Consider the following 57,671-nt stretch of genomic DNA (forward strand, 5'->3'; position numbering starts at 1 on the left):
TTGTGTTTCAGGAGCTTGCTGCGGATACAATGCGGTCATCACAAGTAACTTGGTTGAAACATATTCCGGCCACGGTAATAAGCCTTGTGTACCCACTGAATAAAGAATGGGGTCAATTTCGCGGGTCAGTGTTAAAGCTTCATCGTATTGATTAAACAGATAGTGACCAAAGGTCTTTAATATTTTATAAATACAGGTGACCTGAATGTTTTGGTGAGCGGCCACCTCGGACAAATAGTCCCCATCGTTCCCAAATAAGCTATTTTCAACCACCGGTGTTTTGCCCGAAAGGGCAGCGAATACGCTCAAGCCGCCATTGAATAAATCAATGGCCCATTGGTTGTGTCGGGTTTTGCTGAAATTGAGTGATTGCCCGGTTTCCATCATCAGGGTTTCCAGATTTACACCCTGATAGAACCTGCAATACATGTTATGTCCGAAGGCATAGGCGGCATACTGTAGGTTGCCGGAGCGCAGGCCTGTTTCGTAGGCATCCGTATAGTCATTGGAGCCATATTTCATGTGTCTGAACCAATGCCGGATGGAACTGCCAACCATCAGGTAATAAACACTCTGGTCGGTAGGAGACGTGAATTGTTCTTTCATGATGCGTTCAGCGACCTCGCTGAACGCTTTGGCCAGCTCATAGTCCTTATTCACCCATCCCACCAGGCCGCCAAAAGCGGTGTGACTATAGCCAATTTGTGGAATGTTGCCATGTTCAATGGTATATTTGACCACCAGTGGCACTATTACACTCCATAATTTTTGATGAGACCGGTAACAGGGCGGGCCCATGGTGATGAGCAGGCTGCAAATCATCAGCATCTCCGGGTCGCTCATCTTTGGCAGATCGCCCAACGAAGCCACTGTTTGGGTGGTCAGTAGTTGGCGTACCTCGGCAATTTCCTTATCCCGCGCCGCATCAAAATCTTTTTCAGGCAAAATGACACCCAATTCCTTCAAGGCCAACTGACCGGCATGGATGGCATCGGGGTATCTGGCCTGCAGCGTGTATTGAGTGATGAGGATGTTGTAAACTTCTGCCTTTTCTAAGGCATTCACTGAATGCTTAAGGGCTTCGCCAATGATTTCTTCCCCAGATTCCTGATGGTCCTCAATAAACTCACACCGGGCGCTGTCTTTCAAAAATCCGATGTAGAACTGGTGATGCTGGCCTGACAAAAATTCCTCCAGGTGGAAAAACCCGATGAGCTGTTCGGTCTTTCTATAGTATTGAAGGGCGGTATTATAGGCTGCAGCCGCAAAGGCCTTGCGGGCTACTTTGACATTAAGTTCAATCAGTTTAACTTGCTCATCCATGCCGGTTGTCAATTCAAAGGCCGCATTCATCAGGTTGGCTACTTCAAATAAGTTGGCATTGAGTTGCTTTTCCGGAAGCTGGGTGAGCATGAGTTGCCCTATTTGACGAAAAATAGGCGTTTGTTCCCGGTCATCAATCAACGAAAAGGCCGCCTGTTGTAATTTATCGTGTTGGAATATATAAGAAGTAGTAGGCGACCCATTCTTGAATTCCGGTCTTTCTATCTGTTCTGTTAATGGTTTAATGATGTCTTTAACTTCCTGCGAGGACAAAAACTGTTGACATTCCTGAAGTGATTTTTTGCTGGCGATACTAAATATTTCTAGGTCAAATCTGTTACCCAGACAAGCGGCATAGAATAATAATTGCTTGGTGGTGTCCGGGGTGTTTTTGAGTTGGGTGACAAATAGGGCTACCACATCTTCAGGGATTTGTATTTTGTGTTCACCCGCTTCTGTCCATTCCCAGCGCTTGTTCACTTCATTAAGCCAAAGCATCTTACAAGCTGAAAGATAATGCAGGCTGATTTAATAAAAAAAGGATTGCCCTTTGTCTTTTCGTGAATAATCTGGGCCAACTCCTCTAAACGATAGGCCTCCGGAAGAAGTGTTTCTTTTAAAAAATGATAAACATTCTGATGGTTTAAGTTCTGTACCTCTATTCTTTTGAAGGGGATCTCATTCAGCTGCAGTTCGTTAAGGGTCGTTGTTAATGGATGATGGATGTCCACCTCATTCTGACGGTAGGCTACAATAAGCATCAGGTAGCGCAGTTCAGTACCTACCTGCAAATTTTTGAGCAGTTCTATGGAAGCCATGTCGGCCCACTGCCAGTCGTCGATGAACAATACAAGCGGATGTTCTGGTAGCGAAATGGCTCTTATCAGTCTGTGAAATAAAGCATAGAAACGGTGACGCGCTTCCTGGGGGCTAACCACAGCCAACTCAGGCTGCTTTCCCAATAGTTTTTCAAAATCGGGCACCAGATCCGTTAAGACCTGTCCCAGCGCACCCACCGCCTTTTGTATGAGATGCGTAAATTTGTCCCTAATGAGCTGGTCTTCTGTATACAGCGAATGGTAAAAACTCACCAGTGCCTGGCGAAAGGCAAAATAGGGAATGTCCTTTTGGTATTGCTCAAACTTACCGCTAATAAAAAAACCATTGTTGATTTTTACAGGTCTTTTCAGCGTTTGAATGAGCGCGGTTTTCCCAGCACCTGAAACACCAGGAACGGCCAGCACCAGTCCTTCCCCTTTACCAACCCCATTAAACAAACGTATGATTTGGGCTCTTTCAATATTCCTGCCATATAGTTTGTTGGTGATGGTCAGTTTACTGATCTCCGTTTCGCGTTTCTCGTCCTCGGCCATGCGTGGTTGTTTTATAAACTTTTTTCCAACGCACTAAGATAATAAAATATTGATCAGGAAAGGGGTAGTTATCCCCTCCTTAAACAAAGATTCCTGAGCTTAAGCCAATTATTTTAATATCCTTATATTTGCCTATGGTTCGATAAATTACGACAGGATGGTCTGTCGGTGTCTGCATTGTAAAAACTTATATGGTCATGATGAGGTTGGTGCTTGCGGTTTTTTTTTCTATAGTGTTAAGCACAATGGCGGCTCAATCACCCGTTACATTTGAACGTTATTCAACGCTTCAGGGACTGCCACAAAACTCGATATTTAGTATTGCTCAGGATGCCAGTGGTTTTATATGGCTGGCTACTTACAATGGTCTATCGCGCTTCGATGGTTTGGAGTTTCTTTCTTACCAGCCGGATCATGGCAATCCGGGAGGGATCAGTTCCAATATCACGGTAACGCTGGTGGCCGATGCCCGGCACCACCTTTGGATTGGCACTACCGGCAGCGGTTTGGCCGAATTTGATACGCGCACCCTGTTGTTTGAGAATTACCAATCCGTCAACGGAAAGACGGACTTGCTCTCAGGGAATGATGTGAATGCCATCCTCCCTTTGCAACAAGGGATATGGGTCGGCACCACGGTCGGTCTGAGCGTATTGAATCCGGAAAGTCTTCGCTTTACCAATTTCTCATCAAAAGACGGCTTAAGAGGAAACAATGTGTTGTCGCTGCTGGATAACGGCGGAGGGGAGGTTTGGGTGTCCACTTCCAATGGGGTGCAATTGGTTTCTCTGGCAGAAGGAGGCCTGACTGAAAAGGCGGTGCTTTTGCCTGCTCAAACCGGTGGAGAAGTGCTTTCTTTGTTTCGGGATACGGAGGAACGTTTGTGGACGGTGAGTGCCCGTGAGGTGGCCTGTTTTGAATACCGGGAAAACACCCTGGTCAAAACCAGAAGTTTTTCTGATGCCTCCGCTTCACCTGCGATTCCGGCGGGTACCCTTTTCAATGTTATTTGTGAACGTGCTCCGGGGGAGTTTTGGGTAGGTACCCAAAACGGACTGGTGCGCTTGTTGGAAAAGAATCAGAACCTGATGGTCGATGGCTACTTTGTCAACCAGGTTTACGATGATAAAAGTTTGCCGGGCAATCATATCATCAGCCTTCTGGCGGATTCGGAGGGGGTTTTGTGGATTGGTACCGGATTTAACGGACTGGCCAAATATGACCCCTACAAGCAGCCGGTTATTCGCTATATGCAAACCCCCGGAAGTCAGAACACCCTTCACAGCAATGATATACGCTCGGTGAGTGAGGATGCGCAGGGTCATATTTGGGCTGGAAGTCGCAACCAGGGCCTCGATTACATCAATCCGCAAACAGGAAAAATAAGACATTATTTTGCTGATCCCGAGCAGGAAGGTAGTCTGCCGGATAACGGTGTTCGGGTACTCTATCTGGATAAGCAGGATCGGCTATGGGTTGGATACAGCAGGGGATTTGCTCAAATAGACATCAACTCTGGAAATGAGGTGGTTTTTCAGCCGGCTTTGGATGAAAAGGGTCAAATACTTTCTTTTCCGGAAACAATTTATACGCTTTTCGAGGATAGTAAGGACCGTTTTTGGGTGGGGACAACGGGTGGACTTGTTTTATACGACAGAGATACCGGGGAGGCGGAGTGGATCAGGAATTGGGATGCCCATCTTCCGTCGGGCCGCCAGGATTTCATTCGTTCCATTTGTGAGGATGACCAGGGCCACCTGTGGCTGGCCACAGATGGCGAAGGGGTTTACCGATTTAATCCTGAGACGAGGGCCATGAAAAGCCATCGTCAGGCATTTGGAGATTCTACCACCTTGTCTCACAATAAGGTTTACGTCGCTTTTAAAGACAAGGATGATCATATCTGGTTGGGGACACACAGTGGCTTAAACAGTTATAACCCGGAAACTGATCGCTTTTACCATTTCACGCAGGACGATGGCCTGAGCAACAACATTGTGTATGGCATTATGCAGGACCAGCGTGGCTTTTTGTGGCTGTCGACGGCCAACGGACTTTCACGCTTTGATCCCTCCTCCGGTACGTTTAAGATTTACCTCTCGGGTTTTGAGTTTTCTGATGACGCCTTCTCCATGAACGAGGAGGGAAAGATTTATGTGGGCGGTTTAAATGGCTTTTTTGCCTTTCATCCCGATAGTCTCAGGGAAAATCGTTTTGTGCCCCCGGTCCGGTTCACCCGTTTACGGTTGAACAATCGGATGGTTGAACCGGGTGAAGTCATTAACGACCGGGTCATCCTGCCTGTCTCCTTGCCGCATCTGGACGAATTGGTTCTACAACATGACGAGAATTTCTTCTCCGTAGAGTTTGCGGCACTATCTTACGCTTCACCACTACAAAATCGCTATTATTTTCGCCTGGATGGTTTGCACACCCAGTGGATTGAGGCCAGCCACGCTGAGCGCGTGGCCGTTTTCACCTCCCTGCCACCGGGCCGTTATGTGTTGCGTGTCAGAGGTTCAAATGCGGATGGCATTTGGGGCGCCGCCTCCTTACCCATATATATTCGTCCGGCCTTTTATCAAACAGGGTGGTTTAAAGCTTTAATCGTATTGATTTTTACCGGTATCATTTTTTTGTTGTCCCGGTTGCGGTTGCGGTCCTTAACCCGACAAAAAATAAGGCTTCAACAGACGGTGGATGAAAAGACGGATGCCTTGCAGAGGCAAAACCGACTGTTGGCAGAGCAACGGGATGAGATTGAGCGGCAAAGTCACCAGGTCATTGAAATGACGCGCATGGTGCATGAGGCCGATGAGCGGAAATTACGGTTTTTTACCGGAATTTCTCATGAAATCAGGACCCCGCTGACTTTGATTTTGGGTCCCTTGGAACAAATCATTGAAAAGAAACAATTCCCTGCATCCCTGGGACCGTCGTTGGAGCGCATTCACAGAAATGCGCAAGGCTTGCTCAAATTGGTATCTCAGCTACTGGATTTTCGAAAGATCGATTCTGGTATGATGCCTTTAGAGCCCTCCCGGGGTGATATATCAAAATTTATTCATGAGCAAGTGGAATTGTATGCCGAACTTTTTCATGAAAAAGACTTAAGAGTTAAGGTAGATACAAATATTCAAAAGTCAGATTGTTATTTTGATCATGACCTGGTAGGAAAGGTTTTTTCAAATATGCTGACCAATGCCATCAAATATTCGCCGGAGGATGGCCCTATTTCTATCTCTTTAAGTAGGGGTGATAAACAGGCTAAATCCTTTGTTCAACTTCGGGTTACAGATAGTGGCTCAGGGATACCCGCAGCTGAACAGTCCCGGATTTTCGAAAGGTTTTACAGGAGTAGAGAGGCCAGAAAGGGGCAGGGTAAGGGGGCAGGTATCGGACTGGCATTTTCCCGTGAATTGGCCCGTTTGCATGGGGGGATCTCCTGCTTGAGCATTCTGGTGAAAAAGGCAGTACTTTTGTGTTTCGCCTTCCCTTACAGGAAAAATTGGACGCTGAAATGGACGCTGAAATGGACCTGGATGGCCTGCAGATGGCGGATGAGCCTTGTATTAGCCGATCGGATCATGCTACCTTGAAGCGACATGCGTTTACCATCCTGGTTATTGAAGATAATCCCGATCTTAGGGGCTTCATCCGGGAGGGATTGGGTCATTTTAATGTAATTGAGGCGGCTGATGGTGAACAGGGCTTGTTGATGGTCGGGGAGCATCTGCCCGACTTGATTATATCCGATGTTTTAATGCCTGGTAAAAATGGATTTGAACTGTGTCGCATTGTTAAAGCCGAAGAAGCAACCAGTCACATTCCGGTATTGCTGCTGACAGCCCTTGGGGCTGTTGAGCATCAAAGAGCTGGTGTGGATTGTGGGGCAGATGATTATATGGTCAAGCCCTTTAATCTTAACATCCTGGTCGGTAAAGTAAGCAATATCCTTACCGCCCGGGCCCGTTACCGGGAAATGTTGCTCAAAGGGGTGAGCGAACCCGGTGATGAAAGTCGGGTGGTGAAAAACGCGTTCATTGAGCAGGCGGAGCAATTAATCCTGCGTCATTTGGCACAGACTGGTTTTGGTGTTGAAGATTTAGGCCGGGCCCTCCACATGAGCCGTTCTACGCTCTATCGGAAAATTTCTTCTTTTACAGGGGTATCTCCTGTGGAATTTGTCAGAAGGGTGCGCTTACGCAAGAGTTGTGAACTTTTGAAGCAAAGGCCTGATTTATCGATTGGAGAAGTGGCCTGATGGTCGGCTTTGAAGATGCCGACTATTACCGCCAATGCTTTAAAAAGGTTTACGACACAACACCCTCCGAATATACGAAGTAAAAGAGCTGTATTAGTAGTGTTTCATGATGGGTGAATCATTTGTCCCGTTTAATTGAATCAATTGTCGGGTTCGTTTACTGTCTTCAACAGGTATCTTGCATTCGCAATTTTTGGATCTGTATTTCGAAAAAAAAATCTAGGATATTATGGAAAACAGTAGAAGAGATTTTCTAAAAAAATCTGCCTTAGGAGCAGCCGGATTTACCATTGCCGGTATGGGTATGAGTTCAAGCAGCTATGCCCGCATAATTGGTGCCAATGACCGCCTGAATATTGGTATTATTGGATTGGGCCGTCGACTGGGTGCTTATTATGAGCCCATCGCCATGAAATCGAACAATGTACGTCTGCTTTATTTGTGTGACGTTATGAAGCATCAGCGCGAAAGAGCTGCTGCTAAATTTGCGGAGCATATAGATTATACGGCGAAGTTGGAGAACGACGTCCGAAAGGTGTTGAGCGATCCGGATGTGGATGCCATTATTAATGCCACGCCCGACCACTGGCATGCACCAGGCGCCATAATGGGCGTACAGGCCGGCAAGCACGTCTATGTGGAGAAGCCCGGGAGTCACAATGCCCGCGAGGGTGAATTGCTGGTGCTGGCTCAAAAGAAATATGGAAAGATTATTCAACTGGGTAACCAACAACGCTCGTCCCTGGAAAGTATCGACATTGTAGGCCAAATTCACAAGGGAATTATTGGTACACCCTATAAAGCGGTGGCCTTTTATTCCAATGGACGGGGAGAATCTCCCATTGCCACCAATGCTCCGGTTCCTGAAGGGTTGGATTGGGAACTGTTTCAAGGCCCTTCACCGCGTAAGGCTTATCAGTACAATACCTGGGATTATAACTGGCATTGGTATGGATGGGATTTTGGAACGGCTGAAATGGGGAACAATGCCATTCATGAATTGGACATTGCCCGTTGGGCGCTGCAGGTAGAGCATCCTGAGCTGGTGTCGGTGGAGGCCGACAAGCGTCACTTCCTGAACGACGGGTGGACCATGTATGACACCATGATGGCCTCCTACTATTATCCCGGAAATAAGGTCATTCAGTGGGATGGAAAGAGTCGCAATGCCTATAACACCTATGGATCCGATCGTGGAACCGTCATCTTCGGGAGTGAAGGTTCTGTGTTTGTCAACCGTGGCGGTTATAAACTATATGACAGAGGCGGCAAGTTGATCAGCGAACGACAATCTTCGGATGGCGAAGGTGGCACCGACCTAGGCGGTGGCGGAGGAATGTCCACTTTGCATGTGAACAATTTCTTTAATGCCATCAGAGGCAAGGAGCAACAACGTTCGCCCATGGATGAGATGATGAAAAGCACGCATCTGTGTCACTTGGCCAACCTGGCCTACCGGGTGAAAAAGGATTTGATCATTGATCCTGTCACCGGAAAAACACAGGACGCTGATGCCTTAAAACTTTGGAGCCGTGAATACGAGCCCGGCTGGGAACCCAAAGTTTAAGGGGAAGCTCTTATATTCTGCCTCACGAAAAAGACGTAAAAAAAGCAGCTTGTTTTTCGTATAGAAAATGGCACCGTCGCTTTTTAAATTAAATAATTGATTAAAATGAAGTATCTATTTAAAGGATTCTCTTTTTTGTTACTACTGACTTTTGTTTCGTGCCAACAGCAAAAACCGGCCACGGTTTTTACAGGTGCCGAGAATGAAGTCAAATTGATTACCCTGGATCCGGGGCATTTCCATGCGGCCTTGATACAAAAGAGAATGTATGATCAGGTGGATTCAGTGGTGCATATCTATGCGCCAGAGGGACCAGATTTGGATTTGCACATGCAACGCATTGAGGGCTTTAATTCCCGCGAAGCATCGCCCACCAGCTGGCATTCGGAGATTTATGAGGGCGAGGACTATCTGGAGCGCATGTTGCGCGAGAAAAAGGGCAATGTGGTGGTCCTGGCCGGTAATAACAGCAAGAAGACTTCCTATATCAAACAATCGGTAGAGGCCGGACTCAATGTCTTGTCTGATAAGCCCATGGTGATTGACGGGGAAAGTTTTGAACAACTCAAAGAGGCGTTTTCGCTGGCCGATCAAAACAACGTGCTGTTGTATGATGTGATGACAGAGCGTTATGAAATTACCAGTCAGCTCCAGCGCGCCATATCACAGATGCCCGGACTGTTTGGGACTCTGCAAAAGGGAAGTGCTGATGATCCGGCTGTGGTGAAAAAAAGCATACACCATTTTCGTAAAAATGTGGCTGGTTCCGTGCTTCGTCGCCCTCCATGGTATTTTGACGTTAACCAGCAGGGAGAGGGCATCATTGATGTGACCACTCATTTGGTGGATTTAATTCAATGGGTTTGTTTCCCCGATGTGGTGTTGGATTATGAACAGGATGTGGATGTTTATGGTGCCAGTCGTTGGTCGACCAGCATCACGCGTGACCAGTTTTTGGATGTGACGGGTCTGGATGAGATTCCGGAATACCTGGAGGGCAACCTGGACAACCAGGACGTTCTGAATGTATTTGCCAATGGCGAAATGAATTATGCCCTAAAAGGCGTTCATGCAGAAGTCTCCGTCATTTGGGATTTTGAAGCACCCGAAGGGGGTGGTGACAGCCACTACTCGATGATGAAGGGCTCCTTATCTGATTTAGTGATTCGTCAAGGTCAGGAGGAAGGTTTTGTTCCCATGTTGTTTTTACAACCTGCCGAAGGTGTTGATGCCAATGAATGGAAGCAGGCGGTTCAACAGGAGTTTGGTCCTTTGGCGGAACTATTTCCAGGTATTGAACTAATCGAGAATGGTGAAGCGTTCCGGGTTGAAGTTCCCGATCACTATCGTGTGGGACACGAGGCCCATTTTGGACAGGTGGCTGATAAGTATCTGGATTTCCTTGTAGAAGGAGAATTGCCAGTCTGGGAAGTGCCCAATATGCTGGCTAAGTATTATACCACCACTACAGCCTTGCAAGTGGCCAGGCAATCACCATTGGTTCCTGATCCGGGCGTGGTTTCCTATTCATTCAGAGAGCAATTTTCAGAAGACGTGCCAGCCACACTCGATATGATTAAAGAAATGGGTATCACCAATATTGAGTTCTCTAATTTGTTTGGAAAGAGCGCTGAAGAATTGCGTGCCTTGCTGGATGAGAGAGGGATGGTATGTACTTCCTATGGCGTCAGTTATGACGCCATTACAAAGGATGTTCAACGCGTAGCGGATGAGGCATGGACCCTTGGGGCCAAATATGTACGTGTGGCCTACATTCCGTTTGAGGATATCTTTACTCTGGAAGATGCCCAAAGGACGGTGAGGGACTTTAATGAAGCAGGGAAAGCGCTTCGTGAAAAGGGTCTATACTTTTGCTACCACAACCATGGTTTTGAATTTCGTCCCCATGAAGATGGTACACTCTTTGATTACATTGTTCAAAACACCCATCCCGACTATGTGAGTTTTGAAATAGACTTATTGTGGACGATGCATCCAGGTGCTGATCCGGTTGAGCTGCTGAACAAATATCCTGAGCGCTTTCGTTTAATGCATATGAAAGATTTACGCAAAGGGGTTGTGGGTGATTTTTCGGGAAGTACGCCCCGTGAAAATGATGTGGTTTTGGGAACCGGACAGGTTGATTTTCCGGCCGTTTTAAAGGCGGCCCAACAAACCAATATCGAGTACTATTATATTGAAGATGAAAACCCGGATGTGGTGAATCGCATACCGGCAAGCAGGAAGTATGTAATGGGTATTTCTGCTCAGTAAGGACTAAGTATGGGAGTGGGTTAGGCCATAAATTCCTATATTTAGCATTGTTTAATTTTTGTAGTATGCAGGTATTTCACTACAGTTGTTTCGCCATGGGCACCCGGTTTAACCTGGTGCTGGAGACTAAAACTGAAGCTTCTAATGAGGCTTTGAGTGGAGAGGTGGCTGTTATGCTAAAGGAGGAAGAGGCGCGGATGAGCTGTTATATGGAGGAAGCTGAACTTTCAGTCATCAACCGTAAAGCAGCTCATTCTGCTGTAAAAGTTTCAGATCCTCTGGCCCGGGTTTTCGATGCCTGTGACTATTTTTATCAGGCTACGGATGGCGCTTTTGATGCTGGTTTGCTGCATCTAACCCGCACTCTGAAATCCGGTGATTTGAGTTTAGAGGAAGCAGCAGTTATGGGTGAAGTAGGGTGGAAGCAGGTAGATTGGAATCCCAAAACCCGTGAAATCAAGTTTAAAGGTCCCTTAGCCGGGATTGATTTGGGAGGAATTGGTAAAGGCTGGGCGGTTGAAAAAGTGCGGGATTTTTTACTGGAAAAAGGCGTGGAGATCGCTTTTATCAGTTTTGGAGAAAGCACGGTGGCGACCATTGGTACGCACCCACTGGGCGATTGCTGGCCCTTGACCATTCACCATCCTGTTTCGCAAGTGTCCATGCTGATTGAGCTTAAGGATGATGCTCTATCCGTTTCCGGATTAAAAGAGAAGGGGGATGCCCAAACAAAAGAGGGTGTTCCACATATTATCCGTGCAGCCAATAACACCGTTGTTGAGGAGGATCAATTAATTGTTGTAAAAGCGCCATCTCCTCTTACGGCCGAAGTATTATCCACGGCCGTGATGGCGGCCAATGAACACCAGCGGGCAGTTATTTTTGACAACTTTCCCGATGTGAGCATCTATGAGTGTGTAACCGGAGAACCGGTCTTTAATCGATTATTGTAGAATATTTTTATATGGACAATCAAAGTAGAAGGTCATTTTTGAAGAAGGGATTAGTGGCAGGGGGAGTTATGCTGGCGCCCGGAACAATGTTGAACAGGATATCGGCGCAAAGCATTTCGCAAAAAGAGAAGGTGAGGATTGGGGTGGTTGGACCAGGTTCTCGTGGGGCGCATCTGATCAGGCAGATTAATTCGGTGAGCGAAACGGAGAACATGGAAGTGGTGGCCATATGCGATATCTACGAACCAAGCATCAAGAATGCCCTGAGTTTGGTGCCCAATGCCAAGGTTTTTCGCGATTACCGGTCGCTGCTTGAAATGAAGGATTTGGATGCCATTGTAGTGGCCACCCCTTTGCACGAACATGCCCGTGTTACAGTCGATGCCTTGAACAATGGCATTCATGTTTTTTGTGAAAAGGCCATGGCTTTGACGATGGACGACACTTACGCCATGGCAGAAGCGCATTACCGAACGGGAAACATTCTTCATATTGGCCATCAGCGCTTGTTCGATCCCAAGTTCCTGAAGGGGATGAATCGCATACATAACGGTGATTTGGGTATGGTCACCCAAATCAGGGCCTACTGGCATCGAAACAACAATTGGCGCCGACCGGTGCCTGCCGACCGGCCCGAATTGGAGCGCTTTATCAATTGGCGATTGTACCGGGAGTATTCTTTGGGTTTGATGACCGAATTGCATCCCATCATATTCAGGTCGCCAACTGGGCTAAAAAGCTTTGCCCGTAGAGGTGCGTGGCGCTGGCAGCATCAGTTATTGGAAAGACGGGCGCGAAGTCGAAGACAATGTCGCCCTCATCTATTCCTATGCCGATGGTACGCAGTTTATTTATGACTCCATGATTCAGAATAAAAAGCATGGTCTGGAAGTCCAGGTATTGGGCGACAAAGGTGCCATTGAACTGGAGACCAACCGATTGTTTTATGAAGAGCAGCCTGCTCCGCCAATGCCGGCCGGCATCGTTCAATTGATCCAAAATATCAATGAGGGCGTATTTGGAGCAGTGTCATTGGGCAGCTCTTCGTGGGATGCTGAATTGGCCAGCACCTATAAGGGCGATCCAGTGGTAGCAGAAGACAACACCGACGGCACCTTGGAACAGTTGATTGGTTTTGCCGATTCCGTGAGAGAAGGCAAGCCCGTTCCCGGCCTTTTTGAACAGGGCTACTATGGCTCCGTCTGGACACTTCTAGGTCAGGACGCCATAGATACCGGTAAAGTAATTACCATGCCCGATAAGCTAACAAAGTTTTAAGCATCCAAAGTCCTTGATGCCAAAAGCAGAAACCGGCATCAGGCCACAACCTACAAATTTTTATCGTATGAAGAATATTGTGATCCCATATACCGCCCTAAAGACAGAAATTACCTGGTTTCTTTCTGTCTGGATATTCACCAATTTATTAAACATTTTCGCCATCCTTTTTTACAACACCAAGTGGATAGAATTAATCACCTATCAACCCTTGTGATCTTTATTTCCGTGTTGTTATACCTCCTTGTCTCCCTTTTCCGTTTAATCATACACACCATCAAAAAAAGGAGGTCGCACCAATAAATTCTTTCTACGCTTTATGTCAGGAATTTACTTCATTTCCGCCTCTGAAAAATCGCGTTAATAAAATCAGATCATTCGACGTTTAAAAATCTGCGCTGTTTGAGCAAAGCGAGTTTCGCAGGTTTTAGTCGAATGGGCTGATTTTTAGTGATTTTTCGGTAGCGGCGGCCCTTTTTGTTTCCTTTTTGGGGCTGCAGCCAAAAAGAAAAATTCAGTGTGGCTTAAACACAAAAAAGAAAATCTATTTTAAACAAAAAAAGGAGGTCGCGGGAGCGACCTCCTTTTCAACATCTTAACAATAAGATATCTGATAACCAGATAGCTTAATTACCCTAAATCAAAACGATCTAAATTCATCACCTTATTCCACGCCGCCACAAAATCTTTCACAAATTTCTCCTGAGCATCCGCGCAAGCATAAACCTCAGCCACCGCTCTGAGTTCGGAGTTGGATCCAAAAATAAGATCCACCCGTGTGGCGGTCCATTTGAGCTCGCCGCTACCAGTGTCCCTGCCTTCAAAGGTCTCTTTGGTTTCATCGACCGGCTTCCAGGCCGTGTTCATTTGAAGCAGGTTAACAAAGAAATCGTTGGTGAGGGTCTCCGGACGTTGCGTAAAAACACCATGCTTAGAGTGGTCAAAGTTAGTGTTCAAAACCCGCATGCCACCAACAAGAACGGTCATTTCTGGCGCTGTGAGGTTCAGTAGCTGGGCCTTATCGATCAGCATTTCTTCGGTACGGACCGTAAATTTCGTCTTCAAATAGTTGCGGAATCCGTCAGCTGCAGGCTCCAAAACCTCGAAAGCTTCAACATCGGTTTGTTCGGCCGAGGCATCCATGCGTCCCGGTGTAAAGGGCACCTTAATGGAGTGGCCAGCATCCTTGGCAGCTTTCTCAACCGCGGCACAACCCGCCAGAACGATCAGGTCGGCCAGCGAAATCTTTTTGCCGCCTGCCTGACTGCTATTGAATTCCTTTTGAATGCCTTCCAGCGTTTGCAGAACTACGGCCAGTTGGGCCGGGTTGTTAACTTTCCAGTCCTTTTGAGGGGCCAGACGAATACGGGCACCATTGGCACCTCCGCGTTTATCAGATCCACGGAAGGTGGAGGCAGACGCCCAGGCGGTAGAAACAAGCTGAGCCACTGACAGGCCAGAGTTTAAGACCTTGGCTTTTAAGATGGCTGCATCTTCCTCATCAATCAGAATGTGATCGACAGCCGGGATGGGATCTTGCCAAAGCAACTCTTCTTTAGGCACTTCTGGTCCAAGGTAACGGGACAGCGGTCCCATGTCGCGGTGCGTGAGTTTAAACCAGGCCCGGGCAAAGGCATCGGCAAACTCCAGCGGATGCTCATAAAAGCGTCTGGAGATTTTCTCGTAAACCGGGTCGAAACGCAACGAAAGATCGGTGGTCAGCATGGTAGGCAAATGCTTTTTGGAAGGATCGTGCGCATCCGGCACATCCTTACGGCCATTTTTTGCTACCCACTGGTGGGCGCCTGCCGGACTCTTTGTGAGTTCCCAATCATATTTAAACAGGTTGTCAAAAAAGTAATAGCTCCACTTGGCAGGTGTCTGTGTCCAGGTAACCTCCAAACCACTACTGATGGTGTCGCCTCCTTTGCCTGAACCATAAGTGCTCTTCCAGCCCAGTCCCTGGTCTTCCAGATCGGTAGCTTCCGGCTCGGGACCCACATGTGCTGCATCAGCAGCCCCGTGCGTTTTACCAAAGGTATGTCCACCTGCAATCAACGCCACCGTTTCTTCATCGTTCATCGCCATACGTCCGAATGTATCGCGAATATCCTTCGCGGCGGCAACGGGATCCGGATGGCCATCGGGTCCTTCCGGATTGACATAAATTAGTCCCATTTGTACAGCGGCCAAGGGGTTTTCCAGGTTGCGGGAATGCTTGTCTCCGTCTGCGTCATCGTCGGATGGAACCACGGCCCCTTCCTTTTTTACACCTTCGGATCCATGCTCGTAGCGCACATCTCCACCCAGCCATTCTTTTTCAGCACCCCAGTAAACATCCTCTTCCGGTTCCCAGACATCTTCACGTCCTCCGGCAAAACCAAAGGTTTTAAAGCCCATGGATTCCAATGCCACATTACCTGCCAAAATCATCAGGTCGGCCCATGAAATTTTGCGGCCATACTTTTGCTTGATGGGCCAAAGCAAGCGGCGTGCCTTGTCCAGATTCACATTATCGGGCCAGCTATTCAGCGGCGCAAAGCGTTGTTGTCCGGTGCCACCGCCACCACGTCCATCCCCCGTCCGGTAAGTTCCGGCACTGTGCCAGGCCATCCGAATGAAAAAGGGGCCATAATGGCCAAAGTCGGCCGGCCACCAATCCTGAGAATCGGTCATTAAATGATGGAGGTCTTTTTTAAGAGCGGACAAATCCAAGCTCTTGAAAGCTTCCGCATAGTCAAAATCGTTCCCCATCGGGTTCGATAAGGAGGAGTGCTGTCGCAGTATGTTTAATTTTAGCTGATTGGGCCACCAATCGCGATTTTTAGTCCCACTGGAGCCAACACTGTGTTTTTTAGTTGCCCCCGTCACCGGACACTTACTAACGTTATACGCTTTGTCTTCCATGTTGTATCGCTTTTTTGTTTGAGTTTGTTTATTTGGATCCAAAAGCAATTTAAAGAAATTATATCATTTTAAAAAATAGGGTCGCCGTCCGTATCAAGTTTTGCTTAGAAGGTCTTTATAAACCTCCAGGTTATCTTTAACCACCTGATCAGGAGCAGGTTCTTGTATATTGGTGAATTTCGACATTTCTTCGTGAATGATCCTGCTACAAGGTATCTGGCCATTTTCTTATCATCTGCAGGAATGATGTGCCAGGGTGCATGCGGTGTAGAAGTATTGTTAATGGCTTCTTCATAGTTTTTTTGATAGTCGTCCCATAACTCCCTCTCTGAAATATCACTGGGCGTAAACTTCCATATCTTTTCCTTTTTCTCAAGGCGCCTCAGAAGACGCTGACGCTGTTCATCCTTGCTTAAATGCAAAAAGAACTTGAAAACAATGGTGCCATTCTGCGTGATGTGCTTTTCAAAATTCCGAATCTGCTCGAAGCGTTTTTCCCAAAAGTCCAGCGGGATATCCTCCACACGCTCAAGTCCTGGAATGTTTTCCTTCAACAAAAATCCCGGATTGACGCGTGTCACCAATACATTTTCATAATGGCTTCGGTTGAATATGGCATATTTCCCTTTCTGAGGAAGCGTCAAATAGTGACGCCACAAATAATCGTATTGCAACTCCACTTTAGAAGGTGATTTAAAACTGTGAACCACCACCCCTCGTGGATTAAATTTACTAAACACCTCCCTTATCAGACTGTCCTTCCCCGAAGTATCCATCCCCTGCAGGCACACCAAAACCCCATGCCTGTTGTGGGCATACATGGTATCCTGCATTTTACTCAACTTTTTACCCACCTCCTTCAAAGCCTTCTTCTTTTCCTTCTTAGTGGCATCCGTTTCCAGAACAGTTGGGGTCTTGTCCAGTTGAACCGGATCTGTAACTAAAAATGATTGTGAATTTATCTCTTGCATAAGCTTCCGTTGTTTTGCTGGTGGCGATTTTGCCGGGCAAAAAATAAAGATAGGGAAATGCCTTTAGAATTTCAAGTGTTGGTCGGCTTTCTGACAGCCAAAGATATCATGTGTCATTTTTCACGCATTCCGCTATTGAACAAGACAAAAAACTCCTGTAAGTTTACAGAGATATTTTTGATTTAAACGATCTTGTAAATAGAAAGACATGAAAAAAGCGATTCAACCCTATTTGCATTTTGAAGACAATTGCAAAGAAGCGATGCAATTTTATCAGTCCATCTTCGGTGGGGAACTCGAATTAATGGTCGTGGGCGAATCTCCGGCCAAAGAGGAATTTCCGATAGAAACTCACAATCAAATTTTACATGCCTCTTTGAGAAATGAAGAATTCTCAATTATGGCTTCTGATATGTGTGGTCAAGGACCTCGTACGCAAGGAAACACGGTCCAGCTTAACCTTGACTGTAGCAGTGAAGAGGAAATCAATGATCTGTATCAACAGTTAAGCCAGGAGGGGCAAATTGTCAGTGAATTGAAAGAAGAGTTTTGGGGCGACCTGTTCGCCATGGTCATTGACAAATTCGGGGTACAATGGATGATGTCCCTTGAAATCAAAAAAGGATAGTTAAAGAATAAAATGCAGGAGGGAAATTGTGTTTCTAAAGGAATCAGATCTCTCCTGCTTTTTTAGAATTTTGCTTTTCAGGTTTTGATACGACTTTAGGCATTCGCGATATCTTTGCAGCAACCCCGGATGAGACTTTTCCCAATTCAAAAAGTTTTACCATTGAGCTGGTTTTTATTTCTGCTTCAAAATCCTTTCCGCTCAATTTTAGTGAATTGGCCAAAGATTCCGGGTATTCTATTTAATCATTCTATTCATTTTTCGACATTTACACAAATATAGCGAAATCAACAGGGAAATACATGTTATGCGATTTCTTTTTTAGCATCCAAAGTTTCTTTTATTGTTTACCAGCTTGTTCTCCTCATTTTTGTCATGATATCCCCTTTTTTTGTAATGAATAAGGCCATACATTTGGTTAATGGAATTATTTTATCTGCAAAAATCATCACTTTCTTGCGATGTTATGCTGAGTAGTGTTTTACGATCTTAAATTTTACCTAAAATATGAACCGGGAAGAACCACCAAGTGAATTGATTATTAAACCCACCATCTGGCAAGAATTGAAAAACGCCCTCCGTGGCACCGATGCTGATTATACCAAAATAGGCCTTCGTCGCGCGATCTTCCTACTGGCTGTCCCCATGATACTGGAGGTGGTTATGGAGTCAACATTTGCGGTGGTGGACATCTATTTTGTTGGCAAACTGGGAGCATCGGCAGTAGCAACGGTGGGACTTACTGAAACCTTCTTGTTTTTGCTCTATTCCGTTGCCATGGGTTTGGCCGTGGCTGTCACCGCTATCATTGCCCGCAGAGTAGGTGAAAAGCGAACAGAAGATGCCGGCGCATCTGCCGTTCAATCCTTAATTATAGCTTTTATGGTTTCCTTACCCTTTGCGGTGGGTGGCATATTCTTTTCAAAATAACTGTTGGCACTTATGGGAGGTGATACCTGGGTGATTGAGGAAGGTTTCAGGTACACTCAATGGATGCTGGGCGGAAACGCGGTTATCGTTTTCCTTTTTGTCATCAATGCCATTTTTCGTGGTGCCGGAGATGCTGCCATTGCCATGCGGGTGTTGTGGATTGCCAACGGCATAAATATCCTACTCGACCCCTTGTTGATTTTTGGCTGGGGCTTTATACCGGCGATGGGGATAGAAGGTGCAGCAATTGCCACAACCATTGGTAGGGGGATAGGTGTGTTGATACAGCTCTGGGTGCTTTTTAAAGGAGGTAAGAAAATAAGGGTGTATGTATCCCATTTGCATGTGAATGTAAAAGTGATGGTGAATATTTTGCGCACCTCCATAGGTGGCATCGGGCAAATGGTTGTAGGGATGACTTCTTGGATTTTTTTGATGCGCATCCTTGCCAATGTGGGAAGCGAGGCGGTGGCTGGTGCCACCATAGCTCTCCGGGTAATGATGTTTACGATGATGCCTGCCTGGGGCTTATCCAATGCTGCCGCAACTCTGGTAGGGCAAAATCTGGGAGCAGGCCGACCCGACAGGGCAGAATCTTCTGTCTGGAAAATTGGTTTTTACAATATGATTTTTCTGATCAGTGTTTCCTTTGTTTATTACTTTTATAACGAAGCCCTCATGCGGATTTTTACGGATGATGCCCGAGTGATAAGTATTGGGGGAGAATGGATCAGGATTCTTTCCTACTCCTTTTTTGTTTACGGTTGGTGGATGGTATCCACTCAGGCTTTTAACGGTTCCGGAGACACTAAAACGCCGACCAAAATCAACCTTGTATTTTTTTGGCTGATACAGATCCCGCTGGCGTACCTGTTGGCCATACATTTTGAATGGCAACATTCAGGCGTATTCCGGGCCGTATTCATTTCTGAAACATCCGTCGGCCTTTTTACCTTGTGGTTGTTTACAAAGGGCAAATGGAAAACCATGAAAGTTTGATAATTATGGATGGTTCATTATAACCCTTTTTGAATGATGGTTCTGAAGGTCAGGTTTACTCTTGGTGTGGTGACGAGTGTGGTGGGAGGGAGGCGATGTAGCCAGTTGGTTTGGGTGGTATCTTTCATTACGAGGAGACTGCCGTGTTCCAGAATGAGGGAAACTGTTTCTTTGGTCTCTTTGTGTTTGAAGGCGAATTTTCGTTCGGCGCCAAAACTGAGTGAAGCAATGGCTCCATCCTTTTTAAGGTCTTTTTCTCCGTCGCTGTGCCATGCCATGCCCTCTTCACCGCTGTGATAGAGGTTGAGTAAGCAAGAATTAAAGGTTTCACCGCATTCTTTTTCAATGACCTTTTTTAATTGAAACAACTCGTCCGTCCAGGGAAGTGCTTTTTTGGTGACTTTTGAGTAGGTGTATTCAAATGGCTTTTCGCCATACCATGCTACCTTGCGCTTGGTTATGATTTTCTTTCCGAAAATGATGGCTTCATCATGGCGCCAATCAATGGTGGTTAACAAGGCGTTCAGGTAGTGATTGGCTTCATGCGTACCAAACACTTTTCCATAATAGTAAACGGTCCCGTCTTTGGGCAGCCAATTCTTGGTTTTGTCAACCTGATGGTCAAATAAATTCATGTTTACATTTTTCATGGAGTTCTCATTATCAGATGATTCATTGATACGGAAAAGACATTGATTTTGAAAAAGGTAACATGCAATGGTTGATTTTGTTGACTGGAATTAGTTTTGATTAAGTTGTATTTTTGCTTTCTGTGTCATTTAATTGGACAAATTGATACAAATTTAGACGCTTTGATAGACGTTCAATGTTTTTAAAAGTATTTTTTACCGCTAAAATGATTATTTTGTTGGCGTAAATTCGGAGTTGAATCTTTTAAAGAAAATGGAAATGAAATTTGAGTTAAAAGGGCGGTTATGGGTTATGGCGGGTTTGCTGATGGCCTTTATTTTTAATGGGTGCGCGAATTCCTCCGTGCCGAAAGAGGAGGATATGGCAGCCTATCTGTTGGTGTACTTCCATGATCCGACGCACAGTTTACACATGGCGCTGAGTGAAGATGGCTATACTTTCACAGCGGTGAATAACGGAGAGCCGGTTGTGGCCGGAGATACCATTGCCGGCCAGAAAGGGATACGCGATCCGCACATTACACGCGGTCCGGATGGCGCATTTTATATAGCGATGACAGACCTGCATATTTTTGGTATGCAGGAAGGTTATCGGGATACACGCTGGGAACGGCCACACGAAGAATATGACTGGGGCAACAACAGGGGCTTCGTTTTAATGAAATCCTACGATCTGATAAACTGGACGCACAACCGGGTTTATATCGAAGAGGCTTTTCCCAAACTGGATGTGGGTTGTGCCTGGGCACCCCAAACCATTTATGATCCGGTAGAAGATAAAATGATGCTTTATTTTACCATGCGCATAGGGCACGGCCTAACCAAGCTGTATTATGCCTATACGGATGATGATTTTACCCAATTGGTATCGGAACCTGAAATTTTATTTGAATACCCCAATCCTGAAATTCAGATTTTGGATGCAGATATTACGCCCCTGCCCGATGGGCGATTTTGTATGATGTATGTAGCCCAGGAGAATCCAATAGGCATTAGAATGGCCTTCTCGGATAAAATTAACCGTGATTACATCTATGAGGATGGATGGGTAGATTTTGAAAGTGGATCCTGCGAGGCGCCCAATGTCTGGAAACGAATTGGAGAAGACAAATGGGTGCTTATGTATGATATCTATAGCATCCAACCACATAATTTTGGCTTTGTTGAAACGGCTGATTTTGAGTCCTTCGAAGATTTGGGTCATTTTAATGACGGGGTCATGAAGATAACCAATTTTACAACCCCCAAGCATGGAGCAGTGATTCATCTGACCCAAAAGGAAGCCGATGCCTTGGCGGCCTATTGGGATAAAAAGGATTAATTGTAAATTTTAAAAATATAGAGTAATGAGAAAATCCATTGTTTTCTGGATGCTGCTGTTTTTTACCGCAGTCCAGGCCCAGCAGGTTACCCCTGAGGTAGCTCATACTGTTGAAAGCGATGTAAGCACGGATGCAGATGTCGACGGAAAAATATTGTATCGATGGAAGGCGACCGGGAATCCGGTGGTTACGCACAAATATACGGCCGACCCAGCCGCTTTGGTGCACAACGATACCCTGTTTATTTTTACCGGAGAAGACTTTGAAGGGGGACAGAGAGGATACAATATTTTAAACTGGTGCGTTTTTGCCACCACCGATATGAAGAACTTCTGGGAATATCCGATACCATTGAGGGCAACGGATTTTTCATGGGGCGAACCAAATGCGGCCTGGGCCAGTCAGGTGATTGAGCGCGATGGAAAGTTCTACTGGTACACGAGTTCACAGACAACCGGTATTGGGGTGGGGGTGTCTGACCGACCCGAAGGTCCGTATAAAGATGCAATTGGGAAACCTCTGTTGACCAATGAGGACAGTTACGGACAAAGCCACAGCTGGAGAACCATCGACCCTTCGGTCTTTATTGATGATGACGGACAGGCATGGCTTTATTGGGGAAACGGGGCCTGTTGGGTGGTAAAGCTCAACGAGGATATGGTTTCTTATGATGAAGAATATGGCGTTAAAATGGTGGATATTGAAGGTGAAATGGAGTTCCCTTTTACCGAGGCGCCCTGGATTCATAAAAAAGAGGATACTTACTTCCTGTCTTTTGCCATAGGCTTTCCGGAGCGCATTGCCTATGCCATCAGCGACAAACCGGAGGGACCATACACCTACAAGGGAGTTATCAATGAAATTGCCGGCAACAGTAACACCAATCATCAGTCGATTCTGGAATACAAAGGGGAGTGGTATTTCATCTACCACAACGGAGGTATCCAGACCGATGGCGGCAGCCACAGCCGGAGTTTGTGCATCGATAAACTGGAGTTTGATGAAAACGGCATGTATGTGCCGGTGCGGATGACAACCAAAGGAGTGGATCAGCTGAAATAGTCAGACACCTTATATTAATAAACAAAAGCCCCTGTAAATCATTCGATTTACAGGGGCTTGGTGATATATGGGGTTGTGAAAAGTGATCCGGGCGGGATTCGAACCCACGACCCACAGCTTAGAAGGCTGTTGCTCTATCCAACTGAGCTACCGGACCAGACCGTTTTCGGGGTGCAAATATAGGAAAAAATGCCTAACTCCGTAACTTTTCAGCCCTATTTTTAAAAGTAATTTTATGGGTCATTTCGGTTATAGTGTACCTGTACACCGGCACACTCAGAATTCTGATCGTCGAAGTAGTGTGGGGCTGAGAGTTCTATCTTCACTTTCATGGTGTTTTGAATCACAAATAGCTGGGTTTCCTGAAAGTTTTCGATGGCGTTGTCGTACAGCACGGTTTGACTCTCATCATCGGCAATCAGACGGAAATGAATGTTTCCCAGGCGCTTTTTGCCACACACGGAGATGAAATACTCCCGATTGCCGTAGAAGGTTTGATGAATGATTGTTTTTCGGGCTTTGCGCATGGTTATGGAGCGGGACAGCGAACTGGCTTCAAAGTGTTTGGGCGCAGAATCGCATCGCTTTTCATAGCCTCTGCAGCTTTGGGCGTGGTGCTTTGGAGACTGAAAAGCGTTCCTAAAATGGTCAGCAATAAAATTTTTATATATGTGTTGTACATACGATTTGGACTTAAATTAATGGATAGGGTAGCGGTTATTTTTTAACCCACTTGTCACGCAACTTGTTCACTTCCTTATGAATCTTGTCAATGGGGTTGGAGGTGGATGGCTCTGTTGAGTTACTGCCAATGACCACGGCTCCGTCGCTGCGCTTTTCGGATGTTCTTTCAGATGCCTCCGATGTGCTGTATTCACTAAAGGCCGCATTGAGACCTTCAAAATCACCCAATAGTTGCTTTTTCTGGGTTTCATTCAGATATTTATTAAACATGTTGTTGAGCTGGTCAAGAATCATTTTCTGGTCCCATACCCGCATGCCAAATTCATCTTCCTTGATTTTGGATCCGTTGGAATTCAAGGCCAGGTACATGCTCTCAATAAAGCCTCCGGCCGAAATGAGGGCATATTCCCCAAAGCGATCGGTATCATGCAGGTTGGCTATCACCAATAAGTACAATTCATCGTATATTTCGTTGATGGAATCCATGCGGTTCATGTTATTCATGAGCCGCTCACCGATGTTCTGAATCTCAGGGGGGAAGAGGTTGATGTTTTTGCCAATGGTTTCCGTTACCTCAAAATACCTCAGGGCCGTTCCGGATTGCTCAAAACTGGCCGAGTAGGCCATGTCGGCCATATAGAAGCCAAAAGACAGCAGGCGGTCGGTGGAGGTCTGGTAAAGGTTGCTTTTTGTGGGGTCGGTCAGCAGCGACCGTGTATAGCCAATTTCATTGTTATGAATGTAAGAGAGTATCTCGTCGGGCGATGGAATGGCGTAATACTCAACCACCATTTCTTCCTGAGAAACACTGATGTCCTGAGCGCTCACGTTGAAAGAGCTCGCAGCAAGGGTCATGGTGGTGGCAAAAAGTGTCAAAATTTTTCGTGCGCTTTTCATGCTTTTAGTATTGTTGAAAAAATGGTCCATATTGTTCATTCTAAATTTATTCTATCAAAACTATTCTACGTACAAGCCAAAATCCAAAAGGATCCCCTTGTCGCTGCTCAGATTGCTTAGGGTTAATTTCCCCAAATGGGCCTCAGCAATCATCCGGGCGAAGTTGAGCGACTGGCTGCCGGTGAAAAAGGTGTCAAAGTAGGCATTGATTTCCTGTTCTGAAACCTGTGGTCCATCATCCTTAAACAGGATGGAAATCCCATTGGCTTTGTTTTCAATTTCAATACTTAACAAGGCCTCAGGCAAATTTCGTTCCAGAAAAAAATCAAGGATGATGATCAGCGCTGCCATCAGCAATTGACTTTCACCGGTAATGAATTGGGTCTGCCCGCTGCTGAGGTTGTTCAATACAATTTGCTTGCGGCGTATTTTTTCATCCAGTTGAAACATGGCAAAACCAATTAGCTTGCCGATATCAATGCGTTCCGGTTTGAGCAGAGAGCCATGCGACTGAAGCTCTGTTATGCGGAGGGCCGCGTTGACAAAGGTTTCAATTTTGGATAAGGAGTGGTCTATGCGATCCACCAATTGAGCCACTTTTTTCGAATCCACTTTGTATTTGATCACCTGCAGCATGGCGGTTACTTCATTGAGGGATCCCGATACCTCGTTTCCAAGGATGTTCAGAAAATGCTGCTTGGAGGCTTCAATTCTTTTGAGCTCCTCATTACGTGCCATTAACTCCTGGTTGGTTTTTTCCAGGTTCTCGTTGGCTTTGGACAGTTTTACGGTTTTCTCTTCTACCAGGTTTTCCAGATTTTTATTCATCTCTTCCAACAATTCCCGGTTGGTTTTGAGTTCAATCTGGTTTTTGACCCTGACCAGTAATTCTCTTGAATCGTAGGGCTTGGTGATATAATCTTCACCGCCGGCTTCAAAACCCTGAACCACACTTTCGCGGTCTGCTTTGGCAGTGACAAAAATAACGGGAATGCTTTTTAATAAAGGATTGGATTTAATTAAGCGACAGATGGCAAAGCCATCTTCATCCGGCATCATCACATCCATTAACACCAGATCAAAGGACGAACTCTCCAGCCAGCTTAAGCCGGAAGCGCCATCCAATGAAAACTCCACTTCGTAATCAGACTGCTTGAGTATGGATGCGGCAACCTGTATGTTTTTTGGGTTGTCGTCAATAATCAATAGGCGTCCCTGACTCATGCTTGGATATTTAAATGTATTACTCTTTTTTGATACTTGTGTTATCGTTCATTTACGTAAACGATCGAAAAATGTTTAGTTTTACTTGCATTAACCTGAAATGCCAGTGTATTGTTCAACTTCCTCCATGCACCGGTGCAGCTCTTCCACATCAAAAGTATTTACTGTTTTTTGAATACGTAAAGCATAGGCTTTAAGTGCATCATCGTTGTGATGGCTGGCTATTTCTTCCATGATGGCCGTTACTTTTGGTAGGGTACTAAAGGATGGGCGGTGCTTAAACATGCGCCAATGATCTTTCAGTAATTTTTGACAATCTGCCCGACAATCGGCTTTAATGGCCTGAGGGTGGTCAGCCCTGGTTCTTTTTGCCGCATCCTTTCGGATGCCTTGTTCAGAAAGAGCTGGTTGGCGGGGGGGCGACTGGTGCACAATTTGGCAGTTAAACAAGGAGATGGTGAAGGCACTTCCTGCACCGGGCGAACTCTCCAGGTCTATCTTTCCGCCCATCAACTGAACAATGCTTTTGACAATGCCCAGGCCCAGACCTGTGCCGCCATAGCGCCGGTTGTCCTGGTCTTCCTGTTGGGTAAAATCTTCGAAAATGATTTTTTGGGAGTCCGGTTTGATGCCTATGCCCGTATCTGTTACCCTAAAAGTAATATGGGCGCTGTCTTTATGGGTGGCCTGACTCTTGACATACAAATCAACCGATCCTCTTTCGGTAAACTTAATGGCATTGCCCAGTAAATTAATCAGTATTTGACGGAGTTGTAACTCATCCAGCATCAAATATTCAGGTAGTTGTTCATCCATTTCTACATTGAACACCAGATTTTTGCTTTTTACCGCCGGCATAAACATTTGCTGTGTTTCTCTGATGAGTTGTGAGAGATTGGCCGGTGCCAGTTTCAGGGTGATTTTTCCGGATTCAATTTTCGAGTAATCAAGAATATCTGTGATAAGTCCCAAGAGGTTCTGACCGCTCTTTTTGATGCTTGACAGGTAGTCTTTTTGCACCGGATCGCTTAAACTTCTGTCGAGCACATCGGTAAACCCAATAATGGCATTCAGGGGGGTTCTGAATTCGTGACTGATGCGTGCCAGAAAAGCACTTTTGGCTTTGTTGGCAGCCACCGCTTCCTCGTGGGATTTTTTGAGGGCCTGGTTGAGTTCTTCCTGCTCGGTGGTGTCGATGGCCATACCTATGATTCGCTCAATGTCTCCACTGTGGGTCAATTGCATAATACGGCCCGTTCCTTCATACCACCTGTATTGGTTACCCCTGACTTTCAAACGCCCCGATATCTTAAAATTGGGGGAGTTGCTGTTCCGGTGTTCCTCGATGGCTGTTAGGATGGGGTCCAGATCATCGGGATGTATTTTGGCTTTAAATTCGGTGATCGATAGCTTGTCCTTAGAAACCTTGCTGTCCACCGTCCTGACCCATTGCGAGCTGGTGGTAATCTCATTTTGGGGTGGCCGTATGTCATAGGTGAAGATATCGGCTATCTCCATGGCCAGTTCCAGCTGGTCAAGGGTTTCCACCAGTTTCGAATTTTCCTGTATCCGGTTAATGGCCAGGGCAAAGAGATTGGCCAGGTTTTTTAAGTGATCCCGATCATCTTCCGCATAATCGGTGGGGCGACCGGCCACCAAAAGGATGCCCTTGTAAGTGCTGTTGAAGAATATCCCAGCTGTAGCTATTCGTTCGTAGGGTAGGAAGGATTGTAGGGACTTTCCCTTAATTTTAAAGTCGGAACTGTTATTAAGCAGCATGTCGGCATACCGGGTCTGATCCTCGTCAGAATCAAAGCGGCCTGGTTGATTGTAGTATTCCGCAATATGTGACTCAATGACCATGATTTGGTCGCTGTAATCCTTAGGCGGGTCGGTATAGACCGTCGTTTTTAATTGCTGGGTTAAGGGGTCCCGATAGGCCAGAAAGGCAAATACGCTATCGGTTATTTGCATGGCGTACTGGCGAACCAGCAATTCCACCGAATAGAGTTTGTTGTGGACGGTGAGTTCCTTGCTGATTTCGGCCAGATTTTGATTGTATCTGGATTCCTTTACCAGGGAGGCTTCCACTTGCTTTTGTGGGGTAATGTCGTTGCAATAGTAACAAAACAGACTTTTATGCGTGATGTCCGGCATAAAAAGATGGGACAATACCGGATGAAAGGTACCATCCCTTTTTTTATGCAAGGCCTCAAATTGCATAAATTCTTCCTCCTCTACCACCTTTATCATTTTTTGCCACCATTCCAGGTTGATGGAAGTGTTGATGTCGAAAATGTATTGATGTCCAGTGGCGGATCCGGAGTTTTCCCGTGCCAATTTGTTGGCGTATAGTATTTTGCCTTCAGTATTGATGTAGTAAAACTCAGAGGGCGAGTATTCCAGGGCAAAGCGGTTCAATTCGATTTGGTCTCTGGATTTTTGCTCGTCCGATAAATCTTTCAGAACCAAAAGGGCGCCGTTGAATTCCTTCCCTGAGTTGTTGATGGGAAATATTTCCATGCTGACCCATGCCTGATTGTTCTGGGCCGTCGTCAAAGCTCCCTCCAGAGCGTGGTGCGAACCACATTTTTTTTTAATGTCCGTCCATTCCTTGAGTGAAAACCGGCCTTCCGAAAGAGAGGTGATAGATAGCAGGTCCTCCAGATTAAAGCCCTTATCTTTTTCGGGATCAATTTCCAGAATGTTCAGCAACTGCCTGTTCCATTGGCTTATTTTACAATCCTTGTTGAGTATGATAATGCCATCGGTGGTGTGTTTGAGGATGGAGTGGAAGCTGGCTTCGCTGCCGGGAATATGGTCCGTCAATTTTGTATAAATGCCATGCTCCTTCAGGAGGGCATGAAAAGAAGAATGGCTGTTAAAGTCGTTTTCTTTGGACAGGGAGTGAAGGGTTAGTAAGACAGAGGGCTGACCGGCATTTACCGGATGCGCGCTGAAATGGACGCGCCAGTGAATTTCCTCCGGAGAGCTTGGGGTGTAAACGGTACCTACCTGGTTGTGCAGGGGTTGATTGGTTTCCAGTACCTTATCAATCACCTGATGGAATCTGCACTGCGTACAGAAAATGGTGGTGCTGCAGGCGCCCAGACTAAGGGCGTTGTCACACTGCAACAAGTTGCCCAGCGAAACGTCGTATTTTTTGGTATGATCCAATTTTAATCGGGCTTTTCCGCTATCATTGATGAATAAAATCTGATAGCTTTCACCTATGAGTATAAGCGGTTGATTGATGGCTGATAGTACCTGTATTGCTACTTGCTCCCCGTCCATATCGTTTCTGTATTGTTTTTGTCAACACTTGATAATACGTGCAAGGTTGATAAAAGGTTGTTGCTGATTCATGGCAATTTTTATTATCTTTCACACTTATTGCGTTTTATAAAAGCTTGTATTCTTATGCCATTCAGTGTTCTAAAAAAGAGTTGGAAGCCTGCGCTGGTGATCTCCTTGATCTATTTGGTGTCGGGTATTGTTTGGATCTGGGTTTCCGACCGAATACCGGTGCCCTTTATTACGAGTCAGGAAACGATGCTTCTGTTTCAGACCATTAAGGGCTTTGTTTATGTGTCGATTACAGCTGTGCTTTTGTTTTTTCTGATTTACCGACAAATTCGTAAACAAAACAATCTGATAAAGCTTTTGCGCAAAAGAAACCGCTTAATGAACTTTGCCCTGTCGCAGCATTCGGGTTTAAATGTTCTTTTGTTGGATAGAGAGATGGTGGTTCTCCAGGCCTTTGGCAAAGAAAGATTATGGTCAGGTAAAAAGATGACAGAAGTCCCCGGAGATTCCATTTACGAATGGAGTGCCCATGGCAGGGATAAGCAGATGCTGCAGCATTTTTTTAAGAAGACCCGGGAAAAGGGGAAAAATAAAAAGGAATTGAAGATTAAGGACCAATGGTATTTTTTAAAGGCCAACCTATTGCCTGACAGCTCAGGTCAGCAAGACTTGATGTTGCTCCTTGTGGATAACATATCTCAGCATAAGCATTACCAGGAGGAGCAGGCGGTTTTTATTAATAAAAACAGAGTTCTTGAACAAAAAGTGGCCGAAGAGGCTTACAGGTTGCGATCTCAACAACTAAAATTCAGGGAGGTTTTTGATGGAATTGGCGATGGTGTCATTATTCGTCAATTAAACGCAATGGGCCAAACCGGTCTGATAGAGAATATTAATCGCTCCGCCTTACATTTGCTAGGGTTAAATAGCATGATGGTCACCCCTGAAGGATTATGGCGCCATATTGTTGGTGATAACCAGGAGGCCTTCCATCAATTTTTAAATCATGTGTATACAGAGACGTCACAGCTCCATTTAGCCGTGGAGGTGGAAACCGGGTCAGTTAACCGACATCTGCTTCTTAAGTCCAGGTATTTGAACACAGGAGCCCGGCCCTATGTCATGATCGTGATTAGTGAACAGCCCCAAACCATAGATTCAGAAGGGCTGCAGTCCTCTTTGCTTTACCGGATGCTCAATAAGTTTCCGGACGGCGTCCTGCTGATTAGCCCGGAACTGAGATGTATTTATTGTAATCCCACCATGCGGGAATGGCTTAAATGGAATGCTGCCGAAGAGTCATCGGCTTCCATTCACGACCTGAAACGGCAATTCGGGGACATGGATGTCATCCAACAGGTCAGTGAAGCCCTCGAAGGTGATGTCGTCCAATCCATAGACTTTCAATTACCGCATTTGGAAAACAGGTGGTTCTCTTCCGTTTTTTATCCGGTGACGGATCACTCCGGAAGAGTGGAGGTGGTGGTGCGCATTACCCGGGATGTAAGTGTACGCCGCAGTTACGAGGAGACCCTTTACAACCAACAAAATGTGGTGGATGAGAGCAATCGCCTGAAAACCCTGTTCTTATCCAACCTCTCGCATGAAGTCCGCACCCCCATGAACGGAATCATGGGATTTGTGGAGTTGCTTGAGCAGGATGAGATATCTGAAATACAGAGATACTATTTGGATTTAATACGGCGAAGTGGCGATAATCTGCTGTCTATATTGGATGGTTTGGTGGAGATTGCCCGTTTGGAGAATGGACAGGTTACCGTACACAAACAATGGATGGAGCCACTGCCACTGGTTCACGAAATAGAGTCCTATTTGAGGGAGAAGTTGAAAATGGCTTCCAAACAGTTGATTGAAGTGCATATCAGGGTAGATAAAGAGGTACTACCTGAAAAGATTTACAGCGATCCGGATAAAATCAGGGAAGTTCTTCACTTATTGGTCGATAATGCCGTTAAATTCACGCAGCAGGGATGGATAGAAGTGGGTGCGGGATATTCTGGTAACGGACATCTTTCTTTTTGGGTACATGATACCGGTATCGGTATCAAAAAGTTGAGTAAATATCAGATTTTTCAACCCTTTATGACCTACAATGATTCTGAAAATGTCTTGTATGGCGGATTGGGGCTGGGATTGAGTATCGCCAAAGGCTTGTCAGATGTAATGGGTGCCAGTATTGAGTTAGAATCAGAAGTGGGGAAAGGAAGCAAATTCCTTTTATCCGTTCCGCTTCAGTTGGGTGAAAACGCGGATAAAGGTACCCCGGTAACGGATGTCGCTGAACCCGGCAAGGTGCTGGTGGTTCAGTACGGTTTGCCTACAGACAGTGTTATTCAGCTCTTAAAGCAGTATAATGTGAAATTATTACATGCTGTCGATGGAACAGCTGCCATTGATTTGTTATTTGAAGTGCGCGACATCGATTTGATTATTGCCGATGTCCGGTTGTCCGATATGGACGCTTTTGAATTGATTCATGCCCTGAAGCGCATAAATGCGATGGTGCCGGTCATTGCCCAAACCGCCTATTTTATTGCGGAAGAAAAGCAAAGATGCATGAATGAAGGTTTTGCCGATTATTTGGTGAAGCCCGTGGACCACACCGTTATTATTAAACTGTTGAGGAAACTGTAAATCAAATGGAGGGGCGTTTAAGTACCACATAGATGAGCAAGATCAAACTCATCAGCCATATAACCATCACATTGAAGGCATAGGTGGACACCTGCATCTCTCCAATTCTTTTGGCAGGCGCATACAAATGGGAACGGCCCGCCGGGTGGTCCGAAACGTAATAAATGGGCGTCATTTTTCGGATAAATTCGCTGTCACTTATTCTCACTTTCTCAACGTTGGCTTCATCCGTGAGCAGCTGCATGAGTTTTTTATTGGTGGTGTACCGCAGTTGGTTGTAGGCATCACTGCCCATATCGGCAATCAGACTGTCCTTTTGCATCAGGTGGGTATCATGAATGTCCATTAATCTGGAACGCACATCGCCAACAAAATGGTTAAAGGCATTTCCCTCAATCACGCCATTTTCGTAGAGTGTGGAAAAATCTTCCTTTAGAGCTTTACCCACCTTTTCAATGCCATCCACCACGAGGTCGAATTGGGCAGAATCTTTGGTCAGATAATGGGTGGTGCTCCAGGATTGCCCGAAGAAAGATTTTTCCATTTCAGGCAGCAGGAAATTTCTGGTGTAGGCCGTACGGTTGAGGGATTTTTCTTGTTGATAGAATTCTTTCGAGAACTCACTGTCCATAAACAGGCTCACCGATATCACTTCATAAACCCATCTGGAAGCCATGAGTTCACTGATGGCGGGCACGTATTTGTCGGAAGCAAATACCGGGTTGATTTTGTTGAAATCAATGACGGCGCCTGAGAAAAGTATTTGGGGGATGAGCACAAAGGGAATGGAGACATAAACCGAAGCCATGGTTTTGAAAATGGACGACAACACCAGGCCGATTATACTGGCAGATATCGTAGTTGACCATAAAATAATGAACAAATGATCGATGCCCGATGGTATTTGTAAGACCCATTGACTGATCAATACGTAAGTGATCATCTGGATGCCTGAAAGAACCATCAGATAAGTCAGTTTGGCAAATATGAAGGCCCCGTAACTCAGGTTCAGAAAGGATTCCCGCTGAAGCGTTTTACGTTCTTTGATGATTTCTCCCGAACCACTCATGATGCCCACAAACATGGCCACAATCACACTCATGAAAATATAGGGAGGTATGTTGTCATTTTCATAGTAGCTGTAAGAATCCGCAAAGGGCGCCACGTATCTGGCAAAAACACTCAACAATAATCCTAAAACAGGTGGTAAAAGAAGTGATAATATCAGGTAGGGATAATCCGCGAATTTGGTCAATACGTTCCGCAAGGAATAAATCAAATATTGTTGCGGTCGACCGGGTGATCGAACGGGAAGTGGCTGAAGCACATTGATTTTATGGCCGTCTGTCTCTGAGTTGTTCCTGGCAGAAAAGCGCAAAAAACGCCGGTGCCATCTTTCGGGTGAGAAAATGCGTTTGGTCTCTTTCCGCTCCCGATTGGCAATTTGTCGGGTTTGAACCAAGTGAAAGATATCATCGGGGTTCAGATTGCCGCAGGTCTGACATTCATTTTCATGGGCATCGGCCAACTTTAAAGCGTTTTTGAGATAGGAGGGGATTTGCATGGCGGGTCCGTAATAGACGGCATATCCGCCCTGACCGATAAACAGCAGCTTGTCGAACAACTTAAAAATGTCGCTGGAGGGTTGATGAATGTTAAGAATAACCATTCTTCCCATGCTGGCCGAATTCTTGAGTATTTGCATGATGTTTTCAGAATCGGCCGATGAAAGCCCCGATGTGGGTTCGTCCAAAAACAAAATACCCGGATCCCTTATCAGTTCAATGGCTATATTGAGCCGCTTGCGCTGTCCGCCGCTTATGACTTTGTCGAGCGGATTACCCACCTTTAAATCCCGGATTTTTTCCAGATGTAATTCTTTGAGCAGTTTTTCAACTTTTTGGATTTTGGCGTCACGCGACAAGTCCTTGGACGATAAGCCTGCTATAAAGTAGAGATTTTCGAAGGCCGTGAGCTCTTCAATGAGGGCATCGTCCTGTGGCACATAGCCGATGTGTCCCTTAACCATCTTCGGGTTTTTAAAGACATCCACACCATTCAAGGTAATCTGGCCGGAATTGGGCTGACGGGCACCAATTAAAAGATTCATCAGTGTGGTTTTGCCCGATCCGCTGCCGCCCATGATGGCGGTAATTTCTCCCGATTGGCAAGTGAAACTCATGGGTTGAATGCCGTAAATACCGTTTTTAAAACGAAAGGTGATGTTTTCTGCTTTTAAGGCCAGGGGTTGAATGTTGTCATTGGGTGTGAGGGCTCTCGAAACATCATTGTAATAGAAATGTTTGCCCTTATCTGTATGTATAACCGCCCCTTTGTTTAGAATGTAGGTGCGCCGTTTATATAGCTTTCGATCGTTGATTTCGAAATAAGCTTCTCCGCTGACTTTAAAAAGAATGGTGTCCAGTGATTGTATTTTTACAAAAATCAATTGTCCATCCAATTCTTCATCCACGAGTATTTTTACGCCCGGTATTTTTAAAGCGTCATTGTCGGTAATGACAAATAAGGCATTCTGCTCGCTGATTTTTTGATAATTTTCGGCGCTAAACGAAACCGCATCTTTAAAATCGGACTCAGGAATCTCCAATCGCTGAGCAATGGTGTTTATCAGGTTATAAGAGGTGCTGGATATGAAAAGGGAGGTTTTGCCCGACATGTAGGGCACGTATTCAATCAGGTAAATCAATACCAATACGCGGTTTTCCAGAGTCACCTCTCTACTTAAAATGTAGCAATGGGCATCCAGTTCTGATTTGAAAAAGTTTTCAAAATCTTCGGCATGCTTGTTTTTGAAGGTCACATACGCCCTTAATTTTTGCTGAAATATATCCAAATAATGTTCCGTAGTGGGTTTGGTAAAAAGCAGCGAAAGGTATACCTCCAATATGTTGGAAATTAATGTGTACCCTTTCCCGGGTTTGAAAACTGCCACCAATGCAAATATAGATACTATGGACTCTAATGCTTTCTCCTTCATACGCATGCTTTTTCCCCGTTTTAGACCTTTTTCCTGAATGGCTTTTACAAGTGCTTCCTAAGTATTTGTATCAATGCCTCTTTTTTTATGGGCTTGGAAATATAGTCATCACAACCCGCCTCCAGGGCTTTCTCCTTATCTCCTGCCAAAGCATAAGCCGTTTGGGCAATGATGGGCAGTTCCGGTTTTATTTTCTTGATTTCTATCGTGGCCTTATAACCATCCATAACAGGCATTTTAATGTCCATGAGAATCAAATTGATCTCCGGGTGATTTTTGACCATTTCTATGGCCTCTTCACCATTTCGGGCATAGAAAATCGTCAGGTCGTGGTCTTCCAGCATTTCCAAGATAATCAGATGGTTGACTTCAACGTCATCTGCAACCAGAATGGTGGTGTTGGGTTTTAAACGCATTTTGGAGGCCTCAATGGGTTCATTATGAACAGTAATGACCGGTTGGTAGGGTACGGTAAACTCTATACGTGTCCCTTGTTTGAGTGAGGACGTGAGTTGAATGCTGCCCCCCATGAGGTCGATGTACGATTTGGAGATGGAAAGCCCCAGTCCCATGCCATCATTTAAGCCTGTCAGACTATTGCTTCCCTGTCGGAACTTTTCATACAGAAGTTCTCTTTTTTCCTCAGGAAAGCCAATGCCCGTATCTTCTACATGAAAGACCAACTGAGCATTATCTATTTTACAGCCAAATTGAATCAGTCCTTTTTCGGTGAACTTAAAGGCATTGCCCAACAGGTTAAAGAGTATTTGAACCACCTTGGTCTGATCCATCATCACTTCATCGTTCACTTTCGAAATCATGGAATTCACCCTTAGCGTGATGTCTTTTTTGGGGGTAGAGACCGAAATCTGGTTGTAGACATCGTTGAGCAATTGGTTGATGCTGACCTTGGTTTTGTTGATTTTGACCTGACCGCTTTCGATGATGGCCATATTGATGATGTTCTCCATCAGGTTGAGCAATTGCGTACTGCTTTTAAGTATTGTTTTGGCATAAATGGCCCGCTTGTCGGCCGCAATATCCTCATCTGTGAGAAACTCTGAAAAACCCACGATGGCATTCATGGGGGTCCTCACCTCATGTGATAAGTTGTTGAGAAAGGCGGTTTTCAGATTGTCATTTTCTTCTGCCTTCTCTTTGGCGGCGATGAGCTCTTGCTTCAACGCCTTTTCTCTGCTGATGTCTTCGCTCACTACCACGTAGTTGGTGATTGCTTCCTCTCCGTTTTTGATGGAAGAAATATTCACGGCTTCCCAGTATAACTCGCCTGATTTACGTTTGTTTTGGTGTTCCCCTTTCCAGTTTCGACCGCTTTTAATGGTGTTCCAAAGCTCACTGAAGGCGGGCTCCGGTGTATGGGCGGGCCTCAAAACTCTCAGCACATGTCCTCTGAGCTCCTCAAATGAATAGCCCGTCGTTGAAATAAAGCGATCGTTGGCAAATTCAATTCTGCCGTCCATGTCGGTGATAATTATGGAGGCCGGGCTTTGCTCGGTGGCCACAGAAAGTTTTTTGAGCTGGGTGTCCGACTTCTTTTTTTCGATCATGCGCCAAATGGTATCCATCAAAACAGATAATTGAAGGATGTCTGAATGGGTGTAATCGACCTCCTTGTTGGCCAAGCCCATCACCATAACTACCTGGTCGTTGCTGATAACCGGGACGGTCATGAACTTCCGGATGGGCACATGTCCTTCGGGATAGCCCTTTTTAAGTGGGTTTTGCTCCTCAAAATTGTTGAGAACAACGGGCTTGCGTTGGCGGACGGCCTCTCCCCATATCCCGGCATCCGATAATTCGACGCAATCTCTTGGGGGAATATCGCATTGTTCCATAACGTTATTGGAGCAGGTTGCCATTTCAAACCTTTGGGTGCTTTCATCAAAGGTGTAAATGTAGCCTATCTGACTTTCGGTGAGTTGCAAGGCCTCCTCCAAAGCAAAGTCCAACAAATCCTGAACGCCCACCGTGGCTTTCTGCATCAGGGAGACCATGCTGTTGAGCCGTATTTCATTTTGCTCCACCTGTTTCTGAACGGCCTTGGTCATCGAGATATCGGTATGGGTCCCCACCATCAATAAAGGCTGCCCTTCTGCCGTGCGAGAAATAACACTGCCTCTGTCCAGAACTGTTACCCAGTGACCTTTTTTATGCCGCATTCTGATTTCGATTTCAAAAACTATTTCGGGGTTTTTAAAGTGCTGGTCGATGAGTTCAACGGCCTTGGCGAGGTCATCCGGGTGCGTCAGGGTTTTCCAGGTGTCGAGGTGGGGAGGGAGCTCATCTGACTGGTAGCCCAGAATGGCGGCATAATTGCCATTGAACTGGATGTGACCGGAGGGAATATTCCATTCCCAAATGCCTATTTTAGCGGCATCGATGGTCCAGTAGAGACGTTGTTGGTCCAGCTGATTTTTGCGCTCTGCCGCTCTTAAATCGGTGACATTGTTCACCATGGAAAACAAGGACATGAATCGGCCATTTTTGTCGTACATGGCCGAATTGTACCATTCACAATATAGAACGGACCCATCTTTGGCGTAGTTTTGGTTGATGGAGACATTGCGTTTTTGGGAGCCGTTGACCAGCCTTCGCAACACATTTTCGACCACAATTTCTTCTCCTTTTTCTACGCGGGGATATTGGCGCACATTTTTTCCCATGACCTCATCTCTGCTCCATCCAAAAAAATGCTCCGCCTGAGGCGACCAGGTTTTAATGTTGAGGTTCTCGTCTGTTTCAATCACTGCCAAAGGTGAGTTTTCCAGCTGAATGCGCAGTCGCTCATTGGTAATATTGATTTCCTGTTGGGCCGATTTTTGGAAGGTGATATCGGTACAGGTGAAAATAAAATGGTCCAAATTGGCATCGTTTTCAATTCTGCCTGAGGTGATGATGACCTCAATGCCCTGGCCATCCTTTTTTCTTAGCTGGTCTTCGCACGAACCGAAGCCCTTGCTGGCCAGTTGTTCCAATAGGTTATTGTGTACCCGATAAAAATCGGCCTTGGAAAAATGTAGGATGCTCACATGCTGGCCGATGAGTTCTTCCTGGCCATAGCCGGTAATATCGCTTAGGCGACGACTTACTTCCACAAAGGTTTCTTTGTGGATAATGCCCATGCCCACCGGAGATAAATCGGAGATGGTTCTGAAGCGACTTTCACTGGCCGAAAGTTTTTGGATGGTTCTTTTGACCTGGCGGCGCAAAAGCAAGAGAAAGATACTCAGTATCAGCACAAACAAAACCAGTCCGAAAAAATAGGGCTCCAGTCTTTTATATTGGTATCCTTGCTCATAAATGCCAAACCACTTGTTGTAAAGTCGGTCATAAGTTCCATTGGTTTTCAGCTGATAGAGGCCCATGTTTAAGGTCCAGATGAGCTCATCGGCGCCTTTTTTGGTCGCCATGGCGTATCTCTGAGGCTCAATATCTGATGATTTAAGTACTACATTTTTTATCTGATGTTTGTCCAATAAGTAGGCCCCCTGAAAATTGCCCATCAGAGCCGCATCGTGCTGCCCGTTCTCCAGCAGTCGGAGCCCTGCCAATAAATCCGGCACTGCAATAATATGCTCAGTGAGCGGGTTTTTAAGCAGGTAGTCATGCATAATATCTCCCTCCTGAACAATCACCTCCAGGCCTCTCAGGTCCTCCAGATTCTTAATTTTGGCATCCTTTCGGGAAAATATTCCCTGAGTCATGACACTGTGGGGCAGACCAAATTCTATGTGCTGGGCCCTTTCTGAAGAAATCAACATGCCGGTCACCCCATCAATATCCCCTCTTTCAAGTTCGTTACGCACTTGTATCCAGGGTTCCAGATAGAGTTCATAATCCAGATTCAACTCTTTGGCCAATTCCCGAAACAACTCCACATTAAATCCGTCGGGTTCTCCCTTTTCATTGATAAACTCGTAGGGCGGATAAAATTGATCCCCTTTGATAATGATCTTTTTCCGGATGGGGTTATTTACCAACGAATCATAGCCAGCTGCCTCTTGTCCGGACAGCAGCGTGAAAAGAAACGTGAGAAGGAAAGGTATCTTAATCATATTTGTCTTTTTATCTGGCATCAACTGTTTTTGCCGGGTTTAGTAGGTTCAGAATCCAATATAGGGTTTATTTTTTTTTTAGTCCATGCTTAAAATGGTGAATTCTGTACGTCTGTTTTGTTGTCGTCCTTCCGGGTTATCACTGCCATCGGGATGCTGGTTCGGGGCAATGGGCCTGTCTTGTCCATACCCTTTGGCACTTAAGCGGCTGCGTGATATCCCTGCAGCCACCAGGTGTTTAACCACATTGGCGGCCCGTTGTTCAGACAAGCGCTGATTATAGGAAGCATTTCCTTTGTTGTCGGTATGGGCCGAAATTTCTACCTGTATGTGCGGATATTTTATCAGGGTTTCATACAAGGTGGTGTCCAGGGCGGCTTTGGCCTCCTGGGTGAGCTCTGTCCGGTCAAACTCATAGTAAATATTGTCAATGACAATGGCTTTTTGCGGGATGGTATTCAATGAAACCGTTTCCATTTCCACCGTTTTTTCGTCATCCATATTCCTGGTGGAAACCGAAAAGCTTCTTTCCAATAGCGAGGTGTCGGCCACGCTTATTTTGTAATCCATGCCGGGATCTACCCAGACTTCAAAGCGCCCATCTTCGTTGGTGGTCACCTCATGCAGAAATACCGATGATTCAGAGTTTTTAATCATCTCAATGGAGACGGTTTTGTGGCTCAGCACATCTTTGAGACTGTCGGCCAGCATTGGTCTGACCAATCTTTTATCCAACAATTCTTCTGCAAAACGGTCTTCCTTAATCAGCTGACCGGTAATTAACACCCGTGGCGATTCGGTTTCTTTAAAGGCAAAAATATGGTCCGGAGACGTGCCGGCAGTCACCCTTCCTGTTTTTGGACGGTTGGTGACGAAGAGGCCAAATTGTCCCGACCAGTTTTTGACATAGTCCAGGTCGTCGAAGGAGGAGTTGACGGGCACGCCAATATTCACAGGAGGATCCCATGTGACCATGCTGCCCGAAGCGTAAAATATGTCAAATCCCCCATAAGCGGGCCATCCATTCGAGCTGAAATAGAGGCGGTGGAGGGCAGGTCGAAAAATGGCGTGACTTCATCGCCGGAGGTATTGATAAACACCCCGGCATTTTCAGCCTTCTTATACTGCTCATTGCGTTTGTTATAGACCGAAAACCAAATGTCCATTCCCCCGGCACCGCCCGGTCGGTCCGACACAAAATACAGAACTTCCATGGATGTGTTGAACAGTGTTCCCACCGCCGGTTGAGCAGAGGTGTAACGTGGGTGATTCACGTTCTTGTCGAGCGCCTGAGGGGCACTCCATGTGCCCTCTGTCAAATGGGACACATAAATATGACAAATGCGTTTCCCCTTATGGTCGATAAAACACTGCGTGCTGTAGAAGCGCTGCATATCCACCGAAAAGGTACCTCTGCCCGTGTCAAAAAGTTCGGCATTGGTAAAGGGGGCCTCCGTTGTCCTGTTTCCCTGCCAGTCTTCCTCCGTTTTTTGAGCCTTAAAAAATTGCCGCGATGGGGCATAGGGTTGATCAAGGTGGATGGCAGAGGGACTGTCATCGGTGATGGTGCCATAAATAAATTCCTCATCGCTGATCAACAGGGGTCCAAATGTCATGCTTTCCTGGTTGATGGATGCACCAAGGGGGTAGACTTCAGTGGTGACGACGGTATCTCTGGCGGCAATGCCCAGCAGGCAACCCTCCATTTCACGGTCGATGCGGTCGCGGTTGATGGACCTGTCGCCTATCCGTCGATATCTGGCCCGCAGAATATGGAAATGTTCCAGGCTTCTTCATACTGGCCGAATATTTTTTGTGTCTGTGCCAGATAGTATTGGGCCTCCAGATGCTGTCGGGGATCCTCCTGATAGGTTTTTTCGAAAAGCGCCTCTGCTTTTCGGTATTCCCGGGTTTTTAAATAGGCTTTACCCAATTGAACGGCTGCTTTTCGGCTCTCCGGGTGGCGTCGGTACCATTCTTCGAGATATATTTTGGTCTGAAAAGGATCGTTGATGCGCCGGGCACTTTCTGCCAGACCCTTTACTTGCCAGTCTTTCAGGACCGACAAGGAATCACTGTGTTGGGCGTGGGCCCACACAGTGGCACCTAAAAACAGAAATAAGGTTAATATCTTTCCCATTGTATCATCTTTTGTGTAATATGGTGGATGGCAATTTGTAAATCACGCTCAGTTCCAGTCCCGACCCGGTGATGCTGTTGCTTCTGGCTCTGGATATATCCGTATCAAAAGCCAGCATGAAGGTCCAGTACTGCCAATTGGCACCTGCTGAAAAAATAAGCGATTGTGATTTTTGCAGGGTGGCGTTGCGCACATGAACACCGGCTATCATGCTGTTGTATTGATTGAGCCATTGGTCCAGGTTGTATCCCAGGTTGAGTCCGGCCAGGGTCATCTGACTGTTGCCTGTATGGGTGTAGATGATGGCCGGGACCAGAAAAACCTTGCTGTTGAGGCCGATATCGCCTTTGCCGTGCCAGATATGTTTCATGGGCAGATGCTGTTCTACGCCAAAAAAGGACTCTTTGGGACGATTGATTTGCTGCACCGAATAGCCAGCGCTGAAAATGCCTGTCGGAAGGCTGCGGGCATATACCAGACCGAAGCCGGCATCGGGGAAGGCAGTGCGATTGTTTTCCAGTTGTTCGGCCGTAGCTGTGTGGGATCAAAACCACCTGTCTCCCGGTTGTACTGATCGGGAAAACTAAGCCCGTTCATATTGATTTGTTTGTGCACCCAGGCCAATTGTACACCCGCATGGAGGTACGACATATGGTTGAGACGAATGCCGTGACCTGCCGAAAGATTAATTCTGTCCACCGGAAAAGTATGGCCGGCGGAGTTGTCTCTGCTGTAATACAAACCGACGTCCAACTTCTCTTCTTTAACATAATAGGGGTTTTCGAAACTGAAATAGGCCGTCTGGTAATCGTTGCCCATATGGTGACCCTGTTGCCTGAAAATGCCCACAGCCCGCCAATCTCCGTTATGCCGACCGGTATTGGCAGGATTAAGGGTGAGATGCGCTGAGTAAGCCTGCGAGAAGTGAATTCCCTGTGCCTGAGAATGATATCCCGTGCCGACTGAAATCAGTATAATAAAAAGTACGCGTACTAAATGTTCCATATTCAGAATATTGTTCTGATTCAAAGTAGGAAAATTATTTTTATTATGCAATTGCTTTCTTATATTGCAAAAGCGAAGCTGATTGTTATTATTTCAGGTCAATGTGGAGGGGATTCGTAACATTTGTTATTATACCTCTGCTTTGTCAAAAAGTTTCTGTTTTTAGTAACTATATTAGGGGTTGTCTATTATTAGGAACCAACACTCAATAAAGTGAGCCGGTATGCAGATTTTTACTAAGTCATTTTTCACCGCTTTTTTATTTCTCTTTTCGTGGGGCGTCAGCGCACAAATGAACGTGGGCTTTACAGCGGATGTGGTCAGTGGCTGCGCACCCTTGCAGGTGGTGTTTAATAACACGTCCGATGCCGGTCCGGGCTATTCCTATTCGTGGGATCTGGGCAATGGCTCTATCTCAACGGCTGCTCATCCGCAAACCATTTATGTGGGGGAGGGCGCTTATACGGTTTCGTTGACGGTGACCAATGCGGCAGGCTTCGAAACGTTGGTCAAAGAAGATTTTATTGTGGTACACAATCAACCTGTGGTCGCTTTTGCTCTGCTCAGCGATACCATTGGCTGCGCGCCCTATGCGGTCACTTTTGAAAATAACACGGTTGATCCGGAGGGCGCTGCATTGACCTATACCTGGAGTTTTGGCGATGGTACCCGCTCCTCGGAAGTCAACCCTTCTCATACTTATGAACCGGCCGGCGATTTTGATGTGACGCTGGTGGCAGAAAATGCCTTCGGCTGCGCCTCCTCTTCTACACTTCCGCAATTGGTGCATGTGTTAAAACCTCAGGCTGTTTTCGGGGTCGATCCATTCTATGCCTGCACAGGTGAACTGGAGGCCTTTTTTACCAACAATTCAGTGGCCCGTAAGGTTATACCTCTCTCTGGAATTTTGGTGATGGAGCGACCTCCACCGAGCGTTCGCCTTCACACCTTTACGATGCTCCGGATGCCTATACCGTACAATTGACCATTACCGATGATATTGGTTGTACCTCAAGCGTCACACGTCCTGAACTCATACAGGTGGTAGAAACCAAAGCCGATTTTAGCCTGTCGGCCGCTGTGGTTTGTCCCCGACAAAACATCCGCTTTACCAACAGCAGTCAAAATGCCACCAATTACCTCTGGCGCTTTGGGGATGGCACTACCAGTCGGTCCGCCTCCATTCAAAAATCCTACCTGCAACCCGGCCAATATGAGGTTTGGCTGATAGCGGACAACGGCATTTGTAAGGACAGCCTGATGCAAATCGTAACAGTGGAGCATGTCGAGGCCAACTTCGCCGTGTCTGATTCCTTTATCTGCCAGCTGCCGGCCACCATCCGGTATGAAGATCTTTCGGTGAATGCCGTTTCATATGATTGGAGATTTGGCAGCGGTGGCACCGCCACCACTGCTTCCCCCAGCGTGACGCTTCCCGAAGAATTCCCTTTGGAAAACCGGCAGGCCATCTTTACAGATACCTTGATCGTGACCAGTCCCCATGGGTGTACTTCCACCCTTGTCCGGGAGAACCTCGTTCGCGTGGTTTTGCCCGATGTGGCCATGTCGCCCACTGCCAGCTCGCCTTCCATGTCAGGTTGTGTGCCCATGGAACTTTCTTTCAACAATCAATCCTCCTATAATACCACCGAAGATGCCATTGCGTCCTGGTCGTGGCGCGTGAATAACGGAGAGTGGCAGACCAGCCAGGCCATTGATGTGTCGGTTACCGAGGCGGGCAAGGTGCCGGTTCTGTTGCGCGTGGTGACGGAACAGGGCTGCGTGCACTCTAAAGTGGAGACCATCAATGCCGGTGCCACCATGGATGTTGATTTTGAACGTGTTGGTAATTATGAGCGCTGCGCCTCTCAAATGGTAATGTTTGAGATCACTTCACCGGCCCCTGAATTTCGCACGCGGGAGATATGGGACTATGGCGATGATTCGGAGGCCGCATTTCCGGTGCCTTTCCATGAATACGAAAAGACCGGCACCATGGATGTGTCGCTCACCGTCTATAACAATGGCTGTCCATCTGCCATCACCAAAGAAAACCTTCTGAATATTCTGGGCCCTTATGCCAAAATCAGCGTCAATAATAATTGTGACGACCCTTATCGGTATGGATTTAGCGCCGAAGTGATGGATGCCACATCCTATCAATGGGATTTTGGCGACGGGTCGGCTCTGGTGACCTCCACCTTAACGCCCCAACACCGTTATGCGGCGTCGGGTAATTATGTGGTCACTTTTACGGCCTTTAACGCTTCTACCGGATGTGATTATGTGGTGACCAGAGAGGTGTATGTGCGTCAACTAAAGAGTGAATTCAGTATTGTTAACGGTACGCCTTGTCTGGGAAATACCTTAACGCTCGATGGTTCGGCATCGGTGGATAACTCACCCTTTTCGTACAACAACCAGACGGTGAACTATGTCTGGCTTTTTGAAGAGGAAGGGGTGCTTGAAACTTCCATGGAAACATTGAGCCATGCTTTTACCAATAAGGGACTTAACCACATCTCCCTAATCGTGCAGGATGCCAATGGTTGTCGCGATACCTTAACGCAGGAAATGACCATTTACCGACCGGAACCGGCATTTGAAGCCAATTATGAGGTGGGCTGTATGCCGGTTACTTTTGGTTTTACCGATCTGTCTTCTTCTGAAGCGACTATTGAGTCGTGGGAGTGGGATTTTGGGGATGGCACGACTTCCACCGATCAGCATCCGACCCATGAATATACCAGTTTCGGTACTTACAATGTCTCGCTGGAACTGACCGATGCCGTGGGATGTGTGCATAAAGTGACCAAAAATCAAGCGGTGCAGGCCATCTCGCCGGATGCGGATTTTTCAGTTGAAAAGGCGCAATTGTGTGTCGGCGATGAGGTCGGCTTTTTCGATGTCTCCAACAGTCAGATTGTTGAGTATTTATGGGAATTGAGTGATGGCAGAAGCTATACAGATGCCGAGCCTCTGGTCCATTTTGCAGATAGCGGACACTATTCTGTGTCCTTGTACATCAGGGATATTCACGGCTGTGAGTTGACGGGAGAGAAGGTGGATTTTATTCATGTGCAGGAGCCACCCGTGGCCAATTTCGTGGCCGATATAACAGATGCCAACTGCTATCCGCTGGTGGTACAGTTTTCTGACCTGTCAGAAACCGATTATCCCGGCAGTTGGACCTGGCACTTTGGTGAAAATGAAAATCTCTCGGAGGTGCAAAATCCCTTCTTCATATATAATCGACCCGGTTTTCATGATGTAACCTTGGTTAGCAGAACCTCCTACGGATGTGCCGATACCATTGTAAAGCAGGACTATATACATGTGGGCGGACCCTTTGCACAAATTGAGGCGATTGATGTTGCTTGCGCGCATGATGAGGTAGCATTTAAAGCAGTTAATTTGCAGAATGTGTATGATATCAGATGGGATTTTGGGGATGGCTATTCGGCCGAGGGTCCCGAAGCCACCCACCGGTACCGGGCCACCGGTCGTGTCAACCCCGTCATGTTTTTGAGGTCGGATGCCGACAATACCTGCAATAAGGCCATTTTGGATACGCTGCACATCTGGGATTTAAAGGCTGATTTTTCTGTTAATGATGGTCTTAATATGGGCTGTGTACCTTTGGAGGTGCGTATTGACAATACTTCCCTGAATGCCACCGACTGGCAATGGGATTTGGGCAATGGAACGAGCTCTCAGGAGGCGGTTCCGACACTGACTTATGACACGCCCGGTTTCTATGATATTCAATTGATTGCCAGCTACGCTCCCCTGGGATGTAAGGATACCACGATGGTTAAAAATATGGAGGTTTTTCCATTGCCCACCATAGAAATGCAAGCAGATACGCTCATTTGTTATGGCGATGTCATCGAGCTTTGGGCCAAGGGCGGCGTCAGCTATCTGTGGACGCCTGATGAAACGCTGTTTGAGCCGGAAAGTCGGCTCACCTTGGCTGCCCCTGATTGGCACACGACCTATCGCGTAAAAGTGACGGATGACAATGGCTGTATGGATGACGACAGTGTAAGGGTGGCTGTGCAACAACCGCCCGTCGTATTTCCGCGCGATACCATTCTCATTATTGGGGAGGAAGTCCGGCTGGACGTGAGCGACCCGGGTATCAGCATGTATGAGTGGAGCCCTGCAGACCATATCTCCTGCACGGACTGTCCCAACCCTGTTTTTAAAGCCATGGAGAATTTGAGTTACGAGGTGGCAGTGACCGATACCAGTGGTTGCTTTACCTTGTCCTACCCCTTTAACCTCACCGTTCAGAAAATCTATTCGGTGGATGTACCGCAAGCCTTTACCCCCAATGGTGATGGGGTTAATGATGTGGTGTTTGTAAAAGGATGGGGCATTCGTGAATTATTGGTATTCCGTATTTTTAATCGGTTCGGACAGCTCGTGTTTGATTCTTCGGACCTGAATGAAGGGTGGGACGGAACCCATAAGGGCAGGGCTCAGCCCATGGAGACCTACTCATACATGGTTCAGGTGCGAACCGAGGAGGGGGATGTTCTGCAAAAGACGGGGACGATAAAACTGTTGCGCTAAAAATCGAGGGAGGCCAGAGAGGCCCTGCCGTAAATGTCCAATAATTCCAATACCCGTTCTTTTTTTATGCCCCCTGAAATAAAACTAAACTCTGAGGCAAAGCGGTAGATGTCATGGGCCAGGAAACTTCTTATTTTAACTTCCAGGTCGTAGCTGCCGCCAACGTAGATTTCCCGCTCAATCTGTTTGCCCACCATCTTTTTGATTTCGAGGGGTTTCAGGTCCCGGTGCTCATTAAAATCGATGATCGAGGCGGCATATTCTTCGCTGTTAAACAGGATGAATGCCAGGGCAATTCGCCGGCGAACCGGTAAATCATAAAGGTATTTGTCAATTTTTTGGAACAGCTGCACCCTCAGATCTTCCGTTATTTTGTTGCTGCGCGCAATGGAGGCACATATTTGAGTAAACAGCGGATCAATTTCCTTTTGAGCAAGGTCTTCCCCATAAACCATCCATTTCAAAAAGTTCCCTTTTAGAATATAACCAAATTCTACCATGGCCTGATTAATATCAGTAGTGATGTGCAGCTGGTTGTCAATACCCAGCATTTTTTCGGGACTCACTAGTTTGAACTGGTTCATGGTTCCTTTTTTCTTAAAGGTTTAAGTGTTTGTCATACTTGACTGTAATGGCTGATTCAAACACAAAATGTCATTTTTTAAATGTTTACAGCTTGTGTTAGCACCCCGCTGTGCCCGGTGTAAATCAAAATGAAAAGATGTTTTTGGTGATTCAAAATTAGCAATAATTATCAAATGACGTTTTTGGGGACCCATGCCGATGGGAATGGCTGGTGGGGCTATGTTGTTCTAAACCCCTGTTTTATAAAGGACTTTAGGATGCTGGTCGTTTTTGTGTCCCGGTAGTGAGAGTTCGAACAAAAATACGGATCGGTGTAAAATTTAAAGTTGTTTGTGACGATTTTTTTGTTGTTGGTCAAATTTTCCTTGCGAATTAAAAAAAATGTAACTGAAGCCTTTGTTTTAGCGTATTATTAACAATCTTGCGAAAAAAAATATTAAACAAATGAGAAAAATAGTGTTAGGATGGCTTTTATTTTCAGCTTTATGACTTATTCCAATGCTCAGGGAAACCCCCGCATAAGCAAAAAGGAGTTGATTGTTTTGGCACCTTCCCATAGCCAGCAGTTGATTATAGATCATCTTGAAAATGGCGATAAGTATTATAGAAAAGAGATATATGACCGCGCTTTCCGGCATTATTATCAGTTGTATGGCATGACTTCCGGTATTCCTGAGTTGAACTATAAGCTGGGAATCAGTGCCTTGCTGGGCGGGCATGAAGCAGATGCAGCGGCCTATCTTTTAAGGGCGGATTCATCCGTGGCCGATGATTATTACTACTATCTGGGTAAGGCCAATCAGGCCATTTATAATTATGGGGCCGCTAAGGATGCTTTTTTGCTGCATCATCAGTCTTTAGGGACTTTGGGACAAAAGCGCTTTGAGGAGGAGTTTATCCAATTGGTGAATGAGTGCGACTACGGCCAGTATGCGGTTCGTGATTCTTTGCCCTATTTTATTACCAATATGGGGCCTGCCATAAACAGTTATTTCGATGAGTATGGAGCAGTGGAACATGCAACCACCAATGCGGTGTACATGACCGGCCGCAGACCCGAGCGACTGCCTGAAAAGCCGGTTAACAGAGATGCTTTTCGGGAACGTCTTTTCAAGGCGGAATATAAAAACGGGGATGTTTCTGAAGCTTCCACCGTTGCTTCTCCCTCTTCCTCCTGGCGTCATGTGGCCGTGGCCGGACTGGATGCCTCCAACGACCTGCTCTTTGTCTATCAGGGGAAAGACCGGTCGGGCCACCTGCGTTCTGTCAAAATCACAGATAAGCGCCTGCGTGGTTCTAAAAGGTTAAAGGGGGCGGTCGACCGGAAGGTCTTTCAGGAGACGTCCATTTCGGTGTCTGACGATGGGGATGCTTATTTTGTGAGCAATAAACCGGGTGGTGAAGGCGGAACGGATATCTGGTATGCCAAACGTAAGGGCAAAAACAAATACCGCAAAGCCATGAATGTCGGCGACCGCATCAATACGCCCTTCGACGAAAGGGCGGTGCATGTAACGCCTGACGGGAAAACACTCTACTTCGCTTCCAATGGCCATTCCGGCTTAGGGGGTTTTGATATTTTTAAATGTGAGCGACAGCCGGATGCCTCCTGGGGCGATCCGGTTAATCTGGGCTATCCCATTAATAGTGCAGCCGACGATTTATTCTATCATCCCACCTCTGATTCTTTGGTGGCCTTAATAGCCAGCAATCGCGCCGGAGGCTTTGGGGGACTGGATATTTATGAAGTTAAAAAGGATCCCCGCATTCCTTTTGAAATATGGGGCGAAGTGACCGATATCAAGGACGGCACCATTTTGCCGGCCCGAATGACCATCATTGATTTAAGGGAAAATTTGCCGGTGGCCTGGGCCGAATCCGACTCCTTATCAGGGGAGTACTACATTCAAATGGAAGATGTGGGCGATTATGCCATTCAGGCCGATGTAACCGGGTATAAGAGCCAGAGGGATACTTTGGAAATGCCGGAGAAACGCCATGAGAAAATCCGCAGGGATTTTCAACTGGAAAAACTGCTCTTTCCGTATACATTGTGGGGCAACATCACCAATGAGGCCAATGGACACCCGGTTCAGGCGCAGATTCTGATTAAATCGGTCGACGACGAAACGCTTATCAACAGTGGCTATTCCAGTGCCAATACCGGTTATTATTCTATTACGCTGGCAGATAAAGCCAACGTGTTGATGGAGGTAACGGCAGAGGATTTCTATGGAAAAACCATGCAACTGCACAAGGATAAAATGATGGGTGACAACGGGGAATTGAACCTCGCACTCACCAGCAGCAAGCAAGTGTTTACCCTTTCGGGTGTGGTCAGTGATGAGGTCTCAGGAAATTCTGTTCCCGCCGCCCTCGCCGCCTTTGAGCCGGGCCATATGGAGCCTGTGACAGTGGCTTACGCCGATTCCGTATCGGGACGTTATACACTCCATCTGGACAATCGGGGGCCCTTCCTTCTGGAATTGACTGCCGAGGGCTATTTCTTTCTCAATAAGTCGCTCGAGTTTTTAAGTGATTCCACTTTACTGGTGCGCAATTTTGACATGCAGCCCATGTCCACCGGTGCCCGTATTGTTGTGGAAAACATCTTGTTTACCACCGGTAAGGCCACATTAAGGGCAGAGTCCTATGCCGAATTGAACAAGTTGGTGCGCCTGTTACTGGAGAATGCAGATGTGCGCATTGAGGTATCGGGACATACCGATAATGTGGGTTCTGCCGCATTGAATAAGCGACTTTCGCGGGCCAGAGCGCAGAGCGTGAAGAGTTACCTGGAGAGTCAGGGTGTAGAGGCCGGTCGGATAGAGTTTGAAGGATATGGATTTGACCGACCCATTGCACCCAACGAGACGGAGGAGGGCAGAGCTGCCAACCGCCGCGTGGAAATTGAAGTCATTGAGTAGTTAAAAATATAAGATATGAAGTGGATGAATATATTTAAAGGCCTGTTGATGGGTGCACTCGTGGTGTTCTCCGGCTGTAAGCAGGACGATGTTTTTATTAATGAGCCTCAGGATGGGGATATGCGAAGTGTGGGCCTGGCCGGACCATTTGCCAGCTTTAATTTGTCGGTCGATGACTTTCTAGACGACCTGGCGGAGGAGGATATCTACGTGGATGAGGAGGGTGTCCTGTTTTTCCAGTACCGCGAATCGGTTTTTGTTAATTGGGAAAGTTTGGTCACCTTAAGGGATGTGAATGAAAGATGGAGTTATTCCCTGCCGGTCTTTGCACCCCCACTCAAGGCTGCTTCTTCCGAACTGCTTTTTTCGGAGGAAGTGGTGCTCAGTCACCAGGACGATGTGCGTTATGACAGGGTGACTTTGCTGGATGGCGAACTGGATCTTTCCTTTGAAGTGCCGCCCGGGTTGGAAGGAAGCATCACCGTTGAAATACCACAGGCTACCACGGCCAACGGAGAGGTGCTTCGGGTGGAGTTTGTGGTGGACCCGCTGGGATTTGCCACATCCAACGAATTGCCCTTGTCGCTCGTCGATTTTCAGGTCGAGTTTGACAGTGAAACAGAGGAGCCTTACAACAGTCATCTAGATATCAATGTTTATGAAGATCTGAGTCTGACCGCTTTTCCTACCGGGGGGGAAATAGCGCTGAATTTTTCGTTGACCGACTTAAAGAAAAAATCGGCCTATGGCTATTTTGGGGATCAAACAGCGACCCGCGAAGATGCCGAACTGGAATTTGATGTTTTTGAAGAAGTAGAGGATCTGGCCGCCCATGTTGAGTTGGAAGATTTTGAGTTGGATATTGAAATTTTTAACAGTATTGGCGTTCCTTTTTATGTGGAGGCCAACAATGTGCGCTTCTTTCAAAGGGATGTTGAAACGCCTGATTCGTATTTGATCATTGATGGGGAGAATAAGGCCGTGATTGATTACATACCCAATGCTGTGGAAACTGAACCATTAACGCCGGGCCGCACCACTTTCTCTGTCAGTGGCAACAATTCCAATTTGATAGAAATTGGCAACACCTTTCCGGTGCGCATGATGGTGGACCTGGTATCGCGAAGCAATCCGCCGGCGCCTGAAGGTGTTGTAGCCGATAAGGATAACTTTATGCTGGAAGTGGAGGAACTACAGGCCGATTTAGTATTTAAACTGCCATTGTGGTTTAGGGCAACGGATTACGCCCGAACCGATACCATTGAATTTGATTTCGTGGACATCATCGATGGTTCCGAAGAGGAGGTGGATCACATAGAACTGGCCAAAATCTTCTTTGATTTTGAGAGTACCTTCCCTCTGAATATTTTGGCCACCGCCTGGGTCATTGATGCCCAGGGAAATAAAATCGATGATTTATTGGAGAATAACACTTATATCATTCGGTCTGGAACAGCGGCCATTCCCGGAGAATCTACTTTTGAAATAGGGTTGACCGGCGAACAGATTCGCTTGTTTCAGGATCAGGCCGCCAAGGAGATTGTCATGTCCTATTTCTTGTCGACCGGGGATGCCGACAGTGAGCCGGTTAAGATCAAACAGGACGCTGCCATCAAAGGGGCGGTTTCTTTCGATTTCTCAGGGAACATTCCCAATTAATTAAATGGAAAGTCTAATTGAAGGGAAGCTTTTCCCGCACAATTAATATTTAAGATGATGTACAGAAAATTGCTATATAGTGCCTTGGGACTTTTTATCATGGCGGCAGGCTTAAAGGCCCAGTCGCCTATGGGACTCTATTACATGGAAACCATCCCGCAGGTCAGCCATCTCAATCCGGCCATGCAGCCCCGGGCCAATGGTTTTTTTGCCCTTCCGAATGTCAACCAGCTTTTCCAGAGTGATGTGGCCTTCTCCGATGTTTTTCAGGATGTGGGCGGCGGTGAATGGGTGGATCCCCGCAGCAGGCGTTACGACTTCGCCCAATTATATAAAGCCACAGGCGACGCCTTTAATATCAACGAGCAGGTCGATGTAGGTCTTCTGGGATTTGGATTCCGGTCGGGCCGCGACTATTTTTCCTTCGCCTTATCGGTGAAGGGTGCGGTGAATATGGGAACGCCCTACGATTTGTTGAAAATAGGGGAAAATGGATTCCCGGCAGGCTCCAAATTTGATTTTTCAACCTTACGGACCAAAACCATCACCTACAAAGAAATCAGTCTGGGCTACAGTCGGGAGTGGAATGAGTATCTGACCGTAGGCGTGAATGTGAAGCCGCTGTTTGGCATGGTGGGCATGCAATCGGATATCAATCGCTTTGAGTTACATACCAGTCGACAGCAATACGATTTATTTGTGGACGGTCATATCTATTCTTCAGCCCCCCTTGAAGTGGTTGAAGGTGCACCCGGCGATTTCCCCGAATCGGTAGAAGGCAAGGAAATGTCGGACAGCGACTGGTCCTCCTATCTGAGTTCCTTCAAAAACCCGGGCATTGCTCTGGATATGGGGGCTGTTTATGCCTTGAACGACCAGTGGGAGTTCTCTGCGGCCCTTAATAATCTCGGATTTATCAAGTGGACCGAAGATCTGAATTCCTTATCCTTTGACGGCACTTATTCCTTCAAAGGCCTGGAAGTAGACGGTTCCAATAAGGATGATTTGGATGCAGCCGTTGAAGCCATAGGTGATTCCCTGAAGACGGTGATTAATTATGGGGTGGGACAGGAGTCCTTTTCCATGGGGCTTATTCCGGCTTATACATGGGCGCCAGTTACAACCTCAACCATGCCATATCCTTTGGCTTTTTGTCGAGAAGTCAGTTCCAGAAGAACAACTTTCGGCAGGATTTTAACCTGTCCGCCAACCTACAACCCTACAGCTTTGTGGCCCTCAATGTGAATTACAGCCTCCGCGTCAATGGCGGCAACGGCCTGGGCACCGGCGTCAGTCTTTTAATGGGCCCCTTGCAATTGTTCCTTCTGGCCGACTACATCCCCATGCAGTATGCCACCGTTCATATGGAAGGCGACGAATTCCTGATGTTTCCCAACCAAAAAGAACTCAGCCTCAAACTCGGCCTCAACCTCATCTTCGGTCGCCACGGTCACCGCAACAAACCGAGTTTGACCTTATAGATTATTTCACGTCTGTTCCAATTTTGCAGTTGGCTTCAAACAAAGCTAACAGCCAAACAATTTATTGAATCAATTGGATAGGGCGATAGAAATTAAGCAAAAAAAAGAGCGGTGAAAACCGCTCTTTTTTTTATAGTGTTACCGACCATTGGTCTTCTATATTGCCTTTCCAGTCGCTGAATTTTTCATCCCCACCTCTGACTTTCCAGTCCGAATCAATGGTGAGCTTGGAGCTGATCCCGCCCCGTGGATTAAATACCATTACCACACGTACGCGCTCTGGTTCATAGACCTCCATCACATGGTCGTAGAATACATTGATCAGGCGCTCGTATGATACAGTGATGTTACGCAGGGCGTAAACATACTGCTTGAGCGATTTTAATTCGATGATTCTTTTTCTGGGGTAGAAAGTCAGGAACACATCCGCAAAATCGGGTTGCTCTTTAACACCCAAAAAGGTGAATTCCGGGATTTTTATTTTTATCTCATACGCTTCGCCGGTTGGATTGGGAAGCGATTTGAGCAGGCTGGCGTCAATGTCTTTGTAAGTAAGGATCTTTTTTTCCATTTTAAATTATATATGTGTCAATTGTGGCTGCAAAGGTAGTGTTTTTGTTCAATTGCCTGAAATCCCGACTGCAAAATCTACTTTCAAAGATGACTTTTAACAGGAAATGCTCTCAAAAATATGTGCTAATCTGTGTCTGTCTGTGGACCACTAAACTTCCTAAATCACCGATATAGTTTATCCCGTTTTGCCTTTTTCGCGATGAAATTTCCTACCTTTGCGGCAAATTTAAAAGAAACAAAGTGGGACGTTCCAGAAGAAATAAACCCTTACTCGAGCGCGTGGTTATTACCGATGTGGCCGCCGAAGGTAAGGCTTTAGGCAAGGTTGATGATCAGGTGGTTTTTGTCACCAAAACAATTCCCGGGGATATTGTGGATGTACAGGTGACCAAGAAGCGCAAGAAATTCTTTGAAGGATTTCCGGTTAAGTTTCACTACTATTCCGATAAGCGTGTGGAGCCCGTTTGTGAGCACTTTGGTGTTTGCGGCGGTTGCAAATGGCAATCCTTACCCTATACGGAACAACTGTTTTATAAGGAACGGGAAGTGGTCAACAATTTAAAGCGTATTGGCAAAGTGGAGTTGCCCGAAGTGCTGCCCATCATGGGATCTCCGGCCGAAACCTTCTACCGTAATAAGTTGGAATTTACCTTCTCCAACAAGCGCTGGCGTACCCAGGAAGAGTTGGATAGCGGAGAGGAGTTTACCGATAACAACGGACTGGGCTTTCATGTGCCGGGTATGTTCGATAAGGTGGTGGATATTCAAAAATGCCACTTGCAATCGGAGCCGTCCAATGCCATTCGTCTGGCCGTCAGGGATTATGCCTTGGCCAACGACCTGCCCTTCTTTGATTTGCGGGCTCAGACGGGCCTGCTGCGTACCCTGATGATTCGTACCACTACCACCGGTGAAGTCATGGTGGTTCTTGTCATTTTTTACGAGGATGAAGCCATCCGCAAGGCTTTAATGAACCACCTGACGGAACAGTTCCCTCAGGTCACCTCCTGGATGTATGTGATCAACCCCAAAGCCAACGATACCTTCGGTGATTTGGAGGTGCATTTACATGCCGGTCGCGATCATATTTTTGAAGTGATGGAGGATCTGAAATTCAAAATCGGTCCCAAAAGTTTTTTTCAAACCAATTCTGAACAGGCCCTTCATTTATACCAGGTGGCACGGGAGTTTGCCGGATTAACCGGTAACGAGGTGGTTTACGATTTATACACCGGAACGGGAACCATTGCCAATTTTGTGGCCCACAATGCTTCAAAGGTGATTGGCATTGAGTACGTGCCGGAGGCCATTGAAGATGCTGTGGTCAATTCTGACATCAACGGTATTACCAATACCGTATTTATGGCCGGTGATATGAAGGATTTATTAACGGCCGAACTCTTTGAAAAGCATGGTCGTCCCGATGTCATCATTACTGACCCCCCGCGTGCCGGCATGCACGACGATGTGGTGCAAACCATCCTGAATGCCGCTCCTGATAAGATTGTTTATGTCAGCTGTAATTCGGCCACCCAGGCCCGTGATTTGAGTATGCTGGATATGCGCTATCGGGTCACCCGCGTTCAACCGGTGGATATGTTTCCGCATACCCACCATGTAGAGAATGTGGTGCTTTTGGAGCGGAGATAGGTCTGGTCCATCAACGGTTAGCCGTTGATGGTTTTCATTAAATCATCTTTTTTACGGTGAGAAATGGGCACACTCACTTCGTCTGACATAACAACAGAGCTGCCATCGGCTCTGTTAATGCGGTTGATGTGCTGAAGGTTAATAAGGTGCGATTGGTGCACCCTGAAAAAACCATAGGGCAGAAGCAATGCTTCCTGATCTTTCAGCGTTTTGGACACCACAATCTTTCGGTTGTCGGTCAGGAAATAAGTCGTGTAATTACCAGAAGCTTCCAGCCGGATGATTTCATCCACGGGAACAAGGTAGATGCTTTCTGTTGTTTTCAATATGATGCGACGCGCCAAGGGTTCAGAGGGAACAGAGGCCGGGTCGGGAGCGACCGTCTTTTGTTCCACATATTGAAAAGCCTTGTGCATAGAAGTAACCAGCTCATCCGGATCCAAAGGTTTCAACAGATAGTCCAGCGCAGAGTATTTAAAGGCCTTGATGGCAAAGTCGGAATGAGCCGTTAAAAATATCAAGGCAAAATTTGAAAACTCCAGTCGGTTAAGCAAATCAAATCCTGTTCCGTCCTGCATTTCCACATCCAGAAATAAAATGTCCGGTCGGACCGCCCGCATGAGCTTCAGTCCCGTTACCACACCATCTGCCTCCCCGGCCACTTCAATATTTGGGAAAAGAGACCGCAACATGACCTTAATGTTGTCACGTGCCGGCATTTCATCGTCAATAATACAGGCAGTAATTGTTTGTTCTGTCATTTCTTATCTGGTTTATCAAGGATTTTAAATGGCGTGGTGATCGAAACGAGTGTTCCTTTACTTTTGGTATCAATGGTGGAACAATCTTCAATCGTAAGACTGAATGACTTTCCACTGCTGTTTAACGTGTTGAGTCGTTCGCGGGTTATTTTGGAGGCCAGAGATTCATGGGCAGATTGTTTGTGACGGCTTTTTAAAGAAGCCAAAACCCCAATCCCATTGTCCCTGATTATTATGTGAATACGATTTTTGTTGGGCTCAATTTTAATTCGAATCAAGCTATCTGACAGATCTCCTATAAATCCATGTTCGATGGCGTTCTCTACAAAGGGTTGTATCATCATGGGAGGAATCCCTGTCCTGTCTTCATCTATATTCTTTACCTCAATTTCATACCTGAATTTACCTTCCCAGCGCAACTGTTGCAAATCCATGTAAAATCTTACAGCTTCGAGTTCTTGTCGCAGCGGAATAAAGGGCTCCCTGGAGTTTTGAAGGGTCAGCCGGATTAATTTGGCAAACTTGGAAAGAAATCTGCCGGCCTCCATCGGACTGTTGCTAAAAATGAAACTTTGGATGGCATTGAGGGAGTTGAAAATGAAGTGGGGGTTCATTTGAGACCTTAACAGACGCTGCTCCACTTCCAGCGACCGGTTTCTTACGATCAAGCGTTTGGTATGCTGATAGAAGAAGGCCCCAATAATACCTGCCACCAGCAGAAAGTTGAAGGTGATGAACCACCAGGTCTTCCAAAAAGGCGGTGCTATATGAATGTGTAGACGGGTAGGTTTATTTTGGTGGTTACTCAATTCAAAAGTATAACGACCCGGCGGTACACTGGTATAGAAAATTTCGTTACCCGCCGGAACATCCGTCCATTCCCCATCCAATCCTTTTAGTCGGTAGGTGAGCCTCGATCTGGTTGAAGTGTATTCCATGGGCGAAACCAGCAGCGAGAAAAAATTCTGTCCGTGATCCAACTTGAGGCGATCTTCATTGGCTATGTAGTTTGTGTGCGTCTCCCCGGCCAGTTTAAAGCTTGAGATGTGACTGGCCCGATTAGGGGTCGTTTCCCAAAAGCGATTAATGTCCAGGATGATGGCACCTCCTGTAGAACCAAACATCAGCAAGCCCGTGGAGTGTTTCAGTGCGGAAGTGAATTGATGGCCATCCGGAATATTCAGAGCCCTCGTTGACAGTACGGTGGTTTGGCCGGTTGTCGGATTAAAGGCGGTTAAGTGGTAATCATGTGCCAGCCAAAGCAAGCCTTTATCATCTTCAATCAGGGCATTGATGCCCGATTCGGGCAACCCCTCTCTTGACGTGATGTGGCTAAAAGTATTGTTGTCAGGATGGTAACGATTGAGCCCATGACCGGCTATCCAAATGGACCCATCTTTGCTTTGCAGGAAACAAGTGGCTTCGTGTCCCCAAAATCCCGAGGAGTCGGGGCGACTGTCCGGATAATGCGTTACTTTTAGCGATGAGCCGTCCACCTTGTTGACCCCGGCATCGGAAGTCCCCACCCATATGTTTCCTGCCTGATCTTCCCGTGTAAAGGTAACCAGATGAGAAGTCAGCCGTGTGTCAGCAGGCTCATTATATCGTTTAAGTTCTTTCGTGTCCGGGTTGAGACTCACCAGCCCGGAATCGGTTCCTACCCATAAGGTGCGGTTCTTTTCCAGTAAGGCATATATTTGTCGGTCTTGCAGGACTTCAACTGACCGGAATGTCTTTGATGAATCCGGTTTTTCGTAAAGACCATTGTCGGTGCCCACCCATATCAAAGTGTTCACATGGTCCCGACAGGCAATGTGCGAAGTATAAGCGTGCAGTCCATTCACATACTGGTCTTTAAAAGAGGTGTACCGGATACTTCCGTCCGCCTGCTGAACGATTACGCCGTGTTCGCTTGCCATCCATTGCTCCTGCCGTTTGGGCGTATCCATCATCGCTTTCAGTCGGTCATTG

40 protein-coding genes, 1 tRNA gene and 2 pseudogenes (2 of these 43 cut by a window edge) are annotated in these 57,671 nt (G+C 46.5%); 21 read left to right on the forward strand and 22 right to left on the reverse strand.

The features are described from left to right. On the reverse strand, positions 1–1,821 hold the 5' portion of the coding sequence (locus tag JCM15548_RS04135; protein WP_062122569.1) for an ATP-binding protein. 1,326 nt of this gene lie to the left of the window's left edge; only the first 1,821 of its 3,147 coding nucleotides appear in the window; its start codon is at positions 1,819–1,821; its stop codon lies off the left edge, out of view. After that, positions 1,800–2,696, reverse strand: coding sequence for an ATP-binding protein (locus JCM15548_RS04140; RefSeq protein ID WP_062122571.1), 897 nt, complete (start codon positions 2,694–2,696; stop codon positions 1,800–1,802). Before JCM15548_RS04140 ends, JCM15548_RS04135 begins: the two co-directional genes overlap by 22 nt. 245 nt (positions 2,697–2,941) lie before the next feature. On the opposite strand from JCM15548_RS04140, the gene JCM15548_RS04145 reads away from it, so the two are divergent. The 9 genes from JCM15548_RS04145 (at position 2,942) to JCM15548_RS04175 (ending at position 13,249) form a co-directional block, all read left to right on the forward strand. Then, on the forward strand, positions 2,942–6,295 hold the full coding sequence (locus JCM15548_RS04145; protein WP_162198170.1) for a sensor histidine kinase: 3,354 nt from the start codon (positions 2,942–2,944) through the stop codon (positions 6,293–6,295). Next, complete coding sequence (locus tag JCM15548_RS04150) at positions 6,217–6,960, forward strand: response regulator transcription factor (RefSeq protein ID WP_083984960.1); 744 nt, start codon at positions 6,217–6,219, stop codon at positions 6,958–6,960. Before JCM15548_RS04145 ends, JCM15548_RS04150 begins: the two co-directional genes overlap by 79 nt. Next, positions 6,960–7,043: an AraC family transcriptional regulator gene (locus JCM15548_RS26135; RefSeq protein WP_157482420.1), complete on the forward strand. Its 84-nt coding sequence runs from the start codon at positions 6,960–6,962 to the stop codon at positions 7,041–7,043. Before JCM15548_RS04150 ends, JCM15548_RS26135 begins: the two co-directional genes overlap by 1 nt. Positions 7,044–7,189: 146 nt before the next feature. Continuing rightward, on the forward strand, positions 7,190–8,527 hold the full coding sequence (locus JCM15548_RS04155; RefSeq protein WP_062122577.1) for a Gfo/Idh/MocA family oxidoreductase: 1,338 nt from the start codon (positions 7,190–7,192) through the stop codon (positions 8,525–8,527). A 105-nt stretch (positions 8,528–8,632) separates the two neighbouring features. Further along, a complete protein-coding gene (locus tag JCM15548_RS23000) occupies positions 8,633–10,801 on the forward strand; it encodes a putative oxidoreductase C-terminal domain-containing protein (RefSeq protein ID WP_083984961.1) in 2,169 nt (722 codons plus the stop codon). 65 nt (positions 10,802–10,866) lie between these two features. Then, on the forward strand, positions 10,867–11,754 hold the full coding sequence (locus JCM15548_RS04165) for an FAD:protein FMN transferase (RefSeq protein WP_062122579.1): 888 nt from the start codon (positions 10,867–10,869) through the stop codon (positions 11,752–11,754). 11 nt (positions 11,755–11,765) lie between these two features. Next, complete coding sequence (locus tag JCM15548_RS04170) at positions 11,766–12,611, forward strand: Gfo/Idh/MocA family protein (RefSeq protein WP_227625456.1); 846 nt, start codon at positions 11,766–11,768, stop codon at positions 12,609–12,611. 4 nt (positions 12,612–12,615) lie between these two features. After that, the gene (locus JCM15548_RS23005) at positions 12,616–13,032 is read left to right on the forward strand and encodes a hypothetical protein (RefSeq protein WP_227625457.1); all 417 of its coding nucleotides are present in this window, start codon (positions 12,616–12,618) and stop codon (positions 13,030–13,032) included. A 67-nt stretch (positions 13,033–13,099) separates the two neighbouring features. Next, entirely contained in the window at positions 13,100–13,249 is a 150-nt protein-coding gene (locus JCM15548_RS04175; protein WP_157482400.1) for a hypothetical protein, read from the forward strand. 413 nt (positions 13,250–13,662) lie between these two features. Here JCM15548_RS04175 and katG read toward each other — a convergent pair whose 3' ends face one another. Both katG and JCM15548_RS04185 read right to left on the reverse strand, forming a co-directional pair. After that, positions 13,663–15,939 carry a catalase/peroxidase HPI gene (katG, locus tag JCM15548_RS04180; RefSeq protein WP_062122583.1) on the reverse strand — a complete coding sequence of 759 codons (2,277 nt, stop codon included), beginning with the start codon at positions 15,937–15,939 and terminating at the stop codon, positions 13,663–13,665. A gap of 104 nt (positions 15,940–16,043) precedes the next feature. Next, positions 16,044–16,910 carry a PPK2 family polyphosphate kinase gene (locus JCM15548_RS04185; RefSeq protein ID WP_227625458.1) on the reverse strand — a complete coding sequence of 289 codons (867 nt, stop codon included), beginning with the start codon at positions 16,908–16,910 and terminating at the stop codon, positions 16,044–16,046. A 208-nt stretch (positions 16,911–17,118) separates the two neighbouring features. On the opposite strand from JCM15548_RS04185, the gene JCM15548_RS04190 reads away from it, so the two are divergent. After that, complete coding sequence (locus JCM15548_RS04190) at positions 17,119–17,538, forward strand: VOC family protein (protein ID WP_062122585.1); 420 nt, start codon at positions 17,119–17,121, stop codon at positions 17,536–17,538. 43 nt (positions 17,539–17,581) lie between these two features. Here the strand turns inward: JCM15548_RS04190 and JCM15548_RS20975 are convergent, their stop codons facing one another. Beyond that, on the reverse strand, positions 17,582–17,779 hold the full coding sequence (locus JCM15548_RS20975) for a UPF0175 family protein (protein ID WP_083984962.1): 198 nt from the start codon (positions 17,777–17,779) through the stop codon (positions 17,582–17,584). Positions 17,780–18,183: 404 nt separating this feature from the next. Here JCM15548_RS20975 and JCM15548_RS04195 point away from each other — a divergent pair. Then, positions 18,184–19,467, forward strand: a pseudogene (locus JCM15548_RS04195) (MATE family efflux transporter). Between the two features lie 17 nt (positions 19,468–19,484). Here the strand turns inward: JCM15548_RS04195 and JCM15548_RS04200 are convergent. Next, a complete protein-coding gene (locus JCM15548_RS04200) occupies positions 19,485–20,117 on the reverse strand; it encodes an alpha-ketoglutarate-dependent dioxygenase AlkB family protein (protein WP_227625460.1) in 633 nt (210 codons plus the stop codon). A gap of 259 nt (positions 20,118–20,376) precedes the next feature. On the opposite strand from JCM15548_RS04200, the gene JCM15548_RS04205 reads away from it, so the two are divergent. Further along, entirely contained in the window at positions 20,377–21,438 is a 1,062-nt protein-coding gene (locus JCM15548_RS04205; protein WP_175577323.1) for a glycoside hydrolase family 43 protein, read from the forward strand. Between the two features lie 25 nt (positions 21,439–21,463). Then, positions 21,464–22,501, forward strand: a complete 1,038-nt coding sequence (locus tag JCM15548_RS04210; protein ID WP_227625461.1) for a glycoside hydrolase family 43 protein — start codon at positions 21,464–21,466, stop codon at positions 22,499–22,501. 83 nt (positions 22,502–22,584) lie between these two features. Here JCM15548_RS04210 and JCM15548_RS04215 read toward each other — a convergent pair. From JCM15548_RS04215 to JCM15548_RS04240, 5 genes are all read right to left on the reverse strand, one after another. Continuing rightward, positions 22,585–22,658, reverse strand: a tRNA-Arg gene (locus JCM15548_RS04215). A 76-nt stretch (positions 22,659–22,734) separates the two neighbouring features. After that, entirely contained in the window at positions 22,735–23,028 is a 294-nt protein-coding gene (locus JCM15548_RS04220) for a hypothetical protein (RefSeq protein ID WP_062122589.1), read from the reverse strand. Positions 23,029–23,218: 190 nt separating this feature from the next. Beyond that, on the reverse strand, positions 23,219–24,082 hold the full coding sequence (locus tag JCM15548_RS04230; RefSeq protein WP_157482402.1) for a hypothetical protein: 864 nt from the start codon (positions 24,080–24,082) through the stop codon (positions 23,219–23,221). Positions 24,083–24,142: 60 nt separating this feature from the next. Continuing rightward, a complete protein-coding gene (locus tag JCM15548_RS04235; RefSeq protein WP_062122595.1) occupies positions 24,143–25,306 on the reverse strand; it encodes a hybrid sensor histidine kinase/response regulator in 1,164 nt (387 codons plus the stop codon). A gap of 90 nt (positions 25,307–25,396) precedes the next feature. Then, positions 25,397–28,600 carry an ATP-binding protein gene (locus JCM15548_RS04240; RefSeq protein ID WP_062122597.1) on the reverse strand — a complete coding sequence of 1,068 codons (3,204 nt, stop codon included), beginning with the start codon at positions 28,598–28,600 and terminating at the stop codon, positions 25,397–25,399. Positions 28,601–28,726: 126 nt separating this feature from the next. On the opposite strand from JCM15548_RS04240, the gene JCM15548_RS04245 reads away from it, so the two are divergent. Next, a complete protein-coding gene (locus JCM15548_RS04245; RefSeq protein ID WP_062122599.1) occupies positions 28,727–31,267 on the forward strand; it encodes an ATP-binding protein in 2,541 nt (846 codons plus the stop codon). 1 nt (position 31,268) lies between these two features. On the opposite strand, the gene JCM15548_RS04250 is transcribed toward JCM15548_RS04245, so the two are convergent. The 7 genes from JCM15548_RS04250 to JCM15548_RS04280 form a co-directional block, all read right to left on the reverse strand. Beyond that, positions 31,269–34,265 carry an ATP-binding cassette domain-containing protein gene (locus tag JCM15548_RS04250; protein WP_062122600.1) on the reverse strand — a complete coding sequence of 999 codons (2,997 nt, stop codon included), beginning with the start codon at positions 34,263–34,265 and terminating at the stop codon, positions 31,269–31,271. 44 nt (positions 34,266–34,309) lie between these two features. Beyond that, positions 34,310–38,341 carry a PAS domain S-box protein gene (locus JCM15548_RS04255; protein ID WP_062122601.1) on the reverse strand — a complete coding sequence of 1,344 codons (4,032 nt, stop codon included), beginning with the start codon at positions 38,339–38,341 and terminating at the stop codon, positions 34,310–34,312. Positions 38,342–38,419: 78 nt separating this feature from the next. After that, entirely contained in the window at positions 38,420–39,316 is an 897-nt protein-coding gene (locus tag JCM15548_RS04260; protein WP_062122602.1) for an OmpA family protein, read from the reverse strand. Then, entirely contained in the window at positions 39,292–40,047 is a 756-nt protein-coding gene (locus tag JCM15548_RS04265; protein WP_062122603.1) for a hypothetical protein, read from the reverse strand. Before JCM15548_RS04265 ends, JCM15548_RS04260 begins: the two co-directional genes overlap by 25 nt. A 38-nt stretch (positions 40,048–40,085) precedes the next feature. Further along, on the reverse strand, positions 40,086–40,481 hold the full coding sequence (locus tag JCM15548_RS04270; RefSeq protein ID WP_062122605.1) for a tetratricopeptide repeat protein: 396 nt from the start codon (positions 40,479–40,481) through the stop codon (positions 40,086–40,088). A gap of 4 nt (positions 40,482–40,485) precedes the next feature. Further along, on the reverse strand, positions 40,486–40,851 hold the full coding sequence (locus JCM15548_RS04275) for a hypothetical protein (RefSeq protein ID WP_062122607.1): 366 nt from the start codon (positions 40,849–40,851) through the stop codon (positions 40,486–40,488). 14 nt (positions 40,852–40,865) lie between these two features. Continuing rightward, positions 40,866–41,486 carry a type IX secretion system membrane protein PorP/SprF gene (locus tag JCM15548_RS04280; protein ID WP_062122609.1) on the reverse strand — a complete coding sequence of 207 codons (621 nt, stop codon included), beginning with the start codon at positions 41,484–41,486 and terminating at the stop codon, positions 40,866–40,868. 292 nt (positions 41,487–41,778) lie between these two features. Between JCM15548_RS04280 and JCM15548_RS26140 the strand changes: the two are divergent. After that, positions 41,779–42,243: pseudogene (locus JCM15548_RS26140) on the forward strand (PKD domain-containing protein); the annotation flags it as partial. A gap of 224 nt (positions 42,244–42,467) precedes the next feature. Further along, a complete protein-coding gene (locus JCM15548_RS04290) occupies positions 42,468–46,064 on the forward strand; it encodes a PKD domain-containing protein (RefSeq protein ID WP_062122612.1) in 3,597 nt (1,198 codons plus the stop codon). On the opposite strand, the gene JCM15548_RS04295 is transcribed toward JCM15548_RS04290, so the two are convergent. Then, the gene (locus JCM15548_RS04295; RefSeq protein WP_062122614.1) at positions 46,061–46,648 is read right to left on the reverse strand and encodes a hypothetical protein; all 588 of its coding nucleotides are present in this window, start codon (positions 46,646–46,648) and stop codon (positions 46,061–46,063) included. The two genes, JCM15548_RS04290 and JCM15548_RS04295, sit on opposite strands and share 4 nt — an antisense overlap. 465 nt (positions 46,649–47,113) lie before the next feature. On the opposite strand from JCM15548_RS04295, the gene JCM15548_RS04300 reads away from it, so the two are divergent. Genes JCM15548_RS04300 through JCM15548_RS25030 form a run of 4 tightly spaced genes read left to right on the forward strand, consistent with a single transcriptional unit; the run spans position 47,114 to position 52,716 of the window. Beyond that, complete coding sequence (locus JCM15548_RS04300; RefSeq protein WP_062122616.1) at positions 47,114–49,576, forward strand: OmpA family protein; 2,463 nt, start codon at positions 47,114–47,116, stop codon at positions 49,574–49,576. A 15-nt stretch (positions 49,577–49,591) separates the two neighbouring features. Beyond that, a complete protein-coding gene (locus tag JCM15548_RS04305; RefSeq protein WP_062122617.1) occupies positions 49,592–51,235 on the forward strand; it encodes a hypothetical protein in 1,644 nt (547 codons plus the stop codon). A 54-nt stretch (positions 51,236–51,289) separates the two neighbouring features. Continuing rightward, positions 51,290–52,480 carry a DUF5723 family protein gene (locus tag JCM15548_RS04310; RefSeq protein ID WP_262486882.1) on the forward strand — a complete coding sequence of 397 codons (1,191 nt, stop codon included), beginning with the start codon at positions 51,290–51,292 and terminating at the stop codon, positions 52,478–52,480. Further along, entirely contained in the window at positions 52,387–52,716 is a 330-nt protein-coding gene (locus JCM15548_RS25030; protein WP_262486883.1) for a DUF5723 family protein, read from the forward strand. The genes JCM15548_RS04310 and JCM15548_RS25030 overlap by 94 nt, the downstream gene beginning before the upstream one ends. 130 nt (positions 52,717–52,846) lie before the next feature. Here the strand turns inward: JCM15548_RS25030 and queF are convergent, their stop codons facing one another. Further along, positions 52,847–53,287, reverse strand: a complete 441-nt coding sequence (gene queF / locus JCM15548_RS04315) for a preQ(1) synthase (RefSeq protein WP_062122619.1) — start codon at positions 53,285–53,287, stop codon at positions 52,847–52,849. Between the two features lie 242 nt (positions 53,288–53,529). Between queF and rlmD the strand changes: the two genes are divergently transcribed. Next, positions 53,530–54,939, forward strand: coding sequence for a 23S rRNA (uracil(1939)-C(5))-methyltransferase RlmD (rlmD, locus tag JCM15548_RS04320; RefSeq protein ID WP_062122621.1), 1,410 nt, complete (start codon positions 53,530–53,532; stop codon positions 54,937–54,939). A 17-nt stretch (positions 54,940–54,956) separates the two neighbouring features. On the opposite strand, the gene JCM15548_RS04325 is transcribed toward rlmD, so the two are convergent. Beyond that, entirely contained in the window at positions 54,957–55,700 is a 744-nt protein-coding gene (locus JCM15548_RS04325) for a LytR/AlgR family response regulator transcription factor (RefSeq protein WP_062122623.1), read from the reverse strand. Continuing rightward, on the reverse strand, positions 55,697–57,671 hold the 3' portion of the coding sequence (locus tag JCM15548_RS04330; RefSeq protein ID WP_062122624.1) for a two-component regulator propeller domain-containing protein. Its footprint extends 2,084 nt past the window's final position; 1,975 of the gene's 4,059 nt are visible here — the last part of the coding sequence; its start codon lies beyond the right edge, outside the window — the gene reads right to left on this strand; it ends in the stop codon at positions 55,697–55,699. The genes JCM15548_RS04325 and JCM15548_RS04330 overlap by 4 nt, the downstream gene beginning before the upstream one ends.

Source organism: Geofilum rubicundum JCM 15548, assembly GCF_000974365.1.
Lineage (GTDB): Bacteria > Bacteroidota > Bacteroidia > Bacteroidales > Marinilabiliaceae > Geofilum > Geofilum rubicundum.

Excerpts from the sequence above, each read along its gene's own strand:
- JCM15548_RS04200 (WP_227625460.1), bottom strand. The coding sequence starts at position 20,117 with ATGAAAAATGTAAACATGAATTTATTTGACCATCAGGTTGACAAAACC.
- JCM15548_RS04155 (WP_062122577.1), top strand. The coding sequence starts at position 7,190 with ATGGAAAACAGTAGAAGAGATTTTCTAAAAAAATCTGCCTTAGGAGCA.
- JCM15548_RS04210 (WP_227625461.1), top strand. The coding sequence starts at position 21,464 with ATGAGAAAATCCATTGTTTTCTGGATGCTGCTGTTTTTTACCGCAGTC.
- JCM15548_RS04245 (WP_062122599.1), top strand. The coding sequence starts at position 28,727 with ATGCCATTCAGTGTTCTAAAAAAGAGTTGGAAGCCTGCGCTGGTGATC.
- JCM15548_RS04295 (WP_062122614.1), bottom strand. The coding sequence starts at position 46,648 with ATGAACCAGTTCAAACTAGTGAGTCCCGAAAAAATGCTGGGTATTGAC.
- queF (WP_062122619.1), bottom strand. The coding sequence starts at position 53,287 with ATGGAAAAAAAGATCCTTACTTACAAAGACATTGACGCCAGCCTGCTC.
- JCM15548_RS04300 (WP_062122616.1), top strand. The coding sequence starts at position 47,114 with ATGGCTTTTATTTTCAGCTTTATGACTTATTCCAATGCTCAGGGAAAC.
- JCM15548_RS04185 (WP_227625458.1), bottom strand. The coding sequence starts at position 16,910 with ATGCAAGAGATAAATTCACAATCATTTTTAGTTACAGATCCGGTTCAA.
- JCM15548_RS04260 (WP_062122602.1), bottom strand. The coding sequence starts at position 39,316 with ATGGTCACATGGGATCCTCCTGTGAATATTGGCGTGCCCGTCAACTCC.
- JCM15548_RS04145 (WP_162198170.1), top strand. The coding sequence starts at position 2,942 with ATGGCGGCTCAATCACCCGTTACATTTGAACGTTATTCAACGCTTCAG.
- katG (WP_062122583.1), bottom strand. The coding sequence starts at position 15,939 with ATGGAAGACAAAGCGTATAACGTTAGTAAGTGTCCGGTGACGGGGGCA.
- JCM15548_RS04190 (WP_062122585.1), top strand. The coding sequence starts at position 17,119 with ATGAAAAAAGCGATTCAACCCTATTTGCATTTTGAAGACAATTGCAAA.
- JCM15548_RS04240 (WP_062122597.1), bottom strand. The coding sequence starts at position 28,600 with ATGGACGGGGAGCAAGTAGCAATACAGGTACTATCAGCCATCAATCAA.
- JCM15548_RS04265 (WP_062122603.1), bottom strand. The coding sequence starts at position 40,047 with ATGGAGGGTTGCCTGCTGGGCATTGCCGCCAGAGATACCGTCGTCACC.
- JCM15548_RS04235 (WP_062122595.1), bottom strand. The coding sequence starts at position 25,306 with ATGAGTCAGGGACGCCTATTGATTATTGACGACAACCCAAAAAACATA.
- JCM15548_RS04255 (WP_062122601.1), bottom strand. The coding sequence starts at position 38,341 with ATGATTAAGATACCTTTCCTTCTCACGTTTCTTTTCACGCTGCTGTCC.
- JCM15548_RS04175 (WP_157482400.1), top strand. The coding sequence starts at position 13,100 with ATGAAGAATATTGTGATCCCATATACCGCCCTAAAGACAGAAATTACC.
- JCM15548_RS23005 (WP_227625457.1), top strand. The coding sequence starts at position 12,616 with ATGATTCAGAATAAAAAGCATGGTCTGGAAGTCCAGGTATTGGGCGAC.
- JCM15548_RS04275 (WP_062122607.1), bottom strand. The coding sequence starts at position 40,851 with ATGAAACATATCTGGCACGGCAAAGGCGATATCGGCCTCAACAGCAAG.
- JCM15548_RS04165 (WP_062122579.1), top strand. The coding sequence starts at position 10,867 with ATGCAGGTATTTCACTACAGTTGTTTCGCCATGGGCACCCGGTTTAAC.
- JCM15548_RS04310 (WP_262486882.1), top strand. The coding sequence starts at position 51,290 with ATGATGTACAGAAAATTGCTATATAGTGCCTTGGGACTTTTTATCATG.
- JCM15548_RS04230 (WP_157482402.1), bottom strand. The coding sequence starts at position 24,082 with ATGAAAAGCGCACGAAAAATTTTGACACTTTTTGCCACCACCATGACC.
- JCM15548_RS04220 (WP_062122589.1), bottom strand. The coding sequence starts at position 23,028 with ATGCGCAAAGCCCGAAAAACAATCATTCATCAAACCTTCTACGGCAAT.
- JCM15548_RS04305 (WP_062122617.1), top strand. The coding sequence starts at position 49,592 with ATGAAGTGGATGAATATATTTAAAGGCCTGTTGATGGGTGCACTCGTG.
- JCM15548_RS04140 (WP_062122571.1), bottom strand. The coding sequence starts at position 2,696 with ATGGCCGAGGACGAGAAACGCGAAACGGAGATCAGTAAACTGACCATC.
- JCM15548_RS04280 (WP_062122609.1), bottom strand. The coding sequence starts at position 41,486 with ATGGAACATTTAGTACGCGTACTTTTTATTATACTGATTTCAGTCGGC.
- JCM15548_RS26135 (WP_157482420.1), top strand. The coding sequence starts at position 6,960 with ATGGTCGGCTTTGAAGATGCCGACTATTACCGCCAATGCTTTAAAAAG.
- JCM15548_RS23000 (WP_083984961.1), top strand. The coding sequence starts at position 8,633 with ATGAAGTATCTATTTAAAGGATTCTCTTTTTTGTTACTACTGACTTTT.
- JCM15548_RS04170 (WP_227625456.1), top strand. The coding sequence starts at position 11,766 with ATGGACAATCAAAGTAGAAGGTCATTTTTGAAGAAGGGATTAGTGGCA.
- JCM15548_RS04325 (WP_062122623.1), bottom strand. The coding sequence starts at position 55,700 with ATGACAGAACAAACAATTACTGCCTGTATTATTGACGATGAAATGCCG.
- JCM15548_RS04150 (WP_083984960.1), top strand. The coding sequence starts at position 6,217 with ATGGACGCTGAAATGGACCTGGATGGCCTGCAGATGGCGGATGAGCCT.
- JCM15548_RS04250 (WP_062122600.1), bottom strand. The coding sequence starts at position 34,265 with ATGAAGGAGAAAGCATTAGAGTCCATAGTATCTATATTTGCATTGGTG.
- JCM15548_RS04270 (WP_062122605.1), bottom strand. The coding sequence starts at position 40,481 with ATGGGAAAGATATTAACCTTATTTCTGTTTTTAGGTGCCACTGTGTGG.
- JCM15548_RS04205 (WP_175577323.1), top strand. The coding sequence starts at position 20,377 with ATGAAATTTGAGTTAAAAGGGCGGTTATGGGTTATGGCGGGTTTGCTG.